Source organism: Streptomyces sp. NPDC059142 (assembly GCF_042755665.1).
GTDB lineage: Bacteria > Actinomycetota > Actinomycetes > Streptomycetales > Streptomycetaceae > Streptomyces.
The window spans coordinates 34,019-88,665 of sequence record NZ_JBHZDA010000020.1 but is presented as its reverse complement, the minus strand read 5'-3'; the positions used below and the strand labels follow the sequence as shown (position 1 = coordinate 88,665).

The window sequence follows — 54,647 nt, the reverse complement described above, 5'->3', positions numbered from 1 at the left end:
CGATGGGCGCGGACGGGTTCGACAGCGCCGACTACGGCACGGCGATCGCGGTCAACGGCGTGCTGATCGTGGTCCTCCAGATCCCGGTCACCCGCTTCATCCAGCACCGCGACCCGCGCCGTCTGCTGATCATCTCGTCGGTCCTGGCGGGGTACGGCTTCGGCCTGACGGCGTTCGCCGGGTCGCTCGGCGTGTACGCGCTGACCGTCGCCGTCTGGACCCTGGCGGAGATCGTCAACGCGCCGACGCAGACGGGGCTGGTCGTCCGGCTCTCCCCGCTCCACGGCCGGGGCCGCTACCAGGGCATGTACACGATGTCCTGGTCGGCGGCGGCGCTGATAGCTCCGCTGATGTCGGGCTTCGTGATCGACCGGTTCGGCGCGAACTGGCTGTGGGGCGCGTGCGCGGTGCTGGGGACGGCGGCCGGGCTCGGGTACTGGCTGCTGGTACGGGGGCTCTCGGATCCGGAGAGCGGAGCGGCCCCCGCCCCGGCTCCGGCCACGGCTCCCGCCCCCGCCACGGCTCCGGCTCCGGCGAAAACGGTTGGCCGGGCGGACGAGGCGCCTGCGATCATGACCGGCAGCCCGGACCTCTGACCGCGAGGAGAACGGTTCGCCGTGCCCGCCGAATCACCTGATCCGTCCGTCCCGCCTGCCCCTCCTCGTCTCCCCGTTCCCGCCGATCCGACGGTGCTGCACCCGGTGCCGGGTCAGCCGCGTGTCGTCCTGCTCAAGCCGCTGGTCACCTCCCCGCTGATCAAGGTCGGGGAGTTCTCGTACTACGACGACCCGGACGACCCCACCGCCTTCGAGACCCGGAACGTGCTCTACCACTACGGTCCGGAAGAACTCGTCATCGGGAAGTTCTGCGCGCTGGGCGAGGGCGTGCGGTTTCTGATGAACGGCGCCAACCACCGGATGGACGGCCCCTCGACGTTCCCGTTCCCCATCATGGGCGGGTCCTGGTCCGACCACTTCGACCTGATCACCGGCCTGCCGGGCCGGGGCGACACCGTGGTCGGCCATGACGTCTGGTTCGGCTACCGCACGACGGTGATGCCCGGCGTCCGGATCGGGAACGGGGCGATCATCGCCTCGGGTTCGGTGGTCGTCGACGACGTACCGGACTACGGCATCGTCGGCGGCAACCCGGCCCAGCTCATCCGGAAGCGGTACGACGAGCCGGACATCGCCCGGCTGCTCGCGCTCGCCTGGTGGGACTGGCCGGTCGAACACCTCACCGCGCATCTGCGCACGGTCATGTCCGGAAGCGTGGACGAGCTGGCGGCGGTGGCCCCGGGATAGCGGGCGCGCCCGCGTCCTCAGGCGGGTCCCGGCTCCTCGCCGCGCCGGGTCAGATGCGCGAACGCGTCCAGGTTCCGGGTGGACTCGCCGCGCGACACCCGCCACGCGTGCTCCTTGCGGATCGCGCTCGCGAACCCCAGCTCCAGCAGGGTGTTGAAGGATCCGTCCGCCGCCTCCAGCACCGAGCCGAGCAGCCGGTCGATCTCGTCCTCGGTGACGACCGCCAGCGGGAGCTTGCCCGCGAGGTAGATGTCGCCGAGGGCGTCGACCGCGTAACTCACCCCGTACAGCTTGAGGTTGCGCTCCAGCAGCCAGCGGTGGACGCCCTGCTCGTTCTCGTCGGGGTGGCGGATCACGAACGCGTTGACGGAGAGCGCGTGCCGGCCGATACGGAGCGAGCAGGTCGTGGAGAGCTTGCGGGTGCCGGGGAGGGTGACGACGTACGCACCGGGCTCCGGGCTCTCCCACTCCAGCTCCGCGCCTTTCAGCGCCTGTTCGACGATCCGCCCCGCCCGCGCGGTCCGCTGTACGACATCGACGTCAGCCATGGGCCGAGCCTACGACACGGGCCCCGCCGGGCGGACGGGTCAGCCGTGGTGCCGGGGGCGGACAGGTCAGCCGTGGTGCTGGGGGCGGCCGTTGCGCCGGTGGTCCTGGACCGCCGCCGTGTAGACGTCCGCCGTCGCCGCCGCCGCGGTGTCCCAGCCGAAGGACTGGGCGTGGCGCGCCGCCGCCGCGCCCATCCGGTCGACCAGCTCCGGCGCGTCGACAAAGCGCCGCAGGGCGGTCGCGTACGCCGCCGGTTCGTGGCCGGGCACCAGGAAGCCGGTCTCCCCGTCCCGTACCGCCACCGGCAGTCCGCCCACCGATGCCGCCACCACCGGGGTGCCCGCCGCCTGGGCCTCTATCGCCACCAGGCCGAAGGATTCGCTGTACGAGGGCATGACCAGCACCGAGGCCGCCCGGAACCAGTCCGCGAGCCGGGCCTGCCCGACCGGCGGCCGGAACCGTACGACATCGGCGATACCGAGGCGCGCCGCGAGCTTCTGGAGCCCTTCCGGCTTGGCCAGACCGCTGCCGCTCGGGCCGCCGACGACCGGGACGACCAGCTTGCGGCGGAGCGAGGGGTCCCGCTCCAGGAGGACCGCCACGGCGCGCAGCAGCACATCGGGCGCCTTCAGCGGCTGGATGCGGCCGGCGAAGAGCGGGATGAACGCGTCCTGGGGAAGTCCCAGCCGGGCGCGGGCCGCGGCGCGGCCGTCCGCCGGAGAGAAACACTCCAGATTCACCCCGGGGTGCACGATCGCGGCCTTGTCCGGCTCCGCCTCGTAGAAGCGGACCAGGTCGTCGGCCTCCTCCGCCGTGTTGGCGATCAGGCGGTCGGCGGCGCGCACGATCTGCGTCTCGCCGATGACCCGGGCCGCGGGCTCCGGCCGGTCGCCCTCCGCCAGCGCGGCGTTCTTCACCTTCGCCATCGTGTGCATGGCGTGGACCAGCGGGACGCCCCACCGCTCGGAGGCCAGCCAGCCGACATGGCCGGAGAGCCAGTAGTGCGAGTGGACCAGGTCGTAGTAGCCGGGGCGCTGGCCGGCCCACGCCTGCATCACGCCGTGGGTGAAGGCACAGAGCTGCGCGGGCAGCTCCTCCTTGGCCAGGCCCTCGTACGGACCCGCGTCGACATGGCGTACGAGCACGCCGGGCGCCAGCTCCACCGTGGGGGCCAGACCACCGGTCGTGGCGCGCGTGAAGATCTCCACCTCGATGTCGATCGCGGCGAGGCGCTTCGCCAGCTCGACGATGTAGACGTTCATCCCGCCCGCGTCGCCCGTCCCCGGCTGGTGCAGCGGCGAGGTGTGGACGCTGAGCATGGCTATCCGGCGCGGCCTGCGGTGCGGCCCCTGGCGCCGCAGCCTGGGCGGCCTCGGCGGTCCTGCGAAAGTGCCGGCGATACGGGACACGTACTGGCTCACGTCCACGGTCCTCTCGCAGGAAAACATGCCGGGAAGCATGACGAAGGAAGGGCGTGGGGACCCCTCCGAAGCCCGTCAACAGTGGAACGCACCCCCTTCATTTCCGTTTTGCCAAATCATTACCGACAACGGCTCAACCCGCGCGGCCGTGCCCGGTCTGGATACGCTCACCCGTATGGCGCAGCATTCGTCCCCTCCGGCCCGTACGGCGCGTACCGCGCGGCCGGTGGGCGCGGTGACCCGTGGCACCACCCACCAGAACCGGCTGCGCCGCATGGACCGCTGGATCGCCGCGACCCACGGCGCCGCGCTGCGCCGCTGCGCCGATCCCGTCGTGGTGGACCTGGGGTACGGGGCCGCCCCGTGGACGGCGGTCGAGCTGCTGCGGCGGCTGCGTACGGCGGATCCGCGCACCGAGGTGACCGGTGTCGAGATCGACCCGGCGCGGGTCGCCGCGGCGCTCCCGTACGAGAGGGACGGGCTCCGCTTCCGGCACGGCGGTTTCGAGGTGCCGCTCCCCGACGGCCGCCGGCCGGTGCTGATCCGGGCGGCGAACGTGCTGCGCCAGTACGACGAGGCGGAGGTCGCCGCGGTCTGGGCCCGGCTGTGCGCGCGCCTCGCGCCGGGCGGGCTGCTGGTGGAGGGGACGTGCGACGAGATCGGGCGGCGCCATGTGTGGGTGGCGCTCGGGCCGGAGGGGCCGCGTACGGTCACCTTCGCGACACGGCTCGCTTCGCTCGGCCGGCCCTCCGATCTCGCGGAGCGGCTGCCGAAGGCGCTGATCCACCGCAATGTTCCGGGTGAGCCGGTCCACGCGTTCCTGCGCGACTTCGACCGGGCGTGGGCCGCGGCGGCCCCGTACGCCTCGCTGGGCGCGCGGCAGCGCTGGATCAGCGCCGTACGGGAGTTGTCGGCCCACTGGCCGCTCGCGGACGACGCGCGCCGGTGGCGGCAGGGCGAGGTGACGGTGGAGTGGGCGGCGCTCGCCCCGGGTTCGGGGACGGGGCCGGGGACGGGGCCTGGGCGCGGATGACATGACGGGCTCCGCTTCCCCTCGGCCACAGGGAAGCGGAGAGGGAAGCCGAGGGGAAGCGGGAAGCCGAGGGGAAGCGGAGAGAAGAGCGGGAACCCGTGAGGGCCCTGGGGAACGACTGTGCGGGCTCACTCGTCTTCACCTGCGGGATAACGGCCTCTGTCACTTTGACGGCGGACATGGCACGATCTCGCCTGTGGCACGATATTACTGACGGTTCATCGGATATCTCTGCCGCGTGGTCGGCCTGGAGGGGAAGCTTGTGAACCGACGTCGCTGTGCCTCTGCCGCGATCACGCTGGTCTGCGCGCTCGCCGTGCTGTCCGCACCGGGGGCCGGTCTGCTGGGCCCGGCGTACGCGGCGCCCGCGCCCCCCGGTGTCCCCGGCCCCGCGCCGAGCACCTCGCCGCCCGCCGTCGCACCGCCCCCGGTCGAACTGCCCCCGGGGGTCTCGCCGTCGGACGTCGCCGCGTCGGGCTCGGCCGCGACCTCCCTGGACGAGGTGCGCAAGGAGATAGACGCCCTGTACCGGAAGGCGGCCTCCGCCACCGACGCGTACAACCTCGCCGACGAGCGCGCGAAGAAGCAGTCGGCCGAGGTCGTCGGGTTGACGGCGGACATCGTCAAGGGGCAGGTGCGGCTCGACGCCCTCAAGAAGCAGGCCGGCGCCGCCGCGCGGGCGCAGTACCGGGACGGCGGGCTGCCGCGCGAGGCGGAGCTGATGCTCACCGGCGATCCCCAGCTCTTCCTGGACGGTGTGGGGCGGGCCCGGGAGGGCCAGAAGGCCACGCGGGACCTCATCGCCGAACTCACCAGGGCGCAGGAGGACTTGAAGACCTACACCTCGGACGCGGGGACGCGGTGGCAGGAGCTGGAGGCCAACCGCGCGAAGAAGGAGAAGGCGAAGAAGGAGATCACGAAGCGGATCGCCGCCGCCGAGAAGCTGGAGTCGGGCCTGGCGGAGAAGGACCGCGCCCGGCTGGCCCGGCTGGAGAAGGACGCCGCGCTCACGGCGCAGACCGCGTGGCTCGGCTCCGGTGTGCTCCAGGAGATCGACAGGACCGCGAGCGCGCAGGGCAGGAAGGCGGTCGAGTTCGCGACCGGGCAGATCGGCAAGCCGTACGTCTGGGGAGCGGAGGGCCCGGACTCGTACGACTGCTCCGGGCTGACCTCGCAGGCGTGGGCGGCGGGCGGACGGCCCATACCGCGCACCTCGCAGGAGCAGTGGCGGCTGCTTCCGCGCATCGGCATCGAGGACATGCGGCCCGGCGATCTGATCATCTACCACCAGGACGCCAGCCATGTGGGGATGTACCTGGGCGACGGCAAGATCGTGCACGCGCCCCGGCCGGGGCGGAACGTGACGGTGACGGGCGCGGGGTCGATGCGCATCCTCGGAGTCGTACGACCGGACAAATAGGACGCCGCGGCCGCCTGACGGAACCCGCGCCGCGAAAGCCGCCCCACCGAGGCGGCCCGTGTGACGCGTCGCATGTCATCCGCGAGGACACGCGCGTACGTACGTGATGTTTGTCATGGGCGCACAACCCCGAATCCCGCCGGATGCGTGGCGGGAAGCGGCATATGACGGTGCGGTCCGGTCCGTACGCCATTCCGCCGGGGCGGCGGCTACCGCTATGGTCCCCGTCTGGCGGGCGTCGCTCGTCGTTCCATCGTGCCCTCGGGGGGAGGGAAGGAAACCCGCACCGATGTCCGTACCCGCATCTGTACCCGTACCGCGGCAGCGCACAGGTTCTACAGCCGCCGGCACGGGCACCACGACCACGACCACCGCCGACACCACGCCCGGCACGGCCACCGCCACGGAGTCCGTCATGGACGCCGTCACGGAGTCCGTCAAGAGCGGCGCCCTCACGCTGCTGCTGATCGAGGACGACGCGGGCACCTTCGCCACCCCGGAACTGCCGGAGGGGGCGGGTGCGCAGGTCCGCATCCGCAGCGCCCGCAACCTCACCGAGGCCGAGCGGCTGCTCACGGACGACATCGACTGCATTCTGGTGGACCTCGCGCTCCCCGGCGCGGCCGAGGGCGACGGGCTGGGCCCGCTGAAGCATGTGCTGCGGCTCGCGCCGCGCCATGCCGTGCTCGCGCTGGCGGCGGAGGGCGACGGCGAGCGGGCGGCGGCGGCCGTACGGGTCGGCGCGCAGGACTACCTCTTCCGCGACGAGCTGGACGGACGGCTGCTGAGCCGCGCCATCCGGTACGCCGTCGAGCGCAAACGCGCGGACATCGCCCAGCGCCAGCTCACCGAGTCCCGGCTGCGCGCCCAGGAGAACGCCCGGCTGGAGCGCGGCCTGCTGCCCACTCCCCTGCTCCAGGGCTCGGACCTGCGCTTCGCGGCCCGGTACCGGCCCGGCCGCTCCCGTGCGCTGCTGGGCGGGGACTTCTACGACACGGTCCGCACGCCGGACGGGACGGTCCACGCGATGATCGGCGACGTCTGCGGGCACGGCCCCGACGAGGCGGCGCTCGGCGTGGAGCTGCGGATCGCGTGGCGGGCGCTGACGCTGGCGGGGCTCTGCGGTGATCGGCTTCTCTCGACGCTCCAGCAGGTCCTGGAGCACGAGCGGGAGAGCGAGGAGATCTTCGCGACGCTCTGCACCGTGGACATCTCGCCGGACGGACGGCGCGCCGGGATCTGCCTGGCCGGCCACCCGTCGCCGCTGATCACCCGCGAGGGCCGGGCGGCGCGGCTCCTCCCGTACGAGGACGGCGGCCCCGCGCTGGGCCTGCTGCCGCGCGCCCGCTGGCCGCGCCGGCAGGTGGAGCTGGGCGGCTCGTGGAATCTGATGATGTACACGGACGGCCTGATAGAGGGCCGGGCGGGCCCGGAGACCAGAGCGCGGCTCGGCGAGGAGGGCATGGTCGAGATGATCAACGCCCAGCTCGACGCCGGGCTGCGCGGCGACGAGCTGCTGGCGGCGGCCGTCGCGCGGGTGCGCGAGCTGAACGGCGGCGAGCTGACCGACGACGTGGCGGTCCTGCTGCTGGGCCGGGGCGCCTGAGCGGCGCGCTTCCCTTGCGCTTCCGTTGCCGGGTCCCGCCGGTCAGCGTCCGCCGTTGTACGGACCGTAGGGGCCGTCGCTGCTGGAACCGCCGCGCCGTCCGCCGCCGCCACCGGAGATCTGCTGGACCGCGGGGCGCACGTCGACCATGAAGACGATCGTGGCGACGAGCCCGGCGATCTGGAGGAACAGCATCGGCACGAAGAGGTTCACGGCGACCGTGACACCGAGAATGATCAGCCAGAACTTCTTGGTCTGCTTGTCCGCCGCCCGGTAGGCGTCCTCACGGGTCGTCGCGGAGAAGAAGAGCGCGACGACGGCGAGGACGAGCATGGCCATATTGAGCAGCCACAGAACAGAACCGAATGCCGAGAGCAACATGCTGAGCACCGCCTAACAGTGGGTGGGACGACTCGCGGCCCCTGTACCGATCCGTACGTCGAAGGTACCTGGACAACGGGCCGGACACCCCTGAGGTGCCCGGCCCGGTCTGTTGTCCCGTTCCCCGTTCCGCCCGCCCTACTCGGCGGCGGGAGGAGTGGTCTTCTTGGCGGCCGGCTTGCGCTGCGCGGGCTTCTTGGCGGCCGGCTTGGCCTCGGCGGCGGGCGCGGCCTTCTCCTCGGCGGCGGGCGCGGCCTTGGTGCCGGCCTCGGGAGCGGTCTTCGCGACGGGCTCGGTCTTGACGGACTCCGGCTCCACGGCGACGGCGATCTCGGTGATCTCCTCGGCCGCCTCGCCGCGCCACGCCCGTACGCTCTGCTCGCCGCGCTCGGCGACCTTCTCGTACGTCTCGCGCGCCCTGACCGCGTACTCCGCGGCCACGCCCACGCCGCGCAGCGCCAGGTCCTGGGCGGTCTCGCCGAACTTCCGCAGATCGGTGTCGAGCGACCCGATCACCTCGGTGACCTTGGCCTGCACGGTCGCCTGGGCCTCCTTGGCCTGACCGGCGACCTTCTCCTGGACGGCCTTGGGGTCCGAGTTCCGTACGGCGTCGATCCGCCCCGGCGCCTCGGCCCGGATCTGCTCGATCAGCCCGGGCACCTTCTTGGCCTGCTCCACGGCCAGCTCGGCGGTCCCGGCGGCGAAGTAGAGGGGCTTCGGGTCGCTGAAGGTCTTGCGCAGATCGTCGGTGATGGCCATGACTGGGGTCCTTCCCGGGTCGTTTCAGTCTGAGGGTGTAGTGGCAGCACCGCCGCCGTCCGCACGGGCGGCTCGCTCCGAGCTCTGCTCCGGGGCTGGTTCCGGGGTGTCCGTGTCGAGGGCGTTCTCCTTGCGGAAGGAGTCGTAGATCTGGAGCAGCACCTGTTTCTGCCGCTCGTTGATCGAGGGATCCGCGAGGATGACACCCTGCGTCTCCAGCTCCTCCCGCTCCCGCTCGTCGAGCATCCCGGCCTGCACGTACAGCGTCTCCGCGGAGATCCGCAGCGCCTTCGCGAGCTGCTGGAGAATGTCCGCGCTCGGCTTGCGCAGCCCGCGCTCGATCTGGCTCAGATACGGATTCGACACCCCGGCGGCATCGGCGAGCTGCCGCAACGAGAGCTGCGCGCTGCGGCGCTGCTCCCGCAGGTACTCGCCGAGATTGCCGACGTTGAGTGATGCCATGACGCCATGGTGCGCCGCCGCGCTAACTTTTGCAAGCAGATGCTTGCAAAAGTGTTCTGTCCCACGGCGGCCCCATGACCGCCGTGGCGGCCGACGAGACGCCCTAGTCTTTGGCCGCATGATCGTATGGCTCAACGGCACCCACGGTGTGGGCAAGACGACGACAAGCGCGCTCGTGCGGCAGCTCATCCCGGACTCACGGGTGCTCGACGCCGAGAAGGTCGGCGAGACACTCATGGACATCACACCGGGGCTGCCCGGGACGGACAACTTCCAGCACTGGCCGCCGTGGCGGCCGCTCGTCGTCGAGACCGCCCGGCGCGTGCTCGACTACACCGGTGGCACCCTGGTGATGCCCATGACCGTCCTGGTCGAGGAGTACTGGCGGGAGATCAGCGCGGGCCTCGCCGGACACGCGATCCCGGTGCGGCACTTCGTGCTCCACGCCGACCAGGAGACCCTCCGCGAGCGGATCGCCGGGGACACCGTCATCGGCCCCGACTCCCCGTTCCGCCTCGCCTACGTGGAGCCCTACGCCGAGGCGGCCCGCACCTGGCTGCACGGCGAGGCCGAGGTCGTCGACACCACGCACCTCACGCCCGGCCAGGCCGCCGCGCGGATCGCGGAGGCCGTCGGGAGCTGAGGGCCGGGCGGTGCCGGAGAACCGGGGCCGGGCCGCCCGGCGTCCTCTCCGGGTACGGATCCGCAACGTACAGAAAAAGGCTCGTCCCCATGCGCACACAGCACGACCGCACCACGCCTCCGACGAGCGGGGGCCCGCGACGCGGCCTCGTCGCCGCGATCCTCGCGGTCCTGCGGCGGCACCGGAGGGCGCTGGCGGCCGGGACCGTACGCGTCGTCGGCCTGTCCGGACTGGCCGCGCTGCTGATGACGGCCGTGATCTTCGCGCTCGCCTGGCCCGTCTTCACCCGTATGCGGAACCAGCGCGTCTGGTACCACTACCTGGAGGACCCCTATCTGCACGACCTGTCCGGTCTGAGGCTGGTCGCCTTCACCACGCTCCCGCTCTTCCTGCTCCTCCTCGGCGCCGGCGGCGCGGCCGTGCAGACCGTGTGCTCGCGGGTGGTCGCGGCGGGGTCCGGCGAGCCCTCGCGGGAGATACGGTCACGGGCCGCGGTCGTGGAGCGGCTGCGTCCGGTGCTCACCGTGTACGCGCTGCGCGGCCTGATCGTGTGGACGCTGCCGCTGCTCGTCGCGTACGTGGCGAACTCCCTCACCGGCTACCACCTGGACACCCCGGAGCCCCTGGAACGCGGGTCGTGGCCCTACACGCTCGTCAAGGCGTCGCCCGCCGCCGCCCTGCTCGTCGCCGTGGTGCTGCGCCTCGCCCTCACGCTCGCCCCGGCCGCCGCGGCCGGTGGGCTCGGCGCCCGCGCGGCGCTGCGCCGTTCCTGGTCGCTGACGTGGACGCGTACCGGAGCGGGCCGGGTCCTCGCCCTGGCGCTGCCGCTGGCCGCGCTCACCGCCGGGGTGCTCCGGCTGGTGGTGCAGCTCGCCCTGCCGCTGCGGCCCCTCGTACGGTCCCTGCTCGAACAGGCCACGGGGAACTTCTTCGCCGCGTACTACGCCGGCATCCTCACCCCGGTCCTCGTCGGCATCCTGGTCACCGCAGCGGTGACGCTCCCCCTCACGTGCACGGCCTTCGCGGTCCTCCACGACCGGCTGGGGGCGCCCCGTACCTCCGACCGGGGCGCCGCCGTTCCGGGCCGGGGATCTGCGGTCATATGTCCTGCCGCAAGTGGGGCAGAAGATTCTGTATCGCCCCGCCCCTTCTGAGACGTCGCAGGTCGGAGCCTGTCCACCGGGTGCCGGGCGGGAGCGGGCCGTACGGCGGGACGCCTGTGCCCGGATGTCCCGGATCCGGTGGGGTTATCCTTCGACGGTCGACGCGCCGCCACCCCCCGTACCGCCGGTTCCGCAGCTCCCCGTGCCACGCGCGGGCCGGGCGCGGCCGGCGGAGGCGACGCGGAAGTGGCCCCCGGTGCCCCACGTCATGGACGTACGGATGCCACGCGTCGCCGAGCGCCCGCCCGACGCGGGTCACGCGGGACGAACACCCCGTACCGCGCACCGGTCGCCCGCGTAACAGCCCGCGGAACAGATGGAGACACGATGAGCAGGGTCACGAGGCCGGACACGCGGTCGCCCGCGCCGCACGCCGCCGACAGCCATGAGCTGATCCGCGTGCACGGCGCGCGGGAGAACAACCTCAAGGACGTCAGCGTCGAGATCCCCAAGCGCCGGCTGACCGTGTTCACCGGTGTCTCCGGTTCGGGCAAGAGCTCCCTGGTGTTCGGCACGATCGCCGCCGAGTCCCAGCGGATGATCAACGAGACGTACAGCGCCTTCGTGCAGGGCTTCATGCCGACGCTGTCGCGCCCCGAGGTCGACGTACTCGAAGGGCTGACGACGGCGATCATCGTCGACCAGCAGCGGATGGGCGCCGACCCCCGCTCCACCGTCGGCACCGCCACCGACGTCAACGCGATGCTGCGCATCCTCTTCAGCCGGCTCGGGCAGCCGCACATCGGCTCGCCCGGCGCGTTCGCCTTCAACGTGCCCTCGGTCAGGGCGAGCGGCGCGATCACGGTCGAGCGCGGTGGCCGCAGGACCGAGAAGGCGACCTTCAACCGCACCGGCGGCATGTGTCCGCGCTGTGAGGGCCGCGGCACCGTCTCCGACATCGACCTCGCCCAGCTCTTCGACGACTCCAAGTCGCTCGCCGAGGGCGCGGTCACCGTCCCCGGCTACAAGACGGACGGCCACTGGACGCTGCGGATCTTCACCGAGTCGGGCTTCCTCGACCCGGACAAGCCGATCCGCGACTACACCGCGACCGAACTGCACGACTTCCTCCACCGCGAGCCGGTCAAGGTCAAGGTCAACGGCATCAACCTCACCTACGAGGGGCTGATCCCCAAGGTCCAGAAGTCGTTCCTCTCCAAGGACCGGGAGGCGATGCAGCCGCACATCCGGGCGTTCGTGGACCGGGCGGTCACCTTCACCGCCTGTCCCGAGTGCGACGGCACCCGGCTCGCCGAGGCGGCCCGGTCGTCCCGGATCGGCGGGATCAACATCGCCGACGCCTGCTCGATGCAGATCAGCGATCTGGCCGCGTGGGTCCGCGGTCTCGACGAGCCGTCGGTGGCACCGCTGCTCGGGACGTTGCGGGACACCCTGGACTCGTTCGTGGAGATCGGTCTCGGCTATCTCTCGCTCGACCGGCCCGCGGGCACGCTCTCGGGCGGCGAGGCGCAGCGCGTGAAGATGATCCGGCACCTCGGCTCCTCGCTCACCGACACCACGTACGTCTTCGACGAGCCCACCACCGGCCTCCACCCGCACGACATCCAGCGGATGAACGGCCTGCTGCTCCAACTGCGGGACAAGGGGAACACCGTGCTCGTGGTGGAGCACAAGCCGGAGACGATAGCGATCGCCGACCATGTCGTCGATCTCGGCCCCGGCGCCGGTACGGCGGGTGGCACCGTCTGCTTCGAGGGCGATGTCGAGGGGCTGCGGGCCGCGGGCACCCTCACCGGCCGCCACTTCGACGACCGTGCCTCCCTCAAGGAGACCGTACGCAAGCCCACCGGCGCGCTGGAGATCCGCGGCGCCACCGCGAACAACCTGCGGGACGTCGACGTCGACATCCCGCTCGGCGTGCTGGCCGTCGTCACCGGCGTCGCCGGCTCCGGCAAGAGCTCGCTCGTACACGGATCCCTGGTCAAGGGCGCGGCGGCCAAGGGCTCCGGGGACGGCGGTACGGGGGGCGGCGACGGTACGGGGGCCACCGGCACGGGGGTCGTGTCGATCGGGCAGGAGGCGATCCGCGGGTCCCGGCGCAGCAACCCGGCGACGTACACCGGACTGCTCGACCCGATCCGCAAGGCGTTCGCGAAGGCCAACGGGGTCAAGCCGGCGCTGTTCAGCGCCAACTCCGAGGGCGCCTGCCCGCAGTGCAACGGCGCCGGGGTCATCTTCACCGACCTGGCGATGATGGCCGGTGTCGCCACGACCTGCGAGGAGTGCGAGGGGAAGCGGTTCCAGGCGGCGGTGCTGGAGCACCGCCTCGGCGGCCGGGACATCAGCGAGGTGCTGGCGATGTCGGTGACCGAGGCCGAGGAGTTCTTCGGCGCCGGTGAGGCGCGTACGCCGGCCGCGCACGCGGTCCTGCGCCGGCTCGCCGATGTCGGGCTCGGCTACCTCAGCCTCGGTCAGCCGCTCACCACGCTCTCCGGCGGCGAGCGGCAGCGGCTCAAGCTGGCCACGCACATGGCCGAGAAGGGCGGCGTCTACATCCTCGACGAGCCGACCACCGGCCTCCACCTCGCCGATGTGGAGCATCTGCTCGGCCTCCTCGACCGGCTCGTCGACTCCGGGAAGTCGGTCATCGTCGTCGAACACCACCAGGCGGTCATGGCGCACGCCGACTGGATCATCGACCTCGGTCCCGGCGCGGGCCACGACGGCGGCCGGATCGTCTTCGAGGGGACCCCGGCCGATCTGGTCGCCGAGCGCTCCACGCTGACCGGCGAGCACCTCGCGGCGTACGTCGGCGGCTGACCGGACGTCACGGAGCGCGCGTCACGCAACGGGCGTCACGCACCGCGCGAGGCGCCGGGAAAGCGGTCGCGTCCGTCATGGGCCATGCCTACGCTCACGGCATGGCCCATGCGAAGACCTCGTACGTCTGTCTGCCCTGCCGGGCCTCGTACAAGCAGCCGTACGACCCCTGGCGCACCCGGATCTGTCCGCGCTGCGCCGGGGAGCTGATCCACGTCGGGTCCGCCTTCGCCCCGCCCAAGCGGCGCGACCGGGCGGCCTGGCGCACCCTCTCGGTGCTGCTCCACGCGGGTGTGCGCTTCCACAAGAGCTGCTGCGGCGGGCCGGGGTACCGGCCCCGGAGCCTGCGCGAGGTGCGCCAGAACCTGAGGCACGCGCGGCGGACCGGCGAGCCGTTCGTCCGGGCGCTCGTACGGTAGGAAGCGCCGGATGAAGCAGGTGCCGGGGGCGCGAGGGCTTCCCGTCGCCGGAAGCCGGGGGGACAATCACCCTTTGTGACGATCACGGAGACCAGCGGCCCCACCGAGTCCCGCCGCACGGGGCCCGCCGCGCTGCTGGGCGGTCTGCTCACCGGCGCGCTGACCGGCGCCGCGGTGGCCGCCGTGGTGGTCGGGATCATCATCGGGAAGGCCGTGCTGTGGGGCGCGGGTGCCGGGTTCTTCGTGCTCGTCGTCCTGGTCACGAGCCTCGCGGGCAGGCGGACCCGGGCCCGCGCCCCGGCGGCCGAGCGGCGGAGGGCCCTCGCGATGATCGAGAGCCGCCGCGCGACCAGCGGTGAACTGGCCGACGTCCCGGTCAGTTTCGTGCTGACCGTCGCCCCGGAGGACCGTTCCGCCTACCGGGTCGCGTTCTCCCAGTCGATCAACCTCGTCGACATCGCCGACTATCCGGTGCGCCGCGTCGTGGTCGTCGAGTACCCCGCGCACGAGCCCTGGGACGTCACCATCGTCACCCGGCCCGACCAGGAGTGGGCGCGGCGGGCCGCCGAGGCGTCGATGGACTCGGCCCCCGGGTCCACCCTGGTCAAGAACCCGAACCGGGACGGTCTGCACTGCCTCTTCTCCCTGCTCGCGATCGTCCTCGGCGCGGCGCTGGTCGTCCTGCTCTTCCGCGCCGAGCTGTTCCGGGAGGACGGCGCGACGGGCGTCGACGGGAGTGGTGGCGGCGCAGGCGGTGGCCCTCAGGTCTCCGCCTCCGCCTCCGTCTCGGTCTCTGTCTCCGCCTCGGCGTCCGTCTCGTCGCGTACGAGCACCGCGCGGACCACCGAGTCGATGCTGCGGGACGGACAGATGCTCCGTACGGTCGACGCGCTGGCCACGGCGGGGGCGCTGACCGCCACCGCGTTCCGGATCGAGGAGCACGGCATGGCCGCCGAGGGCGTCGGGGACGGCACAGGCGCCGACAGCGGTACGGAGGCCGACGGGCCGTCGTTCGCGCTGCGCTCCCTCCCGTACGAACGCCTCCCCGGCCTGGTCCGCACGGCGCGCACCACCTCGGGCGCCGGTGACGACAGCTCCTGGCGCGTCGACATCGCCCGCGACGCGAAGACCGGGGCCCTGGTCATCCGGGTCACCGTCACGGACTCCCGCGGCTCCGCCACCCTCCACGCGGACGCCCGGGGCCGCGTCACCGAACCGGCCGGCGCCCTGGGCTGAGCCCCGGGCTCCGGGGCCCCGGCGCCTTTCGTGCGGAACCGGTTCCGCGGCCCGACGTATCGTCAGCGCCGAGAGGTTCCGTCATGAGTGAAAGGCGTCGGCAACCATGAGCACAGCCCCCCGTTTCCTCCATCTCGTCCGGCACGGCGAGGCGTCGGCCGACGAGTCCGCGCTCAGCGCGAACGGCCGCCGCCAGGCGGTGCTCCTCGGGCAGCGGCTGCGGAACGTACCGCTGTCGGCGGTGCACCACGGTCCGCTCCGCCGGGCCGAGGAGACGGCGACGCTGCTCGCCGGGCAGCTCGACGGGGTGACGCCGCGCCGGTCGGAGGCGGCCGGCGACTACATCCCGTACCTGCCGCAGAGGCAGGAGCTGCCGCCGGACTCCGCCGACGCCATGCTCGCCTTTCTCGCCGGGGTGACGGAGGAGGAGGCCAGGACCGGGGCGGCGCTGGCGCGCGAGGCGCAGGCCGAGTTCACCGGTCCGGTGGCCGGGCGGACGCCCCGCCACGAGCTGGTCGTCACGCACAACTTCCTCGTCGGATGGCTGATACGCGCGGCCCTCGACGCGCCTCCGTGGCGCTGGATGGGGCTCAACTTCGCCAACGCCGCGCTGACGGTGATCCGTTACGCGCCCGGCAGGCCGCCGTCCGTGCTCTGCACCAACGACATGGGGCATCTGCCCGCCGAGCTGCGCTGGACGGGGTTTCCGCCCGAACTCCACGTCTGAGGGCGGCCCTTCGGACGGTCCATCGGCCGGCCGACCGGCCCGCCCTCGTCCTGGCCGGGGCTCGGGCGTCGGCTCGGGCGTCGGCTCAGGCGGCCTTGAGCGCGACGGCCTCGGCCAGCGCCGCGTCGATGGCCAGCTTGCGCTGCTCGGGGCCGTAGTTGATGCCCTCGGCGCGGACGAATTCGAGGTTCTCCACCCCGAGGAAGGCGAAGAAGCTGGTGAGGTAGGTCTCCTGGTGGTCGAAGGACGCGGTCGGGGTGTCCGCCACGTACTCGCCGCCGCGCGAGGAGGCGACGATGACGCGCTTGTCGCCCGCCAGCCCCTCGGGGCCGTCCTGGGTGTAGTGGAAGGTCTTGCCGAACACGGCCAGGGCGTCGATCCACGACTTGAGCTGGCTGGGTATGCCGAAGTTGTACATCGGGGCGCCGATCACGACGACGTCGGCGGCCAGGAACTCCGCCAGCGCCTCGTCGAGTCTGCTCAGTTCGCCCAGGGTGCGCGCGCCCGCGTCGAGGTCGACGCCGGCCCCGGAACCGGGGCCGTCCCCGGGCTCGGACCCGGCCTTCGCGTTCCGGGCCGCCGAGGCCGCCTTGAGTCTGAGGATGGCCTCCGAGTGGTGCGGCAGCGGCTCGGCGGCGACATCGCGGTACGTGATCGCCAGACCGGGGTGCTCGTCCTTGAAGCGCCCGACGACAGCGGCCGAGATCCGGCGGCTGGCCGATTCGGCGCCCGAGATGCTGGAGTCGATGTGCAGAAGCTTCATGAAGGGTGCCGCCTCGCTGGTGCGCCCGGAACACCTGGGTCCGGTTCATCTGGACATGGACGGAATACCGCTGTGCGAACCGCGTACGGATGGGCTCTCCGCCTTCCGCCGACAGCAACGTACAGGCAGTTCTTCCGCCATGGCGGACCGAGGTGCCGGTGAACGCTCCTGACGGCGGTTCAGCCGAGCGGTACGGCCGCCGAGCGGGACGGGACGGCGTCGAGCGCGGCCAGTGCCGCGTCGTCGAACGTGATCGCGCCGGCGGCGAGGTTCGCCTCCAGATGGCCCGCGTCGGCGGTGCCGGGGATGAGGAGCACGTTCGGGGCGTGCCGGAGCAGCCACGCGAGGGCGATCTGCGCCGGGGTGGCGCCGAGGGAGCGCGCCGCGTCCAGGACCGCCTGCTCGTCGGTCGCCTTCGGCACACCGGGGAACGCGCCGCCGAGCGGGAAGTACGGCACCCAGGCGATGTTCTCGGCGACGCAGAGCGTGAGCAGCTCCTCGTCCTCACGGGCCACGAGGCTGTAGGCGTTCTGTACGCAGGCGATGCCCGCGGGGACGGCCCGGCGCAGCACGTCGAGGCTCACGCTGCTGAGTCCGATCGCGCCGATCTTGCCCTCGTCGCGCAGCGCGGTCATCACGGCGAGCTGATCGTCGAGGCCGACCACCTGGTCGCCCTCGGCCCGGAGTCCCGGCCCGGTGTCGGTACGGCGCAGGTTCACCAGCGCGAGCCGGTCGACGCCGAGAGCGGCCAGGTTCTCCTCGACCGCCTTCCGCAGCTCCTCGGGCCGCTGGGCGAGCCGGAGCCCGAGGGAGCCGTGGTCGGAGGTGGCGCCGACCTTGGTGGCGACGAGGACGTCGTCCTCGGGGCGGACCGCCTCCCGGATGAGCCCGTTGACGAGTCCGTCTCCGTAGAACTGCGCGGTGTCGACATGGTCGACGCCCAGCTCGACCGCGCGGCGCAGGAGCGCGACGGCCGCGGGGCGGTCGCCGCGCAACCGGTCGAGCTGCATGGCTCCGAACCCGATACGGGATACGGGGCGGCCGGCGAGCGGAGCGGCGCCTCCGGGGCGGGGCGCGCCGGTGGCCGTGGTCTCGGGGGAAGGAACGCTGCTGGGGGTCATGGACATCCCGTCCTCGTGCGATGATGAGGAAAACGGAGGAACCTCCGTTCATTCGACTGTAGCACTACCGGAGGAGCCTCCGCTTTGAGTCCGTCCGCATCGTTCCCGCCCGGCGGCCAGGACGACGGCCCCTGTGTCCCCCCGCACACCCCGTGCGACCCCGCCTCCGGGACCACCCCGACGGCCACCCCGGGGACCGGCACGCCCGCCACCCCGGGGACCGGCGCGCCCGCCACCTCCGGCGCGGGTACGCCCCCCGGCCCCCCGCTCCGCGCCGACGCCCGGCGCAACCGCGACCGGCTCGTCTCCGTCGCCCGCGCCGCCTTCGCCGCCGCCGACGGCACCGTCCCGCTGGAAGCCGTCGCCCGCGAGGCAGGGGTCGGCATCGGCACGCTCTACCGCCACTTCCCGACCCGGGAGGCCCTGGTCGAGGCCGTCTACGCCGCCGAACTCGACGACGTCACCGCGAGCGCCCCCGCGCTCCTCGCCGAGCTGCCGCCCGAGGCGGCGCTGCGCGCGTGGCTGGACCGTTACGCGGCGTTCGTCGCGACGAAGCGCGGGATGATCGACACCCTCCGCACCGGCTGGGCCTCGGGTCGCATCGCGACCCCGACCACCCGGGAGCGCATCACCGCCGCGATCGGAGCGATCCTCGCGGCCGGGGCGCGTACGGGCTCGCTCCGCACGGATGTCACCGCCGAGGAGGTCACCACCCTGCTCCTCGGCGTCTTCCTCTCCACGGCGGCGAGCGACGCCCCGGAGCGGACCGGCCGCCAACTCGACCTCGTCGTGGACGCCCTGCACCCGGGGAACGACCGGGGCGCCCCCGGCCGGGCCCACCCGCCGCGACCGTAGAACCGGACCCGCGGACCGGACCCGTGGAACCGGACCCGTGGAACCGGACCCGCGGAACCGGACAGACGGAACCGGATCCACCGGGCGTCAGGACGCCCCCGGCGCCAGCTCCTCCGGCAGCGGCCGGGAGTGCACGATGTGGAGGCGCGAGACCGCTCGGGTGAGCGCCACATACAGGCGGTGCGCGCCACGGGCCTCGGCTGCCAGCACCTCCGCCGGTTCGACCAGGACGACATGGTCGTACTCCAGCCCCTTCGCCGCCGTCGCGGGCAGCACCGTCACCCTGGCGGCCGGCGTACCGAAGTCGTCCGCCGTGACGGTGGCGATCCCGGCCCCCGCGAGGACGGTACGGAGCCGGTCCGCCTCGGGCCCGGCCGCGATCACGCCGATCGAGCCCTCGCGGGCGAGCGCCGCGCGCACCGCGCCGACCACCAACGCGTCGAGCCCGCCCTCCCCCTCCCTCCCCATCTCCCTCTCCCCGTGTCCCGCTCGGCTGATCGTCAGCTCGCCCGCGCCGCGCAGGGACCGGGCCGGCGGGACGTCGACGTCCAGCGAGGCCAGCAGCCGGTTGGCGAGTTCCACGACCGCGCCGGGCACCCGGAACCCGGTGGTCAGCGAGGTCACCGCCGCGTCCGGCCGGCCGAGGTGGGCGAGGAGGGCGGGCCAGGAACGGGCCGCCCACGGGGTGGTGCCCTGCGCGAGATCGCCCAGCACCGTCAGCGAGCCGAAGGCGGCGCGGCGGGCGATCGCGCGGCACTCCATCGGGGAGAGGTCCTGCGCCTCGTCGATGACGACATGGCCGTACCCCTCGGGGTGCTCGATGAGCCCGGCGAGTTCGTCCAGCAGCACCAGATCGGCCGCCGACCAGGGTAGTTTCCTGGCCGCGCGGGGCCCGGAAGGGACGCGGAGGTCCGCGCGGCGGATCGCCCGCCGTTCCTCGGGCGTGAGGCCGCCGTCCGCCTCCGCCGGATCGGCCAGCAGCCCGGCCAGCACCTCCTCGGGAGTCACCTTGGGCCACACCGCGTCGAGATGGGCGGTGACCGCCCGCGAGAAGCCGAGCCGCCGTGTCCACTGCGCCGAGCGCGGCCCCGTCCGCCGCTCCGCCCGGAGCTGAAGGGCCCGTACGGTACGGCTGCGCAGGCGCTCCCGGCCGACACCGTACGGGGGCGCCTCGGCCCGTACCTCCGCGACGAGACGGGCCAGTTCGTCCGGTTCGAGGCGCCAGTGGTACGAGCCGTCCGCCACGACGAGCGGCGCCGGACGGAACGCGGGCCCCGCGACCCGCCCGTACAGCGCACGGTGGAGTACGGCGGCCATACGGGCGTCGTGCTTGACGACCGCCGCCGCCTCCGTGTCCCGGGTCCGCACCGGATGGCGCGCGATCTCCTCGCCGACCGTCGACTGGCGGATGCCGATCTCGCCGAGGGCGGGCAGCACGTCGGAGATGTAGGAGAGGAACGCCCGGTTGGGCCCGAGCACCAGCAGCCCGCCACGCCGCAGCCGCTGCGGGTAGGTGTAGAGGAGATACGCGGCCCGGTGCAGACCGACGGCGGTCTTACCGGTGCCGGGGGCGCCCTGGACGCAGAGGGAGCGGCCGAGTTCCGACCGTACGAGATCGTCCTGCTCGGGCTGGATGGTGGCCGCGATGTCGCGCATCGGCCCGATGCGGGGGCGCTCGATCTCGCCGGTGAGGATGGCGCTCCCGGTGACGGCCCCCGGCGGACCCGGCGGACCCGACGCGCCCACCGGCCCCGCGTCCGCCGTCACCGCACCCGCCGTCACCGCGCCCGGCTCCAGGGGCTCGTCCTCCAGGCCGGTCAGCTCCTCCGGCTCCCCGGTGCTCCACGGGGCCCACCCGAACCTGCGGCGGACCGCCACGCCCTGCGGGTCGGCGGCGCTCGCACGGTAGAAGGCGCGGGAGACGGGCGCGCGCCAGTCGACCACGAGGGGCGGGGCCGCGGGGTGTTCGGAGATCCGGCGGCGGCCGATGTGGTAGCTCTGCCCGGCGTGGTCACCGGCCGCCGGGCCGTCCCCGAAGTCGAGGCGCCCGAAGAACAGCGGACTGTCGGGCTCCTGCCGCAACTCCTTGGCGTAGCTGCGCAGATGGCGGCCGAGGACTTCGGCGTCGGCACCGGAGGCGAAGGCGTTCTCGCCGGTGACGATCCGCGTCTGCGCTTCGTCCACCATGCCGGTCAGCGCGGCGCGGCAGGTCCGGTGGTAGGTCCGTTCCTCGTCGAGTGCTTCGGCTGCGGTCATTCCGCCAAGAATAGCGTGACCGAGTAAAGAACGTTACCGAGTTACAGACATGACCGTACCGCCGTCACCAGAGGCCGAGTCCACTCCTCAGCCGCTCGAAGGCCAGCTCCGCCGCCGCCACCGCGTCCGGGTACACCGCCCCGGCCGGTTCGCCCGCCGCGATCCGCCGCCAGTTCTCCTGCGCGAGGACCCGCTGGACGGCGATGATCTGCGCCGCGCCGAGCGCTCCCTCGACGCCGCCCCCGAGCGCGGCGGCCAGCGCCTCCTCGGAGCGCCGCTGGTAGCCGTACAACCGGGCCACCAGACTCGGCGTCCCGTACAGCAGCCGGTGGTACGCGAGCACGGCCTCCGCGTCGTTGAGGCCGGTCACCGGGTCGCGCCGGTCGAGGCCGTCCAGGAAGTGCAGGCGCAGCGCGTCCAGCGGGCGTACGCCGCCGGGGCGGCCGGAGACCACCCGGGCCGCCTCGTCCTCGTGGTCGGCGAACCGGTGCAGGACCAGGTCCTCCTTGGCCGGGAAGTACCGGAAGAGGGTGGGCTTGGAGATCTCGGCCGCGGCGGCGACCTCCGCGACCGGGACCCGGTCGAACCCCTTCGCGAGGAAGAGCGCGATCGCGGCCTCCGAGATCTCCTGGTGGCGCCGCCGCCTCTTCCGCTCCCGCAGACCGGGATCGGAGTGGGGGCCGGGATCGGGATCGGAGTGGGGACCGGGATGGGGGCCGGAGTGGGGTTCGGGGTGGTGGGCGGGGTCGAGGACCTCGTTGTCGCCGTCGCCGTTCATGACGCAGAAGCCTACGGGTGCGACGCGCGCGTCCCTGTCACCCGCCCTGCCGCCGGACCAGCGCATCCACCCCGTCCAGAAGGCAGTTGAGGCCGAAGGCGAAGTCGGCGTCCGGCTCCCCGTCCTCCTCCAGACCGCCCTCGGCGAGCAGCCGGGCGACCGAGGGGTAGCGGGCCGGGTCGGCCAGCCGCCGGAGCGTACGCCCGTACCCCTCCCTGACCTGCCGGGCCGAGCCAGCGCTCGCCGCGACCGCCGCGTTCAGGTCGGCCGTCGTCAGCGCCTCGTTCCGTACGAAGCCGCTGACCAGCAGGATCACCGAGATCCTGGCGCCGTCGTCGAGGCCGGTGCCGTCCAGCGCCACCATCCCCCGCTCCCACCACGCCACCATGTGGGGCGTGCTGGGCGGGCCCGAGACCGGCAGGCGCAGCGACCACAGGTTGCGGTGGTACGCCTCCCGTTGCGCCCGGGCCCAGAGCGTCAGCGCCTCGCGCCAGCCGGGCGCCGGGTCCGGTGGCGGGGGCGGCGCGCCGATCGCCGCCTCCAGCATGAGGATGTACAGCTCGTCCTTGGCGGCGACGTACCGGTACAGCGACATCGTGGAGACGCCCAGCTCCTTGGCGACCCGCCCCATCGAGACGGCGCCCAGCCCCTCCGCCGCCGCGAGGCCGACCGCCGCGTCCACGATGCGCGTCAGGGTGAGGCCGGGGCGCGGCCCCTTGGCCGGGCGGTCGCGGAGCCCCCACGCCGCCTCGATGCTGGCGGGAAGCCCGGTGCCGCCCTCCCCGGCCACGCCGCCCGCGTTGCCCGTCATCGCCGTACCCCTCTTCTTCCGCTCCCCGCCGCTTGACGCCCATCCTAGTAATGCGTAAGGCTTACGCAGTAACGCGTATGCCATACGCAGAAGGAATCCGAGGGGGAGCAGCCATGCGGACAGATACGGCGGTCGAGGCCATCGGCCTCGAAAAGTCCTACCCGGCCAGGGGGGCGCGGAAGGAAAGGGGGAAGGCGGCGCTCCGCGTCCTGCGCGGCATCGACCTCCGCGTCGGGCGCGGCACCGTCTTCGCCCTCCTCGGGCCCAACGGCGCGGGCAAGACCACCGCCGTCCGGATCCTCACCACGCTCACCACCGCGGACCGCGGCACCGCCCGCGTCGCCGGGTACGACGTCGTCGCCGACCGGCGGCGGGTACGCGGCGCGCTCAGCCTGACCGGGCAGTTCGCCGCCGTCGACGAGAAGCAGACCGGCGAGGAGAACCTCCGCATGATGGCCCGCCTCGGCGGGCTCCCCCGGGCCGAGGCCCGCCGCCGCGCCGCCGGGCTCCTCGACCGGTTCGGCCTCGCGGACGCCGGCCACCGCCTCGCCGCCACGTACTCCGGCGGGATGCGGCGCCGACTCGACCTCGCCGCGGGGCTGGTCGGCGCCCCCGAGGTGGTCTTCCTGGACGAGCCGACGACCGGCCTCGACCCGCGCAGCCGCCAGGAGTTGTGGCAGGTCGTACGGGATCTCGCCGCGCGCGGCACCACCGTCTTCCTCACCACCCAGTACCTGGAGGAGGCCGACCGGCTCGCGGACCGGGTCGCCGTCATGGACCGGGGCGTGATCGCCGCCGAGGGCACCGTGGACGAGCTGAAGCGCCTGGTCTCGGGGCACCGGCTCGACCTCGTCCTCGCCTGCCCCGACGCCTATCTGCGGCTCGCGGACCGCGCCGTGCACCACGCCCCCGAGACACTCACCCTCGGCCTGCCGACCGACGGCACCGCCGCGCACGTACGGGCCCTGCTGGACGAGATCGACCCCGACGGTACGGAGGTGGCGCGCTTCGCCCTCCACAGCGCCACCCTCGACGACGTCTTCCTCTCCCTCACCCGCACCGGCCCCGAAGCCGGCCCGGACACCGGTACCGACACCGACACCGACACCGACACCGACACCGGCCCGGACAGCAGCCCCGACGCCCAGGAGCCCGCCCATGCCTGACGCACCCGCACACGCACCCGGCTCCCCCGTCCCCGGCCCGCTCGCACCGGACTCGATCGCACCCGACCCTCTCGTACCCGGCCCGCTCGCACCCCGCGCGGCGACGCCCCGCGCGCTGACCCACGCCGTCACCCTGGCAGGGCGCGGCATCCGCCTCAGCCGGCGCAACACCGACGCCGTCGTCACCTCGCTGATGCTGCCGGTCATGATGATGCTGGTCTTCGTCTACTTCTTCGGCGGCGCCATCGACACCGGGACGCGGTACGTCACCTACGTCGTCCCCGGCGTCCTGATCCTCTGCGCCGGCTTCGGCTCGGCCGGCACCGCCGTGAGCGTGAGCGAGGACATGAAGGGCGGCATCATCGACCGCTTCCGCTCCCTCGACGTCGGCGGCGCCCCGGTCCTCGCCGGGCATGTCACGGCGAGCGTCGTCCGCAACCTCGTCTCGACCGCGCTCGTCCTCGCCGTCGCCCTGCTGATCGGCTTCCGCCCGGCGGCGGGACCGGCCGCCGCGCTCGCCGCCGCGGGCATCCTGCTCGCCTACATCACGGCGATGTCCTGGCTCTCCGCGGCCGTGGGGCTGCTCGCCAAGTCCCCCGAGGCCGCGTCCGGATTCACCTTCCTCGTCCTGTTCCTGCCCTATCCGAGCAGCGCCTTCGTCCCCATCGGGACGATGCCTGCGTGGCTGCACGGCTTCGCCGACCACCAGCCGGTCACCCCGGTGATCGAGTCGCTGCGCGGACTGCTGCTGGGGCTGCCGGTGGGCCACACCCCCTGGCTGGCGCTGGCCTGGAGCGCGGGCTTCCTGGCCCTCGCGCTGGGCCTGTCCGGCGTGCTGTTCAGGTCCCGGACCTCGTGACGGCGGCCGTCTCCGCCTCGCCGCCGCGCGTCGTACGGAACCAGTTCCGGTACGCGGTCACCACCTGCCGCATCGACGGCGCCGCCGCGTCCGCCCCGTACAGCTCCCGCTCCGCCGCCGCCAGGACCCGCTGGACCTGCCACGCCGCGCGCGGCAGCACCCGCCAGTTGGACTCCGCGTCGGAGCCGAGCAGCAGCGCCGTACGGATCACGTCGGTGAAGACGGACTGGACCCGCTTGTAGGCGAGGAGCAGCGGCAGATCCTCCTCCCAGCCGTACGCGCTCCCGGGCCGCGCCTCCTCCACCGCCGTCACCCACAACTCCTCGACCCGGGCCTCCTCCTGCTTCGGGTAGCCCATCAGATGGAGGTGGGTCGCCAGGTCGTAGAGGGGGTCGCCGATCATGGCGAGCTCCCAGTCGATGACCCAGAGGTCGCCGTCCCGGTCGACGATCAGGTTCTTGCGGTGCAGATCGCAGTGGAGGAGCGCGAAGGGGCGCCCGCGCAGCTCGGCGGTGCGCTTCCGCAGCCCTACGAGGGCGTCGGCGCTCACGCCGAGTTCGTCGAAGAGGGTCCGGTACGGCGCGCCGTGGTCCCGGTGGACCTGTTCCTCGGTGAACCGGATCAGCCGGTCGAGGAACGCCGCCGAGTCGCCCTCGGCCGTCCAGTCGTCCGGGGCACAGATCCGCGTGACCTCGCGCTCCGCCAGCTCCTTGAGGTCGATCGACACCAACTGGGCGAAGAAGCGGCTGAGTTGGTCGGCGTGACGTCGGGAGAGCCCGCGCCCGGGGACCTGGCGGGCGTCGAGGGTCCTGCCCTCGATGAAGCCCTGGAGGTAGACACCGCCGTCGACCCGGACGATCTCCGGGATACGGTCCACCCGGCCCTGGAGCGCGGTGAGCAGCAGATCCTCGGAGGCGAAGCAGCGCCGGTCGAACCAGAGCAGCCCGGGGCGGGGCGCCCGCAGCTTGGCGCGCTCGAAACGGGCGCTCAGCTCGTGGGTGGCGGGCAGCGGGAACGCGTACGTCTCGTGGTGGTAGCCGTTGAGGGGGCCGGTGACCCCCTGGCCGTCACGGCTCAGCTCGCCCGCTCGCCTGCGAATGTCGGATCCGGTGCCGGATGCCCGGCCGACTGTCATTGCCTTGTGCACTGTGCCGTATGCCCTCGGTGCCGGTGGTGCCTCTGATGTACGCGGTGTGCGTGTGGTGTGTGGATCTGTTGTGCGGAAGCTACCTCTGAGGCGGAAGTTACCTCTCCGGCGGGTGCCATGACAGGAAGTTGGCGCCATCTTCACCAACTCGGATCAGCGAAAACCCGTCCGCCGACGCTCCGGACCCCCGGGAAGGTCAGAGTTGGTCGACTTGGCCGACTTGTCCGGCCAACTCTGCGAGGCCGCCGGGAAGTTCGTCCATGACGACCCGCGCGCCCGCTCCGTACAGCACGGCGCTCTTCGTCTCCCTCGTCGCGTACCCGAGGAAACGGACCCCGAGCCGCTCCGCCGCGCGGAGATCCGCCTCCGCGTCGCCGATCATCACCGCCTCGGCCGCCGTCACGCCCGTCCACTTCAGCGCGCGCTCCAGACAGTCCGGATGCGGCTTGAGCAGCCTCGGGTCGAGCCGGCGCCCGTAGACATGCCCGTCGAAGCAGCGGGTGAGGCCGGTCCGTTCGAGATAGCGCCTGACCGCCTTCGGCGAGTTGTTGGTGGTGATCGCGAGGGCGACCCCGGCGCCGGCCAGCGCCCGTATCAGCTCCGCCGCGTTCCTGGTCGGTACGGCCGACTCCGCCGCCCGTATCTCCTCCTCCGTCAGCCACGCCTCCAGCTCGGCCACCCGCGCGCTCCCCGGGGCCAGCTCCCCCACCGCGCGCAGCAGCGCCTGCGGATCGGTGACCGGGGCGCCGTCCACCGTCCCCACGGCGCGGGCCGTCTCCCCGGGGAGCGCCGCGAGCAGCCGGGCGGCCACCTCGGGCGCCGGATGGTTGCGGAAGAGCGCGCAGACGGGTCCGTCGAAGTCGAAGAGCACGCACCGCACCGGGAGCGCGGTGGCGTACGGGTCGGACGCGTACGGGTCGGTGGCGTACGGGTCGGTGGCGTACGGGTCGGTCACGTCGCTCCGTCCATCGGGGCGGAGGCCGGGCACCGTCAGCGCCTCCGGACCACATCCTGCCCCGAACCCCACCGGTACGACACGGCTCCGTCCGTCCCTCCCGGCCCGCGCCCTCACCCCAGCGCGAGATCCGTCGCGATCGTCTCCCAGAGCGCGTCGAACCACGCCTGCGACTCCGCCACGAACGCCCGGTCGCGCTGGGCCGCCTCCACGGAGGCGAACGAGAAGAGCGGTGACCGGTCCCCCAGCGCGTCGTACATCTCGACGGACGTCCGGTGGATCTCCGTCTCGCGCACGGTGACCTTGTAGTACGCGAACAGCGCCTCCGCGCCGTTGAGCACGTACAGCTTGACCGGCGGGGTGAACGGCAGCGCCTTGAACCGCACGTCCACGTCGATGCCCGCCGAGCGCATCCCCATCAGATGGTCGCCGAGGACCGTGCCGTGCGCGTTGCGCTGCTGGAGCCAGCGCTGGTGGACCAGGTCGCTCTCGTCAGGACGCGTGCCGGCCGCGGAGACGGAGCGCGGGAAGGCCAGTTCGATGTCGCGGTTCGGCAGCAGCACCCGGACCGTCACGGTGGCGGGCAGGGCGCCCGCGCCCGGCGCGCCGCTCCCGGCCGGCAGCGCGGCGCGGTCGCGGATGCGCAGGCGCTGCTCGCCGAGGGCCGCGCTCAGCGACTCCGCCGTCAGACAGAGGGCGTCGATCCGTACGTGGTCGGCCTCGAACGCCGCCATGATGCGCGGGCGCAGCGCCACCATCGTCTCCTGCGGGCTCCCGTCGCCGTCCGCCGCCGCTCCCCGCCGGGCACCGGCGGTCCGTCCGGCGGCGCCGCGGTCGGCGATCCGGGGCGGCGCGCCGCGGGTGACCTCGGTGAGCAGGCCGTCCTCCTGGAGCCGCCGCAGGGCCTGGCGGACCACCCCGCGCTGCACACCGAACTCGGCCACCAGGTTCTTCTGCGTGGGCAGGGCCTGCCCCGCCACGAGGTCGCCCGACGCGATACGGGCGCGCAGGGCCTGCGCCACATCCTCCGGCGTGGGCTTTCCGGCGCCGTGCACAGCAGCCTGTTCAGAGGTCACGACCCTACGTTACAACTTCCTGCCATCTCCCGGCAGTTGTAACGGATAACTTGTTTACGGATCGCAACTTGGCGGGACAACTTCATCAGTTGGTGTTGAGTTGGCAGCCAACTTTGCGTAAGGAGTGACCGCCATGCCTGTGTCCGCGCTCCTCACCTCCGCACTCGGCATCGGGCTCGACCAGCTCGTGCACTGGCGCTTCGGTACCGCCGGGACCGTCGCGCTCCTCCTGCTCACCCTCGGCGTCAAGGCCAGGAACGCCACCTGCGCGGGGATCGGCGCCGCCGTCCTGGCGCTCCTCGTCACCCGGCTCGGCCACGGCTGACCCACCGGTCATGACTGCCCCACCGGCCACGGCTGCCCCACCGGCCACGGCCGATCCCGGTCACGGCTGCCCCGCTCAGAAGACGTCCGGGCACCAGGGCCTTCGCGGCGTACGGAACAGCGCCTCCGCCAGCGCCACCGCCCCCGGCCGCTCCTCCGCCACCGTCCCCAGCGCGGCGAGCCGCAGCGCCGACTCCTCCCCCAGGTACAGCGCGCCCAGCTCCCGTACGTCCAGGGCCAGACCGGCCGGCTCCGCCGTCGGCGCGCAGCTCGCGCCCTCCGGCGACGCCTCCAGCCGGTAGCGCCCGCCCGCCAGCCCCGCCGCGTCACGGACCTCCAGCACCAGCGTGCCGCTCACTCCGTACGTACGCGCCTCCAGGGCCCGTACGACATCGAGGATCCGCACCCACAGGAAGTCCGCCTGCGTGACGATCCGCGCCGCGCGCGGGTCCGGCAGGAAGGAGGGCAGCAGGTCGTCCTGCGCGCGGTGGCCCGTCCGGACCGTCGTGACCCAGTCGATCGAGCAGACGAACCGCCACAGCGCGCGCTCGGCCGCCGGGGTCAGCGCGATCAGGTCCCGTACGGACGCGGTGTTCAGCGGCTGCTTGGAATCGCCCCAGACGTCGTCGCAGGCGTAGACGACCAGCCCCTCCACCTCGCCCGACGCCGAGCGGTACACGGCGTGGTACGGCTCCGTCCACGGAAGTCCGTTGGACGTCTGCCCGGTGAACGCGCCCCACCAGCGCTCGTCCCGGTCGACCGCGCCCGGCTGCCGCGCCCGGAAGCGCTCGTGCAGCTCGGGCCCGAGCTTCCGTACGTCCGAACCGTCGACCAGGTCGATCCGCCCGCCGCCGTCCTCGGCGCCCGGCCCCGACCAGCGCGGGTCGAGCCCCGAACGCGCCACGTCGACGGCCCACTCGGTGGTCGAGGCGGCGGGCCCGAAGCCGTACCGGCCGTAGATCGGGTACTCGGCGGCGATCAGCGTGGCGACGGTGTCCCCGCGCTCCTTCGCCCGCGCGAGATCGGTGCCCATCATCCGGGAGAGCAGCCCGCGCCTGCGGTGGGTGGGCGAGACCGTGACGTTCGAGACCGCGTCGGCGCGCAGCACCGCGCCGCCGGTCACCGTCAGCTCCTGGGTGAAGGAGCGGAACGTGGCGACGCACCGCCCGTTCTCGAACGCGCCCTGGGTACGGGAGAGATCGGCCCGCGCGAGCCGCCACTCCACCGTCGCGTCCGAGTCGGTCGGCGCCCGCAGAAAGCCGGTGTTCAGGGCGCGGTTCCAGTCGGGGAATCCGGCTTCGGTGACAGTACGGACCTCGATGCTCATGGTCCGCACGCTAGGCGCAGCCGCCCCGCCGCCGCATCCGGATTTTCGGGCCGGGCCCTTCGTGGCCGGGCCCGGAAGGCCGCCCGTACGCCCGGAGCCCCGCCCCGCGGCTCAGAAGGCCGCCCGTACCGCCCCGACCTCCGCGCCCCCGCCCAGCAGCGGCGCCCGGCCGATCCGGCCCAGCACCTCCGCCTCCACGCCCAGGAGCTGGAGCGCCCGCGCCAGCACCGGGCCCAGCGCCCGCGCCCCACCGTCGTCGATCTTGAAGGCGAGCGCGCGGCCGTCCGCCAGCGCCACCGCCTGGACCGCCTCCGCGCCCATCTTCGACAGCGTCCCCGGCACCTCCCGCATCAGCCAGGTGTCGGAACGGCGTGTGCCCGCCACGTACTCGGGGTGCGCGCGCATCGCCTCCGCGACCCGGCCCTCGGCCGTCGTCGGCGCCGCGAGGACGAAGTGGCGGAAGGCGCGGGCGAGTCCGGTGAGGCTGAGGGCCATCAGCGGGGCGCCGCAGCCGTCCGTACCGACCGTGGGGACGCGCTCCCCCGCCGCCTCCTCGACCACCGTGAGCACGAGCTGCTGCAAGGGGTGGCCGGGGTCGAGATAGCTCTCCGTGGGCCAGCCGTTGAGCGCGCAGACGGCGAGCATCGCCGTGTGCTTGCCGGAGCAGTTCATCACGATCCGCTCGCGCACCCCGCCCGCGGCGAGGTACGACTCCGCCTCCACCGGGTCGAGCGGCAGGTCCGGCGGGGTCCCGAGGTCGTCGGGGGTCAGCCCGTACTCGGTGAGCATCGTCCGGACCAGGTCGAGGTGGAAGCGCTCCCCGGAGTGGCTCGCGGCGGCCAGCGCCAGCCGCTCACCGGAGAGTTCGAGCCCGGCGCGCAGCACGGCCGCCGCCTGCATCGGCTTGTTGCTGGAGCGCGGGAAGACCGGCGCCTCGGCGTCGCCCAGCTCCAGTTCGACCGTGCCGTCCGCCGCGAGCAGCACCATCGAGCCGCGGTGGCGCCCTTCGACGAAGCCGGACCGTACGACCTCGGCGAGTACGGGCGCGTCCGCTCCCGTACCGGTACGGGAGACGCCCGTACGGGAAGTCCCGGTACGCGAGGCGCCGCTGCCGACCGCGGTGGACGTGCTGCTGGGCGTGCTGGAGGTCATCGTCGGCCTTCCGGAAGGGCGGGAGGGCAGGAGGGACCCCGCCCACGCGCGAACGGACCGCCCCTCCACTACATGAGCAGGTCGTCCACTTGTGCTTCACCTTCACGGTACCTGCGCGCGATCTCCGCGCTGCAATCGTCCGCCGTCCGCTGAAGTTGGTGACGGCGGCGCGAGAGCTGCCGCTCGTTGCGGACCAGCCGCCCCATCGCCGCGTGCAACTCCTCGTCCGTACGCGCCTCCAGGTCGGACAGCTCCACCTCCGCCAGCGTCTCCGCGGCCAGCGCCCGGTACTCCGCGCTGCGCGGCGTGGAGAGCGTGACGTGCCGGGCGGAGGTGCGGTGGCGCGACGGGGCGTCGGTGAGGATCTCCGAGAGCCGGTCGAGCACCGGGGTCTCCGGCTCCGTGCGACGCGCCAACTCGGCGCGCAGGATGTCGATACGGCCCTGGAGCAGCCGCCGCAGATAGCTGAGGTCCCCCTCGTCGCGGTGCGAGTCCCGGCGCAGCGCGCGCAGTTCGGGCAGCCGCAGCACGCTGAAGTCGTACGGCCGGGGCGCGGGCAGCGCGCCCTCACCGCCCGCCACGGGCCCGCCGCTGCCGACCCCGCTGGTCGTACGGGTCGCCGGTACGGTACCGGGCGGCTGCCCACCCCCGGATGTGCTCGATGTGCTCATCGCGCGTTCTTCCCCTCACTCCGCTGGGGAGACCCGTCCCGCACACCGCTGGGGACCCCCCTCCCTCGACGGGTGCCTGCCGCGCACCGCCTCCGTGCATCGTGCCACTCCTGCCGCCGGGTATGGGGGCGCTCTGCACCCGTTCGGCCCCCGCTAGGTTGGTCCGTATGCGAGCAGTGGTGCAGAGAGTCGACGGCGCGAGCGTCCTCGCCGTGACCGGGGACAAGACGGAAACCGTCGGCGAGATCGTCGGCGAAGGGCTGTGTGTGCTGGTGGGAGTCACCCACGAGGACACGGTCGAGCAGGCGCGGAGGCTCGCCGACAAGCTCTGGTCGATTCGGATGCTGGAGGGCGAGAAGTCCTGTTCGGAGGTGAACGCCCCGCTCCTGGTGATTTCGCAGTTCACTCTCTACGGGGACGCCCGGAAGGGCCGCCGCCCCACCTGGAACGCCGCCGCGCCGGGTCCGGTGGCCGAACCGCTGGTCGACGCGGTGGTGGCGCGCCTGCGTGAGCTGGGGGCGAAGGTGGAGACGGGCCGGTTCGGAGCGGAGATGCGCGTCTCGCTCACGAACCACGGCCCGTTCACGGTGCTGCTGGACTTCTGAGCGCGGACGCGTCCGCGCGGAGGACGCGTCCCGGTCCCGTACGGGTCCGGTACGTACAGGGTCCCGTACGGGGCCGGTACGTACGGGTCCCGTACGGGTCCTACGGCTCGACCACGACCTCCTGGGCCGCCGCGGTGTCCCCCGCCAGCAGCGGCGCGTCCACCGGCACATTGCGCTTGACCAGCGCGAGCGCGATCGGCCCCAGCTCGTGGTGGCGGGCCGAGGTGGTGACGAACCCGAGCTGGCGCCCCTCGGGGCCGTCCGCCGCGAGCCGCACCGGCGTACCGTGCCCCGGCAGATGGACATCGCTGCCGTCGAGGTGCAGGAAGACCAGCCGGCGCGGCGGCTTCCCCAGGTTCTGGACGCGGGCCACGGTCTCCTGGCCCCGGTAGCACCCCTTGTCGAGGTGGACCGCGCCGCCGATCCACCCCAGCTCGTGCGGGATCGTCCGGTGGTCGGTCTCGAAGCCGAGCCGCGGCCGGTGGCCCTCGACGCGCAGCGCCTCGTACGCCAGGATCCCGGCCGGCGGGCCGTGCTGCTCCGCGTACGCGGTCAGCTCGGCGCGCGGCAGGAAGAGGTCCCGGCCGTACGGGGTCTCCCTGACGACGACGCCCTCCGGCACGGGGGCGATGGAGCCGGCCGGGAGGTGGACGAGCGCGAAGTCGTCGGTACGGTCCGCGACCTCGACCCGGTAGAAGAACTTCATCGACTCCAGATAGTTCGCCAGGGCCTCCTGGGTGCCCGGCTCGACATGCGCCCAGACCGTCGTGCCGTCGTCCACGAGATACAGCGCGTGCTCGACATGGCCGTTCGCGGAGAGGATCAGCGCCTCGGTGGCCCGGCCCGCGGGCAGCTCCGTGACGTGCTGGGTGATCAGCAGATGCAGCCAGCTCAGCCGGTCGTCGCCGGTGACGGTGACGACGCCGCGGTGCGAGAGGTCGACGAAGCCGGTGCCGTCGGCGAGGGCGCGCTGCTCACGGAAGAGATCGCCGTAGTGCGCGGCGACACCTTCGTCCTGGCCTTCGGCCGCGACGGCTCCGGGCAGGGCGAGGAGAGGGCTGGTGGTCGAATGTCGCTGCATAGTCATGAAGCCTACGACTCGGCCGCGCCCGTCGTTGTTCCCTCGGCGGCGGCCGTGCAGTCGCGGCAGCGGCCGAAGATGGCGAAGTGCTTCATGTCCGTCGTGAAGCCGAAGTCGTTCCGCAGCTTCGCGGTGAACTCGGCGGCGACCTCGGTGTCCGCCTCGATCACCTCGGTGCAGTCCCGGCACACCAGGTGTATGTGGTGGTGCCGGTCGGCGAGGTGGTACGTCGGAGCGCCGTGCCCGAGGTGGGCGTGCGAGACGAGGCCCAGCTCCTCCAGCAGCTCCAGGGTCCGGTAGACCGTGGAGATGTTCACCCCGGAGGCGGTCCTGCGCACCTCGCAGAGGATGTCGTCGGGCGTCGCGTGTTCGAGGGTGTCGACGGCTTCGAGGACAAGCTGGCGCTGAGGGGTCAGCCGGTAGCCGCGCTGCCGCAGATCGCTCTTCCAGTCGGTGCTCACCACGCCCCCAGTGTAGGCAGGCGCGGCGGCGGCCCGGCCGCGCCTGCCGGACCCGCTGCTTCCGGACCGGCCGCGTGAAGAACCGGCCGGTGAGAACCGGCCGGTGAGGACCGGACCCCTTACTTGAAGAAGGCGATGCCGTCGTCCGGGAGGTCACCGAGGTCCTTGGCCCACTCGGCGACCTGCTCCGGGCTCACGGACTTCTTCAGGTGCGCCGACATGTACGGGCGCAGCGGCACGTCGGGCGTCGACTTCTCGCCCACCCACATCAGGTCGCCCTTGACGTAGCCGTAGAGCCGCTTGCCGCCGCTGTAGGGACCGGAGGCCGCCGTACGGGCCACCGCGTCGGTCACCAGGTCGATCTGCGGCTTCTGGTCCGCCAGCTCGCCGTACCAGACCTCGACGACGCCCTGGTCGCGCACCATGACGACCTCGACCTTGCGGTCCTTGTCGATGCGCCAGAAGCCGGACTCGGACTCGATCGGCCGGACCTTCCTGCCCTCGGCGTCGAGCGCCCAGGTGTGCGACACGTACTCGATGAAGTCCCGGCCGTCGTGGCTGAAGGAGACCTCCTGGCCGAAGTTGGCCTTCTCCTCACCGGGGAAGTCGAAGACGCCGACGCCTTCCCAGTCACCGAGCAGGAAGACGAGCGGGACGAGGTCCGGGTGCAGGTCGGACGGGATCTCGATCATCAGCGCTGGCCCTGGTACAGCTTCTTCACGGCCAGACCGGTGAAGGCGAGCACGCCGACACAGACGAGGACCAGCAGGGTAGTGAAGAAAGCCTCAAGCACGGGGTGCTCCTCGGATGAACGGTATGACGCGGTACGGCCGGGCCCCAGCCTAATGGGTGGGGCGCCGGCCCTCTCGCCGAGGTGCGCCGGTGGGCGTACGCCGGGGCTCAGCCGAGGAGCTGGCCCTGGAGCACGACGGTCTGGTGGAAGGGAACGACGGGGGTGCCGCCCTTCCGCTCGTGCACGACCAGCCCGATGGTGTCCCCCGCCGCGACATACGCGTGCCGGGCCTGCGTCGGACCGTACGGCTCGGGCTCCGCGTAGACGTCCGAACCGACGAGCATCCCGGAACCGGGCGGCGGCTCCGGCCAGGACGGGTCCGGCTCCGCGCCGGGTGCGGCGGCCACCGTCCCGCCCACACCGCTCCCGAGCAGCACGCCGAGCTTGAAGCCGCTCGCGAGACCGGACGACGGGAACCGCAGCAGGTAGATCCTGGAGACGGTGCCGTCCGGCATGGTCCAGCCCCGGGCCGCGATGTGCCGTACGGCGAAGTCGTCCAACAGCACCGTGAGGGCGTCGCGCTGCTCGGCGGTGTACTCGGACAGATACCGCTCCGTGCTCACCCAGCCGCCGGTCAGCTCCTTGTCGGGGGTGGCTCCGGCGGGCGCCCGGAGCAGCAGTGCCCGGAGATCGGCGTGGTGGATCTCGCCCGCGTTCTCGGGGTTGAAGGGGCGCGGTGAGCCGGACGGCAGGGCGGGCAGCGTGAGCCGCGGATAGTCCCAGCGCCCGTCGCCGCGCGTCGAGAGCCCGGGGAGATCGGTGCGCTCCATCCCGCTCACGCCGTACGCCGCACCGGTCCCGAGCCCGGCGAACACGGCCACGGCGACGGCCCAGCGCCCGACCGCGCGCAGCGCCCGACGGGGCGGGCGGGGGGCCTGGACGGGGGCGGGGCCGGCGGCGGTGGACACCGGGGAGGCGGTTTGCTCGGTCATGCGTTCTCCCCCGGGGAGGCGATGCGGTCGAGCTGGTCCTTCACCAGCTCGGCGACGGTGGACCGGTCGAGCGGCATGCCCTGCGCGACCACGATGACGATCAGGTCGCCTTCGTACGCCAGGCAGGTCATGGTCCCGATGCCGGGCGTCCCGTCGCCGTCGGACTCCTCGGTCTGCACGGAGCACGAGGAGTTCTTCCGGCCCTCGATGACCGGCCCCTCGCTCTCCCCGTCCGAGCGCCGCGATCCGTCCTCGTACCAGCGGCGGGCGGCGTCCGCGTCCTTGACCTCGATGAGGGACACGTCGACGGTGAGGGCGTTCCCGGGGAAGGTGTACGAGCGGAGCGCGACCCCCTCCATCCCCATCAGGTCGATCTCCTTGTCCACCTGCCGGCGTACGGCGGCGGGAGCGTCGTAGCCGTCCGCGGTCGCCTTCATCATCTCGGTCGACCGGGCGGCGGTCAGTTCGGCGTCGTTCCCGTACACGCCGATGTCGGGTCCGAGCACGTAGCCCGGCGGCACCGGAAGCAGCTTCCGGGTGAGTTCGGTATCCGCGCGGCCTCTGCCGACGGGCCCGGCGGGGTCCTCGGCCGGCTTGGTCCGGTGCTCCGCCCAGACCCGGGTGGGAGCGCTCCGGTCCGCCCCGTCGACGGTGGCCCTGACGAACGCGAACCCGCCGCCGAGGGCACCGACGACCAGGAGGGCGGGCAGTACGGTCCCGAGGAACCGGTGTGCGAGACGGTCGTTCACAGGCGCTCCACCTGGTCCTCGATCAGTGTCCGGATGTCCTTCTCGCCGATCGGCCTGCTGTCGAAGAGCTGCACCCTGACCAGCACATCGCCCCGGTGCGCGGCGGCGTAGGCGCGGTACCGCAGAGGCGTCCCGGCACCGGCGTCGTAGACGTAGTAGCGGCCCTTGGCGGTGCCTTCGACGGGGTTGCCGGAGCCGGAGCGGGCGATCATCCCCCAGGGCAGCCACTCCAGGGCCGTGGTGGCGTGCGTGTCGGCGCTCGGCCGGTACTGGGCCAGCACGACGCTCCCCTGACGGTCGCCGCTTCCCGCCCAGGCCGTACCGGCGACCCGGCGGAGGCCGTTGTCCAGCGCCGAGGAGAACGCGTAACCGCCGCCTTGGAAGTAGTGGGCGTAGGACCTGACCGACACCCAGCCGTCCTCCAGCCAGTCCGGCGCGACCTTCCGTGTACCGGCGGGCCTGTCGATCAGCAGCTCGCGCAGGTCGCCTTCCGTCCTGATCCCGTTGTCCTCCTCGGCGGAGAGCGGCTTCGCCTTCTCCCCCGCCGGCAGCGCCTTCGCCGGGTACGCGAGCCCCGGCTGGGCCAGCACCGGCAGGGGCGTCGGCGGCCGGCCGGCCTGGACCGCGTACCCCGTGGCCGTTCCGCCGACGATGCCGAGCACCGCGGCCACGGCGATCAGCAGGGCCGTACGGCCGCGTCCTCGCGCCGGTCCGGCCACCGGGGGCGGAGGCGACGGCGGAGGCGACGGCTGCCGCGTCCGCGCGCCGCCCGTCCGCTCCGGAATGGGCTGAGCTTCCACAGGAGTCCCCCCACGAGACATGAGGCGCGGGTTCCGTCACCCGCGCACAGATCCGACCCGCGGCGACACCGGGGGGTTGTAGCGCGGCGGATTACGATTCCGCATATGCAATCCGCCGAGAACGCCAAGAAGCTCGTGATCAAAGTGACCGCCGGGGCGGACGCCCCCGAGCGCTGCTCCCAGGCCTTCACGGTGGCCGCGGTCGCCGTGGCCAGCGGGGTGGAGGTCTCGCTGTGGCTGACCGGCGAGTCGGCGTGGTTCGCGCTGCCGGGGCGCGCCGCCGAGTTCGAACTGCCGCATGCCGCGCCGCTGCCCGAGCTGATCGAGTCGATCCAGGCGGCGGGGTCGATCACGCTCTGCACGCAGTGCGCGGCCCGGCGGGACATCACGGAGAAGGACGTGCTCGACGGGGTGCGGATCGCGGGCGCCCAGGTCTTCGTCAGCGAGATCATGGCGAACGGCGTCCAGGCGCTCGTCTACTGACGGCTCCGGGGGCCGCGGCGTGCGCGCGGGCCGTCGAAAACGGGTTGACCGGGTGGCGCCGTCCGGGCAGGCTCCAGCCGGCCACCACCTGGACACAAGCCTTCTCGACGGGGGACCCGCGCGATGACGTCTCACTTCCACGCACTGTGCGTCGACGCGATCGACCCGCCCCTTCTCGCGCGCTTCTGGGCCGGGGTCCTGGGCCGGGAGACGGCCGACGACCCGTCCGGCGGCATCGCGCTCCCGCCGGACGGCGACGCCGGGTTGCGGATCCTGTTCCTGCCGACCGACGAGCCGCAGTCGGGCCGGAACCCGATGCACTTCGACCTGACCAGCACCTCGCTCGACGACCAGCGCGCGACGGTGGCCAGGTCGCTCGCGCTCGGCGGCCGGCACATCGACATCGGTCAGCTCCCGGAGGAGGGGCATGTCGTCCTCGCCGACCCGGAGGGCAACGAGTACTGCGTGATCGAGCCGGGCAACGCCTTCCTCGCCGGGTGCGGAACCCTCGGAGCGCTCTCCTGCGACGGTTCGCAGGCGGTCGGGTACTTCTGGAGCGCGGCGCTGGGCTGGCCGCTGGTCTGGGACCAGGACCAGGAGACCGCGATCCGCTCACCGCACGGCGGTCCGAAGATCACCTGGGGCGGTCCGCCGCTGATGCCGCTCACCGGGCGGGCCCGGCTCCGTTTCGACCTCGCTCCGCCCGCCGGAGGTGCGCAGGGGGCGGAGATCGACCGTCTCGTCTCCCTGGGCGCCACGCGCACGGGCACCGGAACGGACGGGAGCGGCGCGGTGGCGATGACCGACCCCGACGGCCGCGAGTTCCGCGTACTGGCCTCCCGGTAACGCGCGGGCGGGGACCGGACGGGCCTACGGGCGGTTCCGGCGTTCCAGCTCCTCCAGCCACCGGTCCTTCTCGTCGTTCTCATGGCCGGCCGGCGGCTCGTCCCACCAGCGGTCGTCCTTGTCGCGGGTGTTGCCGACGATGGCGGCGATCGGCGGGATCAGCAGGGCGACCACGCAGAGCGCGATGGCCGCGGGGACCGACCAGACGCGTACGAAGGTCCCGGCGGAGACGAAGAGGATCAGACATCCGCCCATGAGGAGGAAATACCGGCGACGGCGTCGCGCGTACATACCTTCAGCGTACGACGCGGACCGACCGACCGGTACGTATCGTTACGTATCGACGCATACCGGAACCTGCACGCCGAAGGGCCGCACCCCGGTCCGTCCACCGGGATGCGACCCTTCGGCGCGTGCGCGAGCCTCAGGCCCTCAGACCGCGATCGCGACCTCGGAGAGGCCGCCGGTCCGAGCGACGACCGTACGGTCCGCCGAGCCGCCGGGGACGAGTGCGCGCACCGTCCACGTGCCCTCGGCCGCGTAGAAGCGGAACTGTCCGGTCGCCGAGGTCGGGACCTCCGCGGTGAACTCGCCGGTCGAGTCCAGCAGGCGTACGTACCCGGTGACGGGCTCGCCGTCGCGGGTCACGGAACCCTGGATGGTGGTCTCACCGGGCTTGATCGTCGAAGCGTCGGGGCCGCCGGCCTGTGCTCCACACATGTTGTTCAGTCCTCCGGGTCGGGGCGTGATTACTTGTTGGCGCCGAGCTCGATCGGCACGCCGACGAGCGAGCCGTACTCGGTCCACGAACCGTCGTAGTTCTTGACGTTCTCGACACCGAGCAGCTCGTGCAGGACGAACCAGGTGAGCGCGGAGCGCTCACCGATGCGGCAGTACGCGACGGTGTCCTTCGCCAGGTCGACCTGCTCCTGCGCGTACAGCTCCTTCAGCTCGTCGTCCGACTTGAAGGTGCCGTCGTCGTTGGCGTTCTTCGACCACGGGATGTTGCGCGCGGACGGGATGTGGCCCGGACGCTGCGACTGCTCCTGCGGCAGGTGCGCCGGGGCGAGCAGCTTGCCGCTGAACTCGTCGGGCGACCGGACGTCGACCAGGTTCTGCGTGCCGATCGCGGCGATCGCGTCGTCGCGGAAGGCGCGGATCGAGGTGTCCTGGGCCTGCGCCGTGTACGTGGTGGCCGCGCGCGTCGGGACGGCCTCGACCAGGTCGCGGGAGTCCAGCTCCCACTTCTTGCGGCCGCCGTCGAGGAGCTTGACGGAGTCGTGGCCGTACAGCTTGAAGTACCAGTACGCGTAGGAGGCGAACCAGTTGTTGTTGCCGCCGTAGAGGACGACCGTGTCGTCGTTGGCGATGCCCTTGGCCGACAGGAGCTTCTCGAAGCCCTCCTGGTCGACGAAGTCACGGCGGACCGGGTCCTGGAGGTCGCTCTTCCAGTCGATCCTGACGGCGTTCCTGATGTGGTTCTTGTCGTAGGCCGAGGTGTCCTCGTCGACCTCGACGATGACAACCTTCGGGTCGTCGAGGTGGGCCTCGACCCAGTCGGCGTCGACCAGAACGTCGCTGCGGCTCATGCTTTTCTCCTCCGGGCAGTGTGCGGCGGGCAGTGTGCTGCGAAGTGATGCGAGGGGCCGGCTCGACCGCGCTTGCCGCGCGGGTGGCCCTGAGAGCGCTCGAAGGGCCCGGGCAGGCCGGGGTCGGGGGATACGGAACGTGAACGTCCCGTCCCGCTCAGACAGTGCGACAGAGCATGGCGGCGACGCGGCACAGGTCTACTGCCCGCCGCTTCGTGAGGTCCGCCTGTCCCCGCTGAGGGAGACCGCCGATAAAGCACTGCATGGGTCCGATCGTAAGGACGACCGGGCGGTCATGTCACCGGTGTGTCATATGGCAAGACACGATCATCCACGATGTGGGACCGGATGGCGGTGCACGGTGCCCGGCCGGGCGTGGCGGCGCGCGGCGGCGCCGCCCCCGGCCGAATGCGGTCTGGGGAGCGGACACGGCCGTCTCACCATCCGGCCGGGGGCCGGACCGGGACCCGTGCGTACGGGTCTCCGGCCGACCGCGGACGGCCGGAGCGTCAGCCCGACAGGCCGACCGGCGGCTCGCCCCGGCGGCTCGGCCCGGCGGCTCGGCCCGACAGGTCAGCCCGACAGGGAGACGTCGTTCCCCGTACCGGAGAAGCTCAGACCCGTCTCCGTCGCCGTGACCTTGTCGAGCCTGATGCTCGACGGCAGTCCGTCGATCTTCAGGTCGTAGTCGACCACGTCCCGCATCCGCCGCTCCGCACCCGGCACGTACAGCTCGGGCAGCGTCGCCGCCTTCAGCCGGAGCGTGTCGCCGTCGACCAGCGAGACCGTGCTGTACGCGGTGAGGTCCTTGCCGTCCAGCAGCGACTTGAAGGGCGCGGGGATGGTGATGCCCGCCCCGTCCAGCACCTCGCCCATCGGGCCCGAGAGCTTGACCTGTCCCTTGGCCGCGCGTTCGGCGCCCGCGTACCCGACCGTGGCGCCGTCGGGGGCCGAGCCCGTCAGATCCGCGTACGAGATCCGCGCCGAACCCGTGGCGGTCGCGGCGGTCGCGGTCGAGAAGCTGCTGTCGAACTTCACGTCCTTCAGCTCCGCCCTGACCTCCGTCACGCGCACCGCCTGGCCGTCGGCGCTGGCGGTGACCCCGTCGAGGCTGATCTCGACGTCGTCCAGGGAGGTGTTCACCACCTGGGTCAGGAAGGGGAACCCGTTGATGGAGACCTTCGGGTCGGAGGCGAGCCCCTGGCTGGAGCGGATCTTGCCCGCCACCTGGTCCTCGGCGAAGTACACCGCGACCCGGTCGGCGGCGACGAAGAGCCCTCCGAAGACCACGACGAGTATCAGCAGTGTTCGCAGTGCGCGCATCGTTCGGTGTCCCCCACCCTGGTCAGGACCGGTTCCGCGGTCCGGTTCGTTCCCCGGCCGGCCCCTGGTGGGGTCCGTGCCGATCGAGCTGCCGGTGGTGCCGGACCGCCGGACTGATCGACGTACGACGGAGACGTACGGTTCCCGGCGGACGGTTCCGCGGGTCCCGTGCGTACGGTCCGTACGCACGGCTCCGGCATACGGCTTCCCGGCGTACGGGCTTCCGGCGTACGGGTTCCCGCCCCCGGCCGCCGTACGCCTCGGCCGCGCCCCGGGTCAGGACAGCGCGCGGCCCAGCAGGTAGACGGCGGGCGCGGCGGCCGTGAGGGGCAGCGCCACCCCGGCCGTCATGTGCACGAACTTGGACGGGTAGTCGTAGCTCGCCGCGCGCAGCCCGACCAGCGCGCAGACGCCCGCTCCGAGCCCCAGCAGCGCGCCCCCGGCGGCGCCGGGGTCCGTCAGCCCGCCCGCCACGATCCCGCCGCCCACTCCGGCCAGCAGGGCCACCACGACCGAGACGAACCCCGGCAGCGGCAGCGCGCGGGCCACGGTCGCCGCGGCGACCGCGACGCCGCCGACGGCCACCGCGTCCGGGGCGCTCGCGAGATGGCCGGTGGCGAGGATGGCGAGCGCGGCGGAGACGACCGTGGCCATCAGCCCGGTCATCCGCTCGTCGGCGCTCGCGCGGCTGCGCAGTTGCAGGACGAGGACGAGCAGCACCCACACGCCGAGGGTGCCGATGATCGCCGCGGGCCCGTTCGACCGGCCCGCGGCGAGCACGGCGACATCCGCGACGAGCCCGCCGAGGAAGGCGAGCGCGATGCCCTGGCGGGCCGGCCACATGCCGTTCAGCCGGAACCAGCCGGCCGCCGTGACGGCCTGGAGCAGCACGAGCGGGACGAGCAGCGCGTACGGGCCGAGGGCCGCGCCCCCGGCGAGCAGCAGCCCCAGCGCCGCCGTCAGCCCGGCCGGCTGCATACCCGGCGGGATGATCGGCGACCGGCCCTCGGCGCGGGCGCGCTGGGCGTCGGTGACGCGGGCGTTGCCGAGGGTGGTGGGCGAGCTGTAGCCGGCCGCGTCGAGCGAGCCTGCCGTCCCCTCGGGCCGGGGGGCGTGCGGGGGCGCCTGCGCGGGCGCGGGAGACGGGGCGGGGGCCTGGGAGGGCTCCGCCCGCGGCGGGGGCGTGTGGGCGCTCTGGGGCGGCAGGTAGGCGGTGTCGGCAGCGGCGGCGGCCTGGGGCGCGGTCTGCTGCTGATACGGCTGGGGCTGGGCCTGGGGCGGCCCGTACGACCCCTGCCCGTGCGGCTGGGCGTACGGCTGGGCCTGGGCCTGCGGCTGGACGAGCGGCTGGTACTGGGTGTCCCAGGTCTGCCCCTCCCACGTCTGGGCGGCGCCCGCGTCCTGCCGGCCCGCCCCGGTCTGCTCGGGCTCGGCCCACGCCTGCGCCGGGGGCTGGGGCTGGGGCGGCTGCGGAACGTGCGGTGTCCGCCCCTGCCGCCCGTACGGGTCCGCCTGCGCGTACGGATCCGGCTGCCCGTCCTGCTGTCCGTACGGGTTCTGCTGCCCGTACGGGTACTGCGGATCGTTGCTCATGTTGTGCGGTTCACCCTCCTGCGAACGGCGGGAGCACCTCGACCGTGCCGCCCTCGGCAAGGCGTACGGTCTCATGCCCACGGGTGCCCACGGGTTCACCGTCGACAATGAACGAACACCTCTGGAGTACCCGGGTCAGTTCACCGGGGTGTCTGATCCGCGCGCCGTCGAGCGCCTCGGCCAGGCTCCCCGCCGTGTACGGCTCCTCCGCGACGCCCGCGGCCGCCTTGGCCGCGGCCCAGTAGCGGATCGTGCCGACCGCCATCGAGACGGCTCCTCTCGTGAGTGCTCTTCATCGTCCGTCGACCATTGTCGGATTACATGATGACGGCGTGGCCACGCCTCTGTGCGCCCCCTGTGCGATCCGCCCGTTCGGGGCCGTTCGGTCTACCGTCCAAGTCCCGCGTGAAACCCCCCGTACACAGGCAGTACACCGCCTTTTCGTGCACGTTCCGGGCCCGCGCCAGAGGTATCGCGACCCCCGGTCCGCGCATGATCTGCGAGATTGCCCCTCTGACACGGAACGAATGTGGGTTATTCTGCTCCGAAGAGGATCCGGGCAAAGCAGCCCCCGGGTCCTTTTGTGTTTTCCGACTGTTGTTACAGCCAGATGTCACAGACGGAAGACACGGACATCCGGGTCGCGCCCCCGGGGACGAGGGGCAGCGCGGACCGTACGGCAGTACAAAAGCAGTAGGCAGTAGGCAGTGCCGCATACGTCCTCGCAGGGACCGAGGAGGAACCGACGTAATGGGCAAACGAACCGTGAACGACCAGAGTCCGGGCAACTGTCCTGACATGAGTCCGGCCGAAGCAGGTGAGCGGCGATGAGTTCTCTGCTGCTCCTGACCAACGCGCTCCAGCCCTCCACGGAGGTGCTGCCCGCGCTCGGACTGCTCCTCCACAACGTGCGGGTGGCCCCCGCGGAAGGACCTGCCCTCGTCGACACCCCCGGTGCCGATGTGATCCTCGTCGACGGCCGCCGTGACCTCCCGCAGGTCCGGTCGCTCTGCCAGCTCCTGCGCTCCACCGGGCCCGGCTGCCCGCTGATCCTCGTCGTGACGGAGGGCGGTCTCGCCGCCGTCACCGCGGACTGGGGCATCGACGACGTCCTGCTCGACACCGCGGGACCGGCCGAGGTCGAGGCACGGCTGCGGCTCGCGATGGGCCGGCAGCAGATCCAGACCGACGACTCCCCCATGGAGATCCGCAACGGGGACCTGTCGGTCGACGAGGCCACGTACAGCGCGAAGCTCAAGGGCCGGGTCCTGGACCTGACCTTCAAGGAGTTCGAGCTGCTGAAGTACCTCGCGCAGCACCCCGGCCGGGTCTTCACCCGCGCCCAGCTCCTCCAGGAGGTCTGGGGGTACGACTACTTCGGCGGTACGCGGACGGTCGACGTGCACGTACGGCGGCTGCGCGCCAAGCTCGGCCCGGAGCACGAGTCGCTCATCGGGACCGTACGGAACGTGGGCTACCGCTTCGTCACCCCCGAGAAGGCCGAGCGCGGCTCCGAGGAGGCCAGGGCGAAGGCCGCGGGCGGAAACGGATCTGCGAACACCTCTGCGAACGGATCCGCCGGATCCCTCACGGAGGACGCCGCGGAGCCCCGTCACGAGAAGGCGCGGGCGCACGGCGAGGACGCCGGGAAGGCCACCGGACCGGACGCCGCGCGGGACGCCGCCGAAGAAGCCTCCGTACGGCCTGCCCAGCGGTAGGTCACCACGCGTAGACTGCCGCGCGTGGCCAAGGTGACGCGGGACGATGTGGCGCGACTGGCGGGGACTTCCACCGCCGTCGTCAGCTATGTCATCAACAACGGACCCCGGCCGGTCGCCCCGGCCACGCGCGAGCGGGTGGTCAACGCCATCAAGGAGCTGGGCTACCGGCCCGACCGGGTCGCCCAGGCGATGGCCTCGCGGCGGACCGACCTCATAGGGATGGTCGTGCCCGACGCCCGGCAGCCCTTCTTCGCGGAGATGGCGCACGCGGTGGAGCAGGCGGCGGCCGAGCGCGGGAAAATGGTGCTGGTCGGCAACTCGGACTACCGCGACGAACGCGAGGTCCACTACCTGCGGGCCTTCCTCGGTATGCGGGTCTCCGGGCTGATCCTGGTCAGCCAGGGCCCGAGCGAGCGCGCCGCCGCGGAGATAGAGGCGTGGGACGCCCGGGTCGTGCTGCTGCACGAACGCCCGGAGGGCATCGACGACGTCGCGGTCGTCACGGACGACATCGGCGGCGCGCAGCTCGCCACCCGCCACCTCCTGGAGCACGGCCACCCCTACGTCGCCTGCCTCGGCGGCGTCGAGTCGACCCCGGCGGTCGGCGACCCGGTGGCCGACCACGTGGAGGGCTGGCGCCGCGCGATGCTGGAGGCGGGCCTCCCGGTGGAGGGACGCCTCTTCCAGGCCCCGTACAACCGTTACGACGCCTACCTGGTCGCCCTGGAACTGCTGGCGGGACCGGACAGGCCCCCGGCGATCTTCTGCTCCACCGACGACCAGGCGATCGGCGTCCTGCGCGCGGCCCGCGAGCTGCGCCTGGACGTCCCGGGCGAGCTGGCGGTGGCCGGCTTCGACGACGTCAAGGAGGCCGGCCTGACGGACCCGCCCCTGACGACGGTCTCCTCCGACCGCCCGGCGATGGCCCGCGCGGCGGTGGACCTGGTCCTGGACGACGGCCTGCGCGTGGCGGGCTCCCGCCGCGAACGCGTGAAGCAGTTCCCGTCGGCCCTGGTCGTACGGCGCTCCTGCGGCTGCGCGTAGGCCGCGGCGCGCGCGTGGCGGGAGCGTCGGTCGTACGCGTCCCCCTCGGAATGAGGCATGGTCATCGTCCGGTCCGCGTCCCCCTCCGGCGCGGGCCTTTATATGGGGCATACGCGGTTTTGTTGCCCTTCTCAGCGCCTCCTCAGCCTGTTCTCATGTACGGCGCCCAGAGTCGTTGTCATGACCGACAACTACCGCGGCAGCGGCGACGCAGACAGCACGCAGCAGCACCCCACCCAGGGGTTCCAGGGCCCGGCGTACCCGCCGCCGCCCCCGTACGGTCCGGGGTTCTCCGCCGCTCCCGCGGGCAACGCGGCGGGGGTGCCCGCGCATGCGCACGGTTCCGCCGGGAGTGCGCGGCGGGCCAAGCGGCCTGTCGCGCTGCTGGCCGCCGTCGCGCTGGCCGCGGCTGTCGTCGGGGGTGGGTCGGCGGCGCTCGTCGGTGCGTACACGGGGAACAACGGCGGCGTCGGCAACGGTGACACCGCCATCCACGGGACGACCGTCTCGCAGAGCAGCGCGGGCACCGTCTCGGGGGTCGCGCAGTCCGTGTCGCCGACGATCGTGGAGATCAACGCGTCGTCGAACAGCGGTGAGGCCACCGGCTCCGGCGTGATCATCTCGTCCGACGGCGAGATCGTCACCAACAACCATGTGATCTCCGGGGCCTCCTCGGTGAAGGTCCAGCTCAGCACCGGCAAGACGTACACCGCCCGGATCGTCGGCACCGACGCCGACAAGGACCTCGCGCTGATCAAGCTGGAGGGCGCGAGCGGTCTGAAGACGGCCTCGCTCGGCGACTCCAGCCAGGTGGAGGTCGGCGACCAGGTCGTGGCGATCGGCTCCCCCGAGGGCCTGACCGGCACCGTCACCAGCGGGATCATCTCCGCCCTGAACCGCGATGTCACCGTCGCGAAGGACCAGGACCAGGGCGGGCGGCAACAGCAGGGCGGCAACGGCGGCGGCAACTGGCCGTTCGAGTTCGGCGGTCAGCAGTTCAACGGCGACACCGGCACCTCGAAGACCACGTACAAGGCGCTCCAGACCGACGCCTCGCTCAACCCGGGCAACTCCGGCGGCGCCCTGATCAATATGAACGGCGAGATCATCGGCATCAACTCCGCGATGTACGCGCCGAGTTCGTCCTCCGCCTCCAGCGACTCCGGCGCCGGCAGCGTCGGTCTGGGCTTCGCCATCCCGATCAACACCGTCAAGGCGGACCTCTCGGCGCTGCGCTCCGGCGGTACGCAGTCATGAGCGACGCCGGCGCACCCCTCACCCGTCCGGCGGGACCCGGCGATCTGGCGCTTCCGCTCGCCCTCGTCCATGATCTTGTCCAGGCCGCGGCGCCCACGCGCCGCGCGGACGAGGTCCGTACCACCGCCGCCGGGAAGAGGCGTGGAGCGGGCCGCCGCCGTAAGGCCGCCGTGCGAGGCTGAGGACACGCAACACCGCTCCCGGAGACCGACCTACTGACGAGGTGGAAGCCCCATGAGTCCCGCCGAAGGCGATCGCGGTCCGCAGCGCATCCTGATCGTCGACGACGAGCCCGCCGTACGCGAGGCCCTTCAGCGGAGCCTCGCCTTCGACGGATACGGGACCGAGGTCGCCGTCGACGGGGTCGACGCCCTCGCCAGGGCCGCCGCCTACGCGCCGGATCTGATCGTCCTCGACATCCAGATGCCGCGCATGGACGGCCTGACCGCCGCCCGCCGGCTGCGCGCGGGCGGCTCGAAGGTGCCGATCCTGATGCTCACCGCCCGCGACACGGTCGGCGACCGCGTCACCGGCCTGGACGCGGGCGCGGACGACTACCTGGTCAAGCCGTTCGAACTGGACGAGCTGTTCGCCCGGATCCGCGCGCTGCTGCGGCGCAGCTCGTACGGGGCCGCGTCCGGCGAGGTGCCCGCCGACGACGTGCTGTCCTTCGCCGATCTGCGCATGGACCTGACGACCCGCGAGGTCGTGCGCGGCAACCGCCGCGTCGAGCTGACCCGTACCGAGTTCACGCTGCTGGAGATGTTCCTCGCGCACCCGCGCCAGGTCCTCACCCGGGAGCAGATCCTCAAGGCGGTGTGGGGCTTCGACTTCGAGCCCAGCTCCAACTCGCTCGACGTGTACGTGATGTACCTGCGCCGCAAGACCGAGAGCGGCGGCGAACCCCGGCTGGTGCACACGGTGCGGGGCGTGGGGTACGCGCTGCGCTCCGACGCGGGCGGCGGCCCGGCCGGGGGCGCCGCGCCCGCCGGGGGCGCCGGTACGGGCCTCGGCCCGGCCTCCGGCGCGGGCTTCGTCACCGACGGCGGGGACGGGCGCCGCGCGTACGGGCGCCACGACCGTCACGGCGGCCCGGCGTGACCGGTCCCCTCCAGCGGTTCCGTACGCTTCCGCTGCGCTCCCGCCTCGCCCTGCTGGTCGCCTCCGCCGTCGCGCTCGCCGTCGCCGCCGTCGCCGTCGCCTGCTGGCTGCTGACCCGTACCCAGCTCCCGAGCGAGCTGGACTCCTCCCTGGAGAACTCCTCCGCTCCCCGCAGCACCGTCCAGAGCGCCCTCGCCTCCTGCGGCACGGGCACCAACCCCGAGAACGGCGCCGGCAGCGGATTCGTCTTCGTCCAGGTGGTCCTGCCCAACGGGCAGCGCTGTGTCTCCCCGGGCTCCGAGCCGGTGACCGTCCAGCAGGACGACACCGATGTCGCGAACGGCACCCTCCACACCACGCTCCACGACAGCGTGACCGACGACGGCGCCAAGGTCCGTGTCTTCACCCGGCGCGTCTCCTACGACGGCGGCCCGCCGATCACCGTCTCCCTCTCCCGCCCCCTCGCCGAGATCGACGCCTCCCTCAACGAACTCGCCGTGCTCCTCGCGCTCGTCGCCGGCGTCGGGGTGATCGGCGCGGGGCTCGCGGGCCTCTGGGTCGCCCGTTGGGGGCTGCGGCCGGTCAACGGGCTCACGCAGGCGGTCGAACACGTCGCGCGTACGGAGGACCTCACCGTCCGCATCCCCGTCGAGGGCGAGGACGAGATCGCCCGGCTGTCGCGCTCCTTCAACTCCATGACGGCGGCCCTCGCCTCCTCCCGGGACCGGCAGTCGCAGCTCATCGCGGACGCCGGGCACGAGCTGCGCACCCCGCTCACCTCGCTCCGTACCAACGTCGAACTGCTCGCGCGCAGCGAGGAGACGGGCCGCGCCATCCCCCCGGCCGACCGCAGGGCCCTCATGGCGTCCGTCAAGGCGCAGATGACCGAGCTGGCCTCGCTCATCGGGGACCTCCAGGAGCTGTCGCGGCCGGACGCGGCCGGGCCCGGTCCCGTCGAGGTCGTCGCGCTCCACGAGATCATGGGCAGCGCGCTGGAGCGGGCACGGCTGCGCGGCCCCGACCTGACGATCGCCGCCGAACTGCGCCCCTGGTACGTACGGGCCGAACCGGCCAGCCTGGAGCGTGCGCTGGTCAACGTGCTGGACAACGCGGTGAAGTTCAGCCCCTCCGGCGGCACGGTCGAGGTCGCGCTGAGAGGCGGCCCCGGCGGCAACGGCGAGCTGACCGTACGGGACCACGGCCCCGGCATCCCGGCCGAGGAGCTGCCGCACGTCTTCGAACGGTTCTGGCGCTCCCCGTCGGCGCGCGCGCTGCCCGGCTCGGGGCTCGGTCTGTCGATCGTGGCCCGTACGGTCCAGCAGGCGGGCGGCGACATCGCACTGCGCGAGGCGGCGGGCGGCGGGACGGTCGCGTCGATCCGTATCCCGGGCGCGCCGACCCCGCCACCGGACGGTCCGGGCGGCGGGTACGGCCTGGACGGCGCGCACCGGGTGTGACCCCGCCGCGCCGCTCCGCGTGACCCGTTACGCCGCTCCGCCCAGCCGTACCGCCGACCCCACCAGCCGCGCCCTGATCCCCTCCGGCTCCACGGTGATGTGCTGCAACCGCAGGTCACCAGGGGTCTTCGGCAGCTTGAAGGAGAGCGAGAGCCGGTCGGACAGCTCCGGCGGGCGGAGGTTGAGCAGCGCGTCGACCAGCGCCGGGTCGATTCCGGCGCGCTTCAGCAGCCCGGGGTCGTCCGCGACGACGTCGACCAGGTTGAGCCGCAGCAGCTCCTGGACGAAGCGGGGCCGCCCGGTGAACCGGCTCAGCGCCTCCTCGCTGCGCAGCGCCCGGTCCACGTCCGTCTGTTCCACCCCGAGCGCCTTCACGACGGCGGGCACCTCCAGCAGCTCCCTGGCGCGGCTCTTCTCCTTGGCGATCAGCGCGGCGGCCTCGGGCGCCAGCCGCAGCCCGGAGTGGGCGCGGTCCTTGCCCGGCCGGTAGGTGGCCACGCCGGGGATGTCGAGGCGCATGCCGTCGACGGTGGTGGACACCGCCCTGCCGCCCTCGTTCCTGATGTGCGCCAGGGCCCGTACCCGCAGGTCGTACCCGGCCACGGGCAGCGACCCGGCCAGCCGTACGGAGCCGGCGCCGTGGCCGGTGAACGTGACCTGGGAGGCGCCCAGTTCGCGGCTGAGGTCGTCGAAGCTGAGCAGGACGTCGCCGTCCATCCGGCTGACGACCGCGCCCTTGACGGCGGTGGGCAGATCGCCGACGACCCGGATGTCACGGGCGCTGGCCCGTACCTCGGCCAGCGAGACCCGGTCGGCGGCGACATGGGGGACGGTGACGTCGACGCGGTCGAGCCGCTTGCCGACGACCTGGGTGAGGAAGGGGAAGCCGTGGATGTCGACGGCCGGAGGGGTCGGCAGGCCGAGCGACTTCTGGAGCTTCTCCTCGGCCTTGTCCTGCGCGTAGAGCAGCGCGGCCCGGTCCGCGAGCAGCAGGAACGCCAGGCAGGCGACGAGCGTGACGCTCAGTTTCAGCGCGGCGGAGAGGGAGCCGAGGCGACGGCCCCAGCGCCCTCTCCGTGCGGTCCTCGCGCTCTTCCCGTTCCTCCCGCGCCTCCCGCCCTTGCCGCTCTTCCGGTGGTCGGGCGGGGTCCAGTCCTCGTCGTCCCGGTCGGAGGTCAGGCCCAGCTCCTGCGGGCCGCGCGGCTCATGGGTGAACTCGCCCTCAGGAGTGGCGAGTCGAGCCAGCTCGTCGTAGGGGTTGGGCACGGTGCGAGGGGTGGGGGCGGGCTCGCCGTGCGGCTGGGGGGCGGACAGGTGCTCGGGTATGCGGGTGGGGGGTCGCATCGGTTCATCCCAACACGCCCCGCCGGTCGGGCACACCCGTTCCGGCGGCGTTATCCACCCTTTCACCCGGAGAGATCCGGCTATTCATGTGGGGGATCTCGCGATTCCCGCCACGCGCGCCCGCTCCCGGGGCGCCCGCTCCCCCGGCTCCGCCCGCCCCGCCGCGCTCAGCCGTTGTGCCGTATCAGCGACTCCACCAGTCCGGCCCGGGTGGCGGGGAAGTCCAGCGGTACGATCCCGAGCCCGCGCCAGCCGCTCGCCTCCGACCCGTCCAGGAAGGTGTGCACCTGCGGGTTGAGCCGGTCGGAGTTCCACCGGGGCGGCAACAGGGCCGCCGTACTGACGTAGTTGACGTAGAGCTTGCCCGGCTGCGTGGCGGCCTTCCGGAACTGGGCCTCGATCTTGGGGTACTTGGCGCCCGGCTCCGCCTGGTAGTCGTCCTGGATGTCGAAGAGCCCGCCGTCCCCGTACCGCAGTCCGGGCAGTCCGCCGTTGTCCCCGAGCAGCACGACCCGCCCGCGCGCCTCGCCGAGCGTGGGCAGTCCGCCGTCGAGCCGGAAGAGGGAGCGCCAGCCCTTGCCGTCGAGATACGTGTCGAAGATCCGCCGGAACTCCGCGTCGCTCTCGCTGGAGTACTCCTGCTTGACCCGCATGAGGACGGTCTCGGAGGGGTTGGCGCGCAGGAAGTCGCGGCAGGCGTTGAGGACGTCGTCGAAGTTCAGGTTCTGGTAGAAGGCGGCGTGGTGGATGGTGAACGCCCCCTCGAACAGCCGGCAGCGGATGTCCAGGAAGCGGACACCGCTGGTCAACTGGTCGGCTATGGAGGTGCTCTGGCAGGCCACGTAGAGCCCGCCGGCGCGGGCGCCGGAGTTGTGCGTACCGGGGATGGTCAGGCGCTGCACGGGGGTGGAGTCGGCGAAGCCGCCCATCCAGTCGCGGGTGGCGAGAACGCGCGGGGAGGCGGTCCGCGTGGCCGCCGCGGCCGGCGCGGCGGCGAGGGCGGTCACGCCGCCCGTGCCCACCAGGGCGGTGGCGGATGCGGCGAGGGCTCCGGCGAGAAAACCGCGGCGGGAACCGGGGGATGCGCTCATGTGGGGGTGCCTCCGTCGTCCGTGAGGGGAAGGGGTGAACAGCCCTCGGATTATGACGGGTACACGTCACCAAAGGAACACGTCACCGACGCGTCGCCAGAGGAACACACCACCGGGGCGACCTCCCACGACACCGTCCGCGCGGAACACCGGACAGGGCCCGGTCCGCCATCCAACCCCGGGAGCGGCGACGGACCGAAGGGCCCCGGGGACATCTCGGGAGGCACCCTTCCTGCCCTCGTGCCACCCGCCTCGGCCGGCGGCCCCGTCCGGGACCGCCGGCTCCGTCCGAGCGCTGTCGCGCCTCAGCCGTCGTCGCCCCTGTCGATGCTCGGCGCGCCCATCGTCCCGCCCGCGACCCTGGTCGCGATGGTCGCGAAGTCCTTCAGAACGCCCCAGTGGGTCTTGTCCTGCGGGAAGAACGGCTTGATCGGGGACGCCTCCGGCAGCCCCGCGCTCAGCAGCGCCTTGTACCGGTTGTAGACCGCCGCGATGTCCTTGCGGACCTGCATCGCGCCCGACTTCTCCGGCGTGCCCTTGAGCCGGTCGTCGTTGGTCGCCGCGATGCTCGCCACATCCATCAGGAAGCAGTCGAGGAGATCGGTGACATCCTTCGGGGTGGCGTTCGGCTCCTTGTTCTCCACGTCCTGCATGAGCAGATTCGCCATGTCGAGGGTGACGGACTTGTAGACCTCGTAACGGGGACTGTTCGGAATCGCGCCGAGCACATGGTCGGACTGCTTGGCGTCGTCGGAATTCATCATTTTGGGGCCGCCACGGCTCTCCTCCAGGCCGGGAACGGGAAACGGAAGTCCCTTGAAACCGCTCTCCTCCTCCTGGAGACGGGGTCTCTTGCTCGCCATGGGGTGGATCGCGAATTCATGGGCGAGCATGCCCGCGATGTAGCCGATGTCGTAGCTCTCGAAGTAATAGGCGGCGAGGGTGACGGTGACGCCGTCCTCATCGCGGTCCACCACGTCCGCCGGGGTCTCCGTCGTCCGCTGCTCGATGTTGATGTCGCACTTGCGGCCGCCGAGGAACTGCTGGATCGACTCGTGCGACGACAGGAGCTGGAGTACCCGCGTGGCCTTCTCGCGGTACTTCTCGTTCTTCTGGTTCAGGTTGGTGAACGCGATCTTCCCGCTCGACAGGCGCGCCAACTGCACCGTCCCCGTACCGCCCCCGCCCGCTGCCGGCCGCCCGCCCGCCGGCGGGTGGCGGTGCGGGCCCGACCCCATGCGCTGGACGACGGCCGAGTTGCCCGCGGAGCCCTGCCAGGCGAGCACCGACGCCTGGCTCGGGTCGCCCGTCCTCCCGGCGTACGCGGCCTCGGACGACCCGGCGGCCGGAGCCGGGGCCGAGGTGGCAGGCGTCGTGCGCCTTCCCTGTAACGGCGCGGTCCTCATGACCGACTTCCCCTCAAGGGCAGGCACAGACCGTCTCCTTCGTACTGCGTGGGCAGAGATCGCCGCACAGTCAACCAGGCCCGGGGCGCTTCCGTGGAGGATCCCGCGGACGCCTGCGGGGGCACCGCCGTTGCCCTCGCTACGCCCCGAGCACCATCACGGCCGTCACCGCCGCCAGCAGCCCGATGTACGCCCAGGCGTGAGCGCGGTCGGGGATCCGCGGCGGGCGCCGCCGCAGCAGCGCGATCACCGGCAGGGCGCCGAGGAGCAGCGCCGACGCGGCCCGCAGGTCGACCAGGCCCGCCAGGTGTACGGGCGCGTCCGCGGCGCCGGGGACCACCGCGCCGCCCAGGGAGACCGCGGTGGCCGGGAGCGCGACGGCCAGCGTGAGCGGGTTGGCCAGCGCGGTCGCCGTACGCATCGGGTGCCCGGCCCGCCGCATCGCCGGGACGGTCATGACGCTGCCGCCCACGCCGAGGAAGGCGGCGACGGCGCCCACCGGCGCGCCCAGAACGGCCGGCAGCGGACGCGGCGCCCCGCCGGGCGTCTCCTCGCGGGTACGCGGGCGGAGGAAGCCGGGGCGCAGCAGCAGATCGGCGATGGTGAGCGCGACGTACACGACGAACGCCCACCGGACCGGACCGGCCGGGGCGAGCCGCGTGGCGAGCGCCCCGGCCGCGCCCCCGGCCGCCAGCAGGGCGAGCAACGGACCGCCGCCGCGCAGCGCGAGGAGCACCCGCCGGGGGGTGACGGCCGTCGCGAACCCCGCGTTCACCAGCATCACCAGCGCCGAGGTCGCCGTCGCCACCCGCATCGCGTCCGCGCCGAGCGCGGCGTCCGCCCACACCACGACGGGCACCGCGACGAACCCGCCGCCGAACCCGAACAACACGGTCGTCACCCCGGTGAGGAGCCCGATCCCGATCAACGCCATCACGTCCACGGGCCCACTCCACCAGCTACGGCGAGCGGCCCGCATGCGATGGTCGGCACACTTCTTTCGCGTATCGGCCACTACGGTGGACGGATGAGGAACGTGCCGCTGGCCGAGGTGGACCACATCGACCGGGCCGTCCTGCCGATCGGCACCGACTATCCGCCCGGCCGGGTGCTGGACTGGCACGAGCACCGGCGCGCGCAGTTCCTCCACGGCGCCACCGGGGTCATGGTCGTCGACACCGCCGACGGCACCTGGACCGTCCCGCCCGAGCGCGCCGTCCTGATCCCGGCCGCCACCCGCCACCGGGTCCGCATGCTCGGGGTGAGCACCCGCAGCCTGTACATCGAGCCGGACGCGGTCCCCTGGTGGCCCGGCACCTGCACGGTCGTGGACGTGCCGCCGCTGCTGCGCGCGCTGCTGCCGGCCGCCGTGGAGTTCGAGGCCGACTACCGCCTGTCCGGGCGGGAGGGGACCATCGCCGCCCTCCTCCTGTACGAGATCGCCGAGCGCGCCCCGCTGCCGTTCCACGTCGGGATCCCGGCCGCCGCCGATCTGGCGGAGCTGTGCCGGGCGTATCTGGCCGCCCCGGACGCGGGCGTCACCAATGCGGACTGGGCCGCGCGCACGGCCATGAGCGAACGGGCCTTCACCCGTCGCTTCCGCGCCGAGGCCGGGGAGAGCCCCGCCGTCTGGCGGGGGCGGGCCCGGCTGCTCGCCGCCGTACCCCTGCTGCGTACCGCGTCGGTCAGCGAGGTCGGCGCCCGGATCGGCTACGCCTCCCCCGCCGCGTTCACGGCCGCGTTCACGCGGGCGTTCGGGATGCCCCCGTCCCGCTTCACGGCGTCGGCCTCCCGCCCCCAGGACGG

The 54,647-nt window shown here is 72.8% G+C and carries 57 protein-coding genes and 1 pseudogene (1 of these 58 cut by a window edge); 25 read left to right on the top strand and 33 right to left on the bottom strand.

The features are described from left to right. On the top strand, positions 1-596 hold the final stretch of the coding sequence (locus ACFXPK_RS10935; RefSeq protein ID WP_385073969.1) for an MDR family MFS transporter. 799 nt of this gene lie to the left of the window's left edge; only the last 596 of its 1,395 coding nucleotides appear in the window; its start codon lies beyond the left edge, outside the window; it ends in the stop codon at positions 594-596. A 96-nt stretch (positions 597-692) separates the two neighbouring features. Then, a complete protein-coding gene (locus ACFXPK_RS10930; RefSeq protein WP_385004028.1) occupies positions 693-1,304 on the top strand; it encodes a CatB-related O-acetyltransferase in 612 nt (203 codons plus the stop codon). Positions 1,305-1,321: 17 nt separating this feature from the next. Here the strand turns inward: ACFXPK_RS10930 and ACFXPK_RS10925 are convergent, their stop codons facing one another. Continuing rightward, a complete protein-coding gene (locus ACFXPK_RS10925; protein WP_385073966.1) occupies positions 1,322-1,852 on the bottom strand; it encodes a YbjN domain-containing protein in 531 nt (176 codons plus the stop codon). A 66-nt stretch (positions 1,853-1,918) separates the two neighbouring features. After that, the gene (mshA, locus tag ACFXPK_RS10920) at positions 1,919-3,274 is read right to left on the bottom strand and encodes a D-inositol-3-phosphate glycosyltransferase (protein ID WP_385004020.1); all 1,356 of its coding nucleotides are present in this window, start codon (positions 3,272-3,274) and stop codon (positions 1,919-1,921) included. 175 nt (positions 3,275-3,449) lie between these two features. On the opposite strand from mshA, the gene ACFXPK_RS10915 reads away from it, so the two are divergent. From ACFXPK_RS10915 to ACFXPK_RS10905, 3 genes are all read left to right on the top strand, one after another. Next, a complete protein-coding gene (locus tag ACFXPK_RS10915) occupies positions 3,450-4,307 on the top strand; it encodes a class I SAM-dependent methyltransferase (RefSeq protein ID WP_385004022.1) in 858 nt (285 codons plus the stop codon). 262 nt (positions 4,308-4,569) lie between these two features. Further along, on the top strand, positions 4,570-5,727 hold the full coding sequence (locus tag ACFXPK_RS10910) for a C40 family peptidase (protein ID WP_385073962.1): 1,158 nt from the start codon (positions 4,570-4,572) through the stop codon (positions 5,725-5,727). Between the two features lie 415 nt (positions 5,728-6,142). Continuing rightward, positions 6,143-7,333 (top strand): PP2C family protein-serine/threonine phosphatase, encoded by a 1,191-nt coding sequence (locus tag ACFXPK_RS10905; protein ID WP_385004030.1) that lies wholly within the window; start codon positions 6,143-6,145, stop codon positions 7,331-7,333. A gap of 42 nt (positions 7,334-7,375) precedes the next feature. On the opposite strand, the gene ACFXPK_RS10900 is transcribed toward ACFXPK_RS10905, so the two are convergent. From ACFXPK_RS10900 to ACFXPK_RS10890, 3 genes are all read right to left on the bottom strand, one after another. Continuing rightward, complete coding sequence (locus ACFXPK_RS10900; protein ID WP_385073978.1) at positions 7,376-7,714, bottom strand: DUF2516 family protein; 339 nt, start codon at positions 7,712-7,714, stop codon at positions 7,376-7,378. Positions 7,715-7,852: 138 nt separating this feature from the next. Further along, positions 7,853-8,473 carry a hypothetical protein gene (locus ACFXPK_RS10895; RefSeq protein ID WP_385073959.1) on the bottom strand — a complete coding sequence of 207 codons (621 nt, stop codon included), beginning with the start codon at positions 8,471-8,473 and terminating at the stop codon, positions 7,853-7,855. A 24-nt stretch (positions 8,474-8,497) separates the two neighbouring features. Beyond that, a complete protein-coding gene (locus tag ACFXPK_RS10890) occupies positions 8,498-8,935 on the bottom strand; it encodes a helix-turn-helix domain-containing protein (protein ID WP_385073956.1) in 438 nt (145 codons plus the stop codon). A gap of 118 nt (positions 8,936-9,053) precedes the next feature. On the opposite strand from ACFXPK_RS10890, the gene ACFXPK_RS10885 reads away from it, so the two are divergent. The 6 genes from ACFXPK_RS10885 to ACFXPK_RS10860 all read left to right on the top strand — a co-directional run bounded on the left by ACFXPK_RS10885 (position 9,054) and on the right by ACFXPK_RS10860 (position 15,904). Beyond that, positions 9,054-9,578: an AAA family ATPase gene (locus tag ACFXPK_RS10885; protein WP_385073954.1), complete on the top strand. Its 525-nt coding sequence runs from the start codon at positions 9,054-9,056 to the stop codon at positions 9,576-9,578. An 89-nt stretch (positions 9,579-9,667) separates the two neighbouring features. Continuing rightward, positions 9,668-10,732, top strand: coding sequence for a hypothetical protein (locus tag ACFXPK_RS10880; protein WP_385073951.1), 1,065 nt, complete (start codon positions 9,668-9,670; stop codon positions 10,730-10,732). A 336-nt stretch (positions 10,733-11,068) separates the two neighbouring features. Beyond that, positions 11,069-13,522, top strand: coding sequence for an ATP-binding cassette domain-containing protein (locus tag ACFXPK_RS10875; RefSeq protein WP_385073948.1), 2,454 nt, complete (start codon positions 11,069-11,071; stop codon positions 13,520-13,522). A 101-nt stretch (positions 13,523-13,623) separates the two neighbouring features. Next, positions 13,624-13,941 carry a deoxyxylulose-5-phosphate synthase gene (locus ACFXPK_RS10870; RefSeq protein WP_385073945.1) on the top strand — a complete coding sequence of 106 codons (318 nt, stop codon included), beginning with the start codon at positions 13,624-13,626 and terminating at the stop codon, positions 13,939-13,941. Between the two features lie 75 nt (positions 13,942-14,016). Beyond that, positions 14,017-15,177, top strand: coding sequence for a hypothetical protein (locus ACFXPK_RS10865; protein WP_385073942.1), 1,161 nt, complete (start codon positions 14,017-14,019; stop codon positions 15,175-15,177). Between the two features lie 106 nt (positions 15,178-15,283). After that, on the top strand, positions 15,284-15,904 hold the full coding sequence (locus tag ACFXPK_RS10860; RefSeq protein ID WP_385073939.1) for a histidine phosphatase family protein: 621 nt from the start codon (positions 15,284-15,286) through the stop codon (positions 15,902-15,904). An 85-nt stretch (positions 15,905-15,989) separates the two neighbouring features. Here the strand turns inward: ACFXPK_RS10860 and ACFXPK_RS10855 are convergent, their stop codons facing one another. Both ACFXPK_RS10855 and ACFXPK_RS10850 read right to left on the bottom strand, forming a co-directional pair. Continuing rightward, positions 15,990-16,667, bottom strand: a complete 678-nt coding sequence (locus tag ACFXPK_RS10855; protein WP_385007796.1) for an FMN-dependent NADH-azoreductase — start codon at positions 16,665-16,667, stop codon at positions 15,990-15,992. 179 nt (positions 16,668-16,846) lie between these two features. After that, complete coding sequence (locus ACFXPK_RS10850) at positions 16,847-17,788, bottom strand: aldo/keto reductase (RefSeq protein ID WP_385073936.1); 942 nt, start codon at positions 17,786-17,788, stop codon at positions 16,847-16,849. 84 nt (positions 17,789-17,872) lie between these two features. On the opposite strand from ACFXPK_RS10850, the gene ACFXPK_RS10845 reads away from it, so the two are divergent. Beyond that, positions 17,873-18,643: a TetR/AcrR family transcriptional regulator gene (locus tag ACFXPK_RS10845; protein WP_385073934.1), complete on the top strand. Its 771-nt coding sequence runs from the start codon at positions 17,873-17,875 to the stop codon at positions 18,641-18,643. Positions 18,644-18,730: 87 nt separating this feature from the next. On the opposite strand, the gene ACFXPK_RS10840 is transcribed toward ACFXPK_RS10845, so the two are convergent. The 3 genes from ACFXPK_RS10840 to ACFXPK_RS10830 all read right to left on the bottom strand — a co-directional run bounded on the left by ACFXPK_RS10840 (position 18,731) and on the right by ACFXPK_RS10830 (position 22,488). Then, positions 18,731-20,899 (bottom strand): HelD family protein, encoded by a 2,169-nt coding sequence (locus ACFXPK_RS10840; protein ID WP_385073931.1) that lies wholly within the window; start codon positions 20,897-20,899, stop codon positions 18,731-18,733. A gap of 64 nt (positions 20,900-20,963) precedes the next feature. Further along, positions 20,964-21,677: a TetR/AcrR family transcriptional regulator gene (locus tag ACFXPK_RS10835; RefSeq protein ID WP_385073928.1), complete on the bottom strand. Its 714-nt coding sequence runs from the start codon at positions 21,675-21,677 to the stop codon at positions 20,964-20,966. A gap of 37 nt (positions 21,678-21,714) precedes the next feature. After that, positions 21,715-22,488, bottom strand: coding sequence for a TetR/AcrR family transcriptional regulator (locus ACFXPK_RS10830; protein ID WP_385073925.1), 774 nt, complete (start codon positions 22,486-22,488; stop codon positions 21,715-21,717). 113 nt (positions 22,489-22,601) lie between these two features. Here ACFXPK_RS10830 and ACFXPK_RS10825 point away from each other — a divergent pair, with 113 nt between their 5' ends. Then, positions 22,602-23,654: an ATP-binding cassette domain-containing protein gene (locus ACFXPK_RS10825; RefSeq protein ID WP_385073922.1), complete on the top strand. Its 1,053-nt coding sequence runs from the start codon at positions 22,602-22,604 to the stop codon at positions 23,652-23,654. Next, positions 23,647-24,513: an ABC transporter permease gene (locus tag ACFXPK_RS10820; RefSeq protein WP_385073919.1), complete on the top strand. Its 867-nt coding sequence runs from the start codon at positions 23,647-23,649 to the stop codon at positions 24,511-24,513. Before ACFXPK_RS10825 ends, ACFXPK_RS10820 begins: the two co-directional genes overlap by 8 nt. Here ACFXPK_RS10820 and ACFXPK_RS10815 read toward each other — a convergent pair. From ACFXPK_RS10815 to ACFXPK_RS10805, 3 genes are all read right to left on the bottom strand, one after another. Continuing rightward, a complete protein-coding gene (locus tag ACFXPK_RS10815; RefSeq protein ID WP_385073916.1) occupies positions 24,494-25,648 on the bottom strand; it encodes a phosphotransferase in 1,155 nt (384 codons plus the stop codon). The two genes, ACFXPK_RS10820 and ACFXPK_RS10815, sit on opposite strands and share 20 nt — an antisense overlap. Before the next feature lie 208 nt (positions 25,649-25,856). Further along, the gene (locus tag ACFXPK_RS10810) at positions 25,857-26,615 is read right to left on the bottom strand and encodes an HAD family hydrolase (protein WP_385073913.1); all 759 of its coding nucleotides are present in this window, start codon (positions 26,613-26,615) and stop codon (positions 25,857-25,859) included. A 113-nt stretch (positions 26,616-26,728) separates the two neighbouring features. Continuing rightward, positions 26,729-27,691 (bottom strand): GntR family transcriptional regulator, encoded by a 963-nt coding sequence (locus tag ACFXPK_RS10805; protein WP_385073910.1) that lies wholly within the window; start codon positions 27,689-27,691, stop codon positions 26,729-26,731. A gap of 133 nt (positions 27,692-27,824) precedes the next feature. On the opposite strand from ACFXPK_RS10805, the gene ACFXPK_RS10800 reads away from it, so the two are divergent. Next, on the top strand, positions 27,825-28,016 hold the full coding sequence (locus ACFXPK_RS10800; protein ID WP_385073907.1) for a hypothetical protein: 192 nt from the start codon (positions 27,825-27,827) through the stop codon (positions 28,014-28,016). Between the two features lie 75 nt (positions 28,017-28,091). Here the strand turns inward: ACFXPK_RS10800 and ACFXPK_RS10795 are convergent, their stop codons facing one another. The 3 genes from ACFXPK_RS10795 to ACFXPK_RS10785 all read right to left on the bottom strand — a co-directional run bounded on the left by ACFXPK_RS10795 (position 28,092) and on the right by ACFXPK_RS10785 (position 31,165). After that, positions 28,092-29,342, bottom strand: coding sequence for a GNAT family N-acetyltransferase (locus tag ACFXPK_RS10795; RefSeq protein ID WP_385073904.1), 1,251 nt, complete (start codon positions 29,340-29,342; stop codon positions 28,092-28,094). Positions 29,343-29,453: 111 nt separating this feature from the next. Next, a complete protein-coding gene (locus ACFXPK_RS10790) occupies positions 29,454-30,494 on the bottom strand; it encodes an asparaginase (RefSeq protein ID WP_384998975.1) in 1,041 nt (346 codons plus the stop codon). Positions 30,495-30,562: 68 nt separating this feature from the next. Further along, a complete protein-coding gene (locus ACFXPK_RS10785) occupies positions 30,563-31,165 on the bottom strand; it encodes an ABC transporter substrate-binding protein (RefSeq protein ID WP_384998978.1) in 603 nt (200 codons plus the stop codon). Positions 31,166-31,332: 167 nt separating this feature from the next. Here ACFXPK_RS10785 and dtd point away from each other — a divergent pair, with 167 nt between their 5' ends. Beyond that, a complete protein-coding gene (dtd, locus tag ACFXPK_RS10780; RefSeq protein WP_385073899.1) occupies positions 31,333-31,770 on the top strand; it encodes a D-aminoacyl-tRNA deacylase in 438 nt (145 codons plus the stop codon). A 100-nt stretch (positions 31,771-31,870) separates the two neighbouring features. Here dtd and ACFXPK_RS10775 read toward each other — a convergent pair whose 3' ends face one another. From ACFXPK_RS10775 to ACFXPK_RS10750, 6 genes are all read right to left on the bottom strand, one after another. Next, positions 31,871-32,851 carry a YgfZ/GcvT domain-containing protein gene (locus tag ACFXPK_RS10775; protein WP_384998984.1) on the bottom strand — a complete coding sequence of 327 codons (981 nt, stop codon included), beginning with the start codon at positions 32,849-32,851 and terminating at the stop codon, positions 31,871-31,873. A gap of 11 nt (positions 32,852-32,862) precedes the next feature. Then, on the bottom strand, positions 32,863-33,315 hold the full coding sequence (locus ACFXPK_RS10770; RefSeq protein ID WP_384998987.1) for a Fur family transcriptional regulator: 453 nt from the start codon (positions 33,313-33,315) through the stop codon (positions 32,863-32,865). Positions 33,316-33,431: 116 nt separating this feature from the next. Then, positions 33,432-34,004 (bottom strand): FABP family protein, encoded by a 573-nt coding sequence (locus ACFXPK_RS10765; RefSeq protein ID WP_384998990.1) that lies wholly within the window; start codon positions 34,002-34,004, stop codon positions 33,432-33,434. A gap of 208 nt (positions 34,005-34,212) precedes the next feature. Beyond that, positions 34,213-35,037, bottom strand: a complete 825-nt coding sequence (locus tag ACFXPK_RS10760; protein ID WP_385073895.1) for a hypothetical protein — start codon at positions 35,035-35,037, stop codon at positions 34,213-34,215. Continuing rightward, the gene (locus tag ACFXPK_RS10755; protein WP_385073892.1) at positions 35,034-35,786 is read right to left on the bottom strand and encodes a hypothetical protein; all 753 of its coding nucleotides are present in this window, start codon (positions 35,784-35,786) and stop codon (positions 35,034-35,036) included. The genes ACFXPK_RS10760 and ACFXPK_RS10755 overlap by 4 nt, the downstream gene beginning before the upstream one ends. After that, positions 35,783-36,586 (bottom strand): hypothetical protein, encoded by an 804-nt coding sequence (locus ACFXPK_RS10750; RefSeq protein WP_385073889.1) that lies wholly within the window; start codon positions 36,584-36,586, stop codon positions 35,783-35,785. The genes ACFXPK_RS10755 and ACFXPK_RS10750 overlap by 4 nt, the downstream gene beginning before the upstream one ends. Positions 36,587-36,691: 105 nt before the next feature. On the opposite strand from ACFXPK_RS10750, the gene ACFXPK_RS10745 reads away from it, so the two are divergent. Both ACFXPK_RS10745 and ACFXPK_RS10740 read left to right on the top strand, forming a co-directional pair. Beyond that, positions 36,692-37,069, top strand: a complete 378-nt coding sequence (locus tag ACFXPK_RS10745; RefSeq protein WP_384999002.1) for a DsrE family protein — start codon at positions 36,692-36,694, stop codon at positions 37,067-37,069. Positions 37,070-37,192: 123 nt separating this feature from the next. After that, positions 37,193-37,915 (top strand): VOC family protein, encoded by a 723-nt coding sequence (locus ACFXPK_RS10740; protein ID WP_385073886.1) that lies wholly within the window; start codon positions 37,193-37,195, stop codon positions 37,913-37,915. Between the two features lie 24 nt (positions 37,916-37,939). Here ACFXPK_RS10740 and ACFXPK_RS10735 read toward each other — a convergent pair whose 3' ends face one another. The 7 genes from ACFXPK_RS10735 to ACFXPK_RS10705 all read right to left on the bottom strand — a co-directional run bounded on the left by ACFXPK_RS10735 (position 37,940) and on the right by ACFXPK_RS10705 (position 42,685). Beyond that, on the bottom strand, positions 37,940-38,206 hold the full coding sequence (locus ACFXPK_RS10735; protein WP_384999008.1) for a DUF3099 domain-containing protein: 267 nt from the start codon (positions 38,204-38,206) through the stop codon (positions 37,940-37,942). Positions 38,207-38,347: 141 nt separating this feature from the next. Then, positions 38,348-38,635, bottom strand: a complete 288-nt coding sequence (locus ACFXPK_RS10730) for a DUF1416 domain-containing protein (RefSeq protein WP_335935333.1) — start codon at positions 38,633-38,635, stop codon at positions 38,348-38,350. Between the two features lie 29 nt (positions 38,636-38,664). Then, entirely contained in the window at positions 38,665-39,504 is an 840-nt protein-coding gene (locus ACFXPK_RS10725) for a sulfurtransferase (RefSeq protein WP_384999013.1), read from the bottom strand. A gap of 157 nt (positions 39,505-39,661) precedes the next feature. After that, positions 39,662-39,769, bottom strand: a complete 108-nt coding sequence (locus ACFXPK_RS10720; protein WP_384999017.1) for a putative leader peptide — start codon at positions 39,767-39,769, stop codon at positions 39,662-39,664. 308 nt (positions 39,770-40,077) lie between these two features. After that, the gene (locus ACFXPK_RS10715; protein ID WP_384999020.1) at positions 40,078-40,827 is read right to left on the bottom strand and encodes a DUF2993 domain-containing protein; all 750 of its coding nucleotides are present in this window, start codon (positions 40,825-40,827) and stop codon (positions 40,078-40,080) included. 276 nt (positions 40,828-41,103) lie between these two features. Next, positions 41,104-42,420, bottom strand: coding sequence for a hypothetical protein (locus ACFXPK_RS10710; RefSeq protein ID WP_385073880.1), 1,317 nt, complete (start codon positions 42,418-42,420; stop codon positions 41,104-41,106). Between the two features lie 10 nt (positions 42,421-42,430). After that, positions 42,431-42,685 (bottom strand): MoaD/ThiS family protein, encoded by a 255-nt coding sequence (locus ACFXPK_RS10705; protein ID WP_385004193.1) that lies wholly within the window; start codon positions 42,683-42,685, stop codon positions 42,431-42,433. A 562-nt stretch (positions 42,686-43,247) separates the two neighbouring features. On the opposite strand from ACFXPK_RS10705, the gene ACFXPK_RS10700 reads away from it, so the two are divergent. From ACFXPK_RS10700 to ACFXPK_RS10675, 6 genes and pseudogenes are all read left to right on the top strand, one after another. Next, on the top strand, positions 43,248-44,138 hold the full coding sequence (locus ACFXPK_RS10700) for a winged helix-turn-helix domain-containing protein (RefSeq protein WP_385004191.1): 891 nt from the start codon (positions 43,248-43,250) through the stop codon (positions 44,136-44,138). 24 nt (positions 44,139-44,162) lie between these two features. After that, positions 44,163-45,185, top strand: a complete 1,023-nt coding sequence (locus ACFXPK_RS10695) for a LacI family DNA-binding transcriptional regulator (protein WP_385004189.1) — start codon at positions 44,163-44,165, stop codon at positions 45,183-45,185. Between the two features lie 180 nt (positions 45,186-45,365). Continuing rightward, positions 45,366-46,442, top strand: coding sequence for a S1C family serine protease (locus ACFXPK_RS10690; RefSeq protein ID WP_385073875.1), 1,077 nt, complete (start codon positions 45,366-45,368; stop codon positions 46,440-46,442). Beyond that, entirely contained in the window at positions 46,439-46,624 is a 186-nt protein-coding gene (locus tag ACFXPK_RS10685; protein ID WP_385073872.1) for a hypothetical protein, read from the top strand. Before ACFXPK_RS10690 ends, ACFXPK_RS10685 begins: the two co-directional genes overlap by 4 nt. Positions 46,625-46,676: 52 nt before the next feature. Then, positions 46,677-47,405 (top strand): annotated as a pseudogene (locus tag ACFXPK_RS10680) (response regulator transcription factor); the annotation flags it as partial. A gap of 134 nt (positions 47,406-47,539) precedes the next feature. Continuing rightward, complete coding sequence (locus tag ACFXPK_RS10675) at positions 47,540-49,000, top strand: sensor histidine kinase (RefSeq protein WP_385073869.1); 1,461 nt, start codon at positions 47,540-47,542, stop codon at positions 48,998-49,000. Between the two features lie 27 nt (positions 49,001-49,027). Here ACFXPK_RS10675 and ACFXPK_RS10670 read toward each other — a convergent pair whose 3' ends face one another. The 4 genes from ACFXPK_RS10670 to ACFXPK_RS10655 all read right to left on the bottom strand — a co-directional run bounded on the left by ACFXPK_RS10670 (position 49,028) and on the right by ACFXPK_RS10655 (position 53,784). After that, the gene (locus tag ACFXPK_RS10670; RefSeq protein ID WP_385073867.1) at positions 49,028-50,344 is read right to left on the bottom strand and encodes a DUF2993 domain-containing protein; all 1,317 of its coding nucleotides are present in this window, start codon (positions 50,342-50,344) and stop codon (positions 49,028-49,030) included. Positions 50,345-50,511: 167 nt separating this feature from the next. After that, complete coding sequence (locus ACFXPK_RS10665) at positions 50,512-51,435, bottom strand: phosphatidylinositol-specific phospholipase C (RefSeq protein WP_385004179.1); 924 nt, start codon at positions 51,433-51,435, stop codon at positions 50,512-50,514. Positions 51,436-51,740: 305 nt separating this feature from the next. Then, positions 51,741-52,868, bottom strand: a complete 1,128-nt coding sequence (locus ACFXPK_RS10660; RefSeq protein ID WP_385073864.1) for a hypothetical protein — start codon at positions 52,866-52,868, stop codon at positions 51,741-51,743. A gap of 112 nt (positions 52,869-52,980) precedes the next feature. Further along, positions 52,981-53,784: a TSUP family transporter gene (locus ACFXPK_RS10655; RefSeq protein WP_385073861.1), complete on the bottom strand. Its 804-nt coding sequence runs from the start codon at positions 53,782-53,784 to the stop codon at positions 52,981-52,983. An 84-nt stretch (positions 53,785-53,868) separates the two neighbouring features. Between ACFXPK_RS10655 and ACFXPK_RS10650 the strand changes: the two genes are divergently transcribed. Then, positions 53,869-54,647: AraC family transcriptional regulator (locus ACFXPK_RS10650; RefSeq protein WP_385073859.1), on the top strand; the 779-nt coding region annotated here is incomplete at its 3' end.

Excerpts from the sequence above, each read along its gene's own strand:
- ACFXPK_RS10925 (WP_385073966.1), bottom strand. The coding sequence starts at position 1,852 with ATGGCTGACGTCGATGTCGTACAGCGGACCGCGCGGGCGGGGCGGATC.
- ACFXPK_RS10915 (WP_385004022.1), top strand. The coding sequence starts at position 3,450 with ATGGCGCAGCATTCGTCCCCTCCGGCCCGTACGGCGCGTACCGCGCGG.
- ACFXPK_RS10905 (WP_385004030.1), top strand. The coding sequence starts at position 6,143 with ATGGACGCCGTCACGGAGTCCGTCAAGAGCGGCGCCCTCACGCTGCTG.
- ACFXPK_RS10900 (WP_385073978.1), bottom strand. The coding sequence starts at position 7,714 with ATGTTGCTCTCGGCATTCGGTTCTGTTCTGTGGCTGCTCAATATGGCC.
- ACFXPK_RS10895 (WP_385073959.1), bottom strand. The coding sequence starts at position 8,473 with ATGGCCATCACCGACGATCTGCGCAAGACCTTCAGCGACCCGAAGCCC.
- ACFXPK_RS10890 (WP_385073956.1), bottom strand. The coding sequence starts at position 8,935 with ATGGCATCACTCAACGTCGGCAATCTCGGCGAGTACCTGCGGGAGCAG.
- ACFXPK_RS10885 (WP_385073954.1), top strand. The coding sequence starts at position 9,054 with ATGATCGTATGGCTCAACGGCACCCACGGTGTGGGCAAGACGACGACA.
- ACFXPK_RS10880 (WP_385073951.1), top strand. The coding sequence starts at position 9,668 with ATGCGCACACAGCACGACCGCACCACGCCTCCGACGAGCGGGGGCCCG.
- ACFXPK_RS10875 (WP_385073948.1), top strand. The coding sequence starts at position 11,069 with ATGAGCAGGGTCACGAGGCCGGACACGCGGTCGCCCGCGCCGCACGCC.
- ACFXPK_RS10870 (WP_385073945.1), top strand. The coding sequence starts at position 13,624 with ATGGCCCATGCGAAGACCTCGTACGTCTGTCTGCCCTGCCGGGCCTCG.
- ACFXPK_RS10860 (WP_385073939.1), top strand. The coding sequence starts at position 15,284 with ATGAGCACAGCCCCCCGTTTCCTCCATCTCGTCCGGCACGGCGAGGCG.
- ACFXPK_RS10855 (WP_385007796.1), bottom strand. The coding sequence starts at position 16,667 with ATGAAGCTTCTGCACATCGACTCCAGCATCTCGGGCGCCGAATCGGCC.
- ACFXPK_RS10850 (WP_385073936.1), bottom strand. The coding sequence starts at position 17,788 with ATGACCCCCAGCAGCGTTCCTTCCCCCGAGACCACGGCCACCGGCGCG.
- ACFXPK_RS10840 (WP_385073931.1), bottom strand. The coding sequence starts at position 20,899 with ATGACCGCAGCCGAAGCACTCGACGAGGAACGGACCTACCACCGGACC.
- ACFXPK_RS10835 (WP_385073928.1), bottom strand. The coding sequence starts at position 21,677 with ATGAACGGCGACGGCGACAACGAGGTCCTCGACCCCGCCCACCACCCC.
- ACFXPK_RS10830 (WP_385073925.1), bottom strand. The coding sequence starts at position 22,488 with ATGACGGGCAACGCGGGCGGCGTGGCCGGGGAGGGCGGCACCGGGCTT.
- ACFXPK_RS10825 (WP_385073922.1), top strand. The coding sequence starts at position 22,602 with ATGCGGACAGATACGGCGGTCGAGGCCATCGGCCTCGAAAAGTCCTAC.
- ACFXPK_RS10820 (WP_385073919.1), top strand. The coding sequence starts at position 23,647 with ATGCCTGACGCACCCGCACACGCACCCGGCTCCCCCGTCCCCGGCCCG.
- ACFXPK_RS10815 (WP_385073916.1), bottom strand. The coding sequence starts at position 25,648 with ATGACAGTCGGCCGGGCATCCGGCACCGGATCCGACATTCGCAGGCGA.
- ACFXPK_RS10800 (WP_385073907.1), top strand. The coding sequence starts at position 27,825 with ATGCCTGTGTCCGCGCTCCTCACCTCCGCACTCGGCATCGGGCTCGAC.
- ACFXPK_RS10795 (WP_385073904.1), bottom strand. The coding sequence starts at position 29,342 with ATGAGCATCGAGGTCCGTACTGTCACCGAAGCCGGATTCCCCGACTGG.
- ACFXPK_RS10790 (WP_384998975.1), bottom strand. The coding sequence starts at position 30,494 with ATGACCTCCAGCACGCCCAGCAGCACGTCCACCGCGGTCGGCAGCGGC.
- ACFXPK_RS10785 (WP_384998978.1), bottom strand. The coding sequence starts at position 31,165 with ATGAGCACATCGAGCACATCCGGGGGTGGGCAGCCGCCCGGTACCGTA.
- dtd (WP_385073899.1), top strand. The coding sequence starts at position 31,333 with ATGCGAGCAGTGGTGCAGAGAGTCGACGGCGCGAGCGTCCTCGCCGTG.
- ACFXPK_RS10775 (WP_384998984.1), bottom strand. The coding sequence starts at position 32,851 with ATGCAGCGACATTCGACCACCAGCCCTCTCCTCGCCCTGCCCGGAGCC.
- ACFXPK_RS10765 (WP_384998990.1), bottom strand. The coding sequence starts at position 34,004 with ATGATCGAGATCCCGTCCGACCTGCACCCGGACCTCGTCCCGCTCGTC.
- ACFXPK_RS10760 (WP_385073895.1), bottom strand. The coding sequence starts at position 35,037 with ATGACCGAGCAAACCGCCTCCCCGGTGTCCACCGCCGCCGGCCCCGCC.
- ACFXPK_RS10745 (WP_384999002.1), top strand. The coding sequence starts at position 36,692 with ATGCAATCCGCCGAGAACGCCAAGAAGCTCGTGATCAAAGTGACCGCC.
- ACFXPK_RS10740 (WP_385073886.1), top strand. The coding sequence starts at position 37,193 with ATGACGTCTCACTTCCACGCACTGTGCGTCGACGCGATCGACCCGCCC.
- ACFXPK_RS10735 (WP_384999008.1), bottom strand. The coding sequence starts at position 38,206 with ATGTACGCGCGACGCCGTCGCCGGTATTTCCTCCTCATGGGCGGATGT.
- ACFXPK_RS10730 (WP_335935333.1), bottom strand. The coding sequence starts at position 38,635 with ATGTGTGGAGCACAGGCCGGCGGCCCCGACGCTTCGACGATCAAGCCC.
- ACFXPK_RS10725 (WP_384999013.1), bottom strand. The coding sequence starts at position 39,504 with ATGAGCCGCAGCGACGTTCTGGTCGACGCCGACTGGGTCGAGGCCCAC.
- ACFXPK_RS10720 (WP_384999017.1), bottom strand. The coding sequence starts at position 39,769 with ATGCAGTGCTTTATCGGCGGTCTCCCTCAGCGGGGACAGGCGGACCTC.
- ACFXPK_RS10715 (WP_384999020.1), bottom strand. The coding sequence starts at position 40,827 with ATGCGCGCACTGCGAACACTGCTGATACTCGTCGTGGTCTTCGGAGGG.
- ACFXPK_RS10710 (WP_385073880.1), bottom strand. The coding sequence starts at position 42,420 with ATGAGCAACGATCCGCAGTACCCGTACGGGCAGCAGAACCCGTACGGA.
- ACFXPK_RS10705 (WP_385004193.1), bottom strand. The coding sequence starts at position 42,685 with ATGGCGGTCGGCACGATCCGCTACTGGGCCGCGGCCAAGGCGGCCGCG.
- ACFXPK_RS10700 (WP_385004191.1), top strand. The coding sequence starts at position 43,248 with ATGAGTTCTCTGCTGCTCCTGACCAACGCGCTCCAGCCCTCCACGGAG.
- ACFXPK_RS10690 (WP_385073875.1), top strand. The coding sequence starts at position 45,366 with ATGACCGACAACTACCGCGGCAGCGGCGACGCAGACAGCACGCAGCAG.
- ACFXPK_RS10685 (WP_385073872.1), top strand. The coding sequence starts at position 46,439 with ATGAGCGACGCCGGCGCACCCCTCACCCGTCCGGCGGGACCCGGCGAT.
- ACFXPK_RS10670 (WP_385073867.1), bottom strand. The coding sequence starts at position 50,344 with ATGCGACCCCCCACCCGCATACCCGAGCACCTGTCCGCCCCCCAGCCG.
- ACFXPK_RS10665 (WP_385004179.1), bottom strand. The coding sequence starts at position 51,435 with ATGAGCGCATCCCCCGGTTCCCGCCGCGGTTTTCTCGCCGGAGCCCTC.